Source organism: Pseudomonas rossensis, from assembly GCF_039888995.1.
Lineage (GTDB): Bacteria > Pseudomonadota > Gammaproteobacteria > Pseudomonadales > Pseudomonadaceae > Aquipseudomonas > Aquipseudomonas rossensis.
This window is the reverse complement of sequence record NZ_JBBWCB010000031.1, coordinates 1-52,382: the sequence shown is the minus strand read 5'-3', so window position 1 is coordinate 52,382 and position 52,382 is coordinate 1. Positions and strand designations below refer to the sequence as shown.

38 protein-coding genes and 2 pseudogenes are annotated in these 52,382 nt (G+C 57.7%); 19 read left to right on the top strand and 21 right to left on the bottom strand.

All coding sequences use genetic code 11. The annotated features are described in order from the left end of the window. Positions 1-361 precede the first annotated feature (361 nt). The 4 genes from WLY71_RS11170 to WLY71_RS11155 all read left to right on the top strand — a co-directional run bounded on the left by WLY71_RS11170 (position 362) and on the right by WLY71_RS11155 (position 6,272). Positions 362-2,497 carry a DUF1631 domain-containing protein gene (locus WLY71_RS11170; RefSeq protein ID WP_347803589.1) on the top strand — a complete coding sequence of 712 codons (2,136 nt, stop codon included), beginning with the start codon at positions 362-364 and terminating at the stop codon, positions 2,495-2,497. A 64-nt stretch (positions 2,498-2,561) separates the two neighbouring features. Then, positions 2,562-3,122: a 1,6-anhydro-N-acetylmuramyl-L-alanine amidase AmpD gene (gene ampD / locus WLY71_RS11165; protein ID WP_347803588.1), complete on the top strand. Its 561-nt coding sequence runs from the start codon at positions 2,562-2,564 to the stop codon at positions 3,120-3,122. Further along, positions 3,119-3,955 (top strand): regulatory signaling modulator protein AmpE, encoded by an 837-nt coding sequence (gene ampE, locus WLY71_RS11160; RefSeq protein ID WP_347803587.1) that lies wholly within the window; start codon positions 3,119-3,121, stop codon positions 3,953-3,955. The genes ampD and ampE overlap by 4 nt, the downstream gene beginning before the upstream one ends. Positions 3,956-4,241: 286 nt before the next feature. Beyond that, entirely contained in the window at positions 4,242-6,272 is a 2,031-nt protein-coding gene (locus WLY71_RS11155; protein WP_347803586.1) for a methyl-accepting chemotaxis protein, read from the top strand. 130 nt (positions 6,273-6,402) lie between these two features. Here WLY71_RS11155 and WLY71_RS11150 read toward each other — a convergent pair whose 3' ends face one another. Together WLY71_RS11150 and cra are read right to left on the bottom strand one after the other, a co-directional pair. Next, positions 6,403-7,179, bottom strand: a complete 777-nt coding sequence (locus WLY71_RS11150; RefSeq protein ID WP_347803585.1) for a TatD family hydrolase — start codon at positions 7,177-7,179, stop codon at positions 6,403-6,405. Between the two features lie 3 nt (positions 7,180-7,182). After that, positions 7,183-8,178 (bottom strand): catabolite repressor/activator, encoded by a 996-nt coding sequence (gene cra, locus WLY71_RS11145; protein ID WP_347803584.1) that lies wholly within the window; start codon positions 8,176-8,178, stop codon positions 7,183-7,185. Between the two features lie 302 nt (positions 8,179-8,480). Between cra and ptsP the strand changes: the two genes are divergently transcribed. The 3 genes from ptsP to WLY71_RS11130 are packed head-to-tail and all read left to right on the top strand — an operon-like array spanning position 8,481 to position 14,034. Next, positions 8,481-11,342 (top strand): phosphoenolpyruvate--protein phosphotransferase, encoded by a 2,862-nt coding sequence (gene ptsP, locus WLY71_RS11140; RefSeq protein WP_347803583.1) that lies wholly within the window; start codon positions 8,481-8,483, stop codon positions 11,340-11,342. Then, positions 11,342-12,283 carry a 1-phosphofructokinase gene (gene pfkB, locus WLY71_RS11135; protein WP_347803582.1) on the top strand — a complete coding sequence of 314 codons (942 nt, stop codon included), beginning with the start codon at positions 11,342-11,344 and terminating at the stop codon, positions 12,281-12,283. The genes ptsP and pfkB overlap by 1 nt, the downstream gene beginning before the upstream one ends. An 11-nt stretch (positions 12,284-12,294) precedes the next feature. After that, on the top strand, positions 12,295-14,034 hold the full coding sequence (locus tag WLY71_RS11130) for a PTS fructose-like transporter subunit IIB (RefSeq protein ID WP_347803581.1): 1,740 nt from the start codon (positions 12,295-12,297) through the stop codon (positions 14,032-14,034). Between the two features lie 210 nt (positions 14,035-14,244). Here WLY71_RS11130 and WLY71_RS11125 read toward each other — a convergent pair whose 3' ends face one another. From WLY71_RS11125 to WLY71_RS11115, 3 genes and pseudogenes are all read right to left on the bottom strand, one after another. Beyond that, the gene (locus tag WLY71_RS11125; RefSeq protein WP_347803580.1) at positions 14,245-14,511 is read right to left on the bottom strand and encodes a hypothetical protein; all 267 of its coding nucleotides are present in this window, start codon (positions 14,509-14,511) and stop codon (positions 14,245-14,247) included. Next, a complete protein-coding gene (locus WLY71_RS11120) occupies positions 14,508-14,738 on the bottom strand; it encodes a DUF7683 domain-containing protein (protein WP_347803579.1) in 231 nt (76 codons plus the stop codon). Before WLY71_RS11120 ends, WLY71_RS11125 begins: the two co-directional genes overlap by 4 nt. Further along, positions 14,735-15,040, bottom strand: a pseudogene (locus WLY71_RS11115) (colicin E3/pyocin S6 family cytotoxin); the annotation flags it as partial. The gene WLY71_RS11120 and the pseudogene WLY71_RS11115, both read right to left, overlap by 4 nt. Positions 15,041-15,213: 173 nt before the next feature. Between WLY71_RS11115 and WLY71_RS11110 the strand changes: the two are divergent. Next, positions 15,214-15,543 carry a DUF6124 family protein gene (locus WLY71_RS11110; protein WP_347803577.1) on the top strand — a complete coding sequence of 110 codons (330 nt, stop codon included), beginning with the start codon at positions 15,214-15,216 and terminating at the stop codon, positions 15,541-15,543. A 166-nt stretch (positions 15,544-15,709) separates the two neighbouring features. Next, positions 15,710-17,251 carry an alkaline phosphatase D family protein gene (locus tag WLY71_RS11105; protein ID WP_347803576.1) on the top strand — a complete coding sequence of 514 codons (1,542 nt, stop codon included), beginning with the start codon at positions 15,710-15,712 and terminating at the stop codon, positions 17,249-17,251. Between the two features lie 68 nt (positions 17,252-17,319). Here WLY71_RS11105 and WLY71_RS11100 read toward each other — a convergent pair whose 3' ends face one another. Both WLY71_RS11100 and WLY71_RS11095 read right to left on the bottom strand, forming a co-directional pair. Continuing rightward, positions 17,320-19,848, bottom strand: coding sequence for a PepSY domain-containing protein (locus WLY71_RS11100; RefSeq protein WP_347803575.1), 2,529 nt, complete (start codon positions 19,846-19,848; stop codon positions 17,320-17,322). Between the two features lie 228 nt (positions 19,849-20,076). Beyond that, a pseudogene (locus WLY71_RS11095) lies at positions 20,077-22,338 on the bottom strand (TonB-dependent receptor). Positions 22,339-22,544: 206 nt separating this feature from the next. On the opposite strand from WLY71_RS11095, the gene WLY71_RS11090 reads away from it, so the two are divergent. The 4 genes from WLY71_RS11090 to WLY71_RS11075 all read left to right on the top strand — a co-directional run bounded on the left by WLY71_RS11090 (position 22,545) and on the right by WLY71_RS11075 (position 27,517). Beyond that, entirely contained in the window at positions 22,545-23,225 is a 681-nt protein-coding gene (locus tag WLY71_RS11090) for a Fe2+-dependent dioxygenase (protein ID WP_008148973.1), read from the top strand. After that, positions 23,222-23,977, top strand: coding sequence for a tetratricopeptide repeat protein (locus tag WLY71_RS11085; protein WP_347803574.1), 756 nt, complete (start codon positions 23,222-23,224; stop codon positions 23,975-23,977). The genes WLY71_RS11090 and WLY71_RS11085 overlap by 4 nt, the downstream gene beginning before the upstream one ends. A 395-nt stretch (positions 23,978-24,372) precedes the next feature. Continuing rightward, entirely contained in the window at positions 24,373-26,592 is a 2,220-nt protein-coding gene (locus WLY71_RS11080) for an alpha-xenorhabdolysin family binary toxin subunit A (protein WP_347803573.1), read from the top strand. Positions 26,593-26,638: 46 nt separating this feature from the next. Further along, positions 26,639-27,517 (top strand): hypothetical protein, encoded by an 879-nt coding sequence (locus WLY71_RS11075; RefSeq protein WP_347803572.1) that lies wholly within the window; start codon positions 26,639-26,641, stop codon positions 27,515-27,517. Between the two features lie 43 nt (positions 27,518-27,560). Here the strand turns inward: WLY71_RS11075 and WLY71_RS11070 are convergent, their stop codons facing one another. Next, on the bottom strand, positions 27,561-28,724 hold the full coding sequence (locus WLY71_RS11070) for a type III PLP-dependent enzyme (protein ID WP_033058084.1): 1,164 nt from the start codon (positions 28,722-28,724) through the stop codon (positions 27,561-27,563). Positions 28,725-29,654: 930 nt separating this feature from the next. Here WLY71_RS11070 and WLY71_RS11065 point away from each other — a divergent pair. Then, positions 29,655-30,899 (top strand): DUF2599 domain-containing protein, encoded by a 1,245-nt coding sequence (locus tag WLY71_RS11065; RefSeq protein WP_347803571.1) that lies wholly within the window; start codon positions 29,655-29,657, stop codon positions 30,897-30,899. Positions 30,900-30,992: 93 nt separating this feature from the next. On the opposite strand, the gene WLY71_RS11060 is transcribed toward WLY71_RS11065, so the two are convergent. The 4 genes from WLY71_RS11060 to WLY71_RS11045 are packed head-to-tail and all read right to left on the bottom strand — an operon-like array spanning position 30,993 to position 34,455. After that, positions 30,993-32,162: an osmoprotectant ABC transporter ATP-binding protein OsmV gene (locus WLY71_RS11060; RefSeq protein ID WP_347803570.1), complete on the bottom strand. Its 1,170-nt coding sequence runs from the start codon at positions 32,160-32,162 to the stop codon at positions 30,993-30,995. After that, positions 32,159-32,812 carry an ABC transporter permease gene (locus WLY71_RS11055; protein WP_008148960.1) on the bottom strand — a complete coding sequence of 218 codons (654 nt, stop codon included), beginning with the start codon at positions 32,810-32,812 and terminating at the stop codon, positions 32,159-32,161. The genes WLY71_RS11060 and WLY71_RS11055 overlap by 4 nt, the downstream gene beginning before the upstream one ends. A gap of 12 nt (positions 32,813-32,824) precedes the next feature. Next, positions 32,825-33,718 carry a glycine betaine ABC transporter substrate-binding protein gene (locus WLY71_RS11050; RefSeq protein WP_347803569.1) on the bottom strand — a complete coding sequence of 298 codons (894 nt, stop codon included), beginning with the start codon at positions 33,716-33,718 and terminating at the stop codon, positions 32,825-32,827. Positions 33,719-33,738: 20 nt separating this feature from the next. Continuing rightward, positions 33,739-34,455 (bottom strand): ABC transporter permease, encoded by a 717-nt coding sequence (locus tag WLY71_RS11045; protein ID WP_008148956.1) that lies wholly within the window; start codon positions 34,453-34,455, stop codon positions 33,739-33,741. A gap of 363 nt (positions 34,456-34,818) precedes the next feature. Between WLY71_RS11045 and WLY71_RS11040 the strand changes: the two genes are divergently transcribed. Further along, entirely contained in the window at positions 34,819-36,402 is a 1,584-nt protein-coding gene (locus tag WLY71_RS11040) for a peptide chain release factor 3 (protein WP_347803568.1), read from the top strand. A 121-nt stretch (positions 36,403-36,523) separates the two neighbouring features. On the opposite strand, the gene WLY71_RS11035 is transcribed toward WLY71_RS11040, so the two are convergent. Next, positions 36,524-36,805 (bottom strand): DUF4440 domain-containing protein, encoded by a 282-nt coding sequence (locus tag WLY71_RS11035; RefSeq protein WP_347803567.1) that lies wholly within the window; start codon positions 36,803-36,805, stop codon positions 36,524-36,526. Between the two features lie 360 nt (positions 36,806-37,165). Here WLY71_RS11035 and WLY71_RS11030 point away from each other — a divergent pair, with 360 nt between their 5' ends. The 4 genes from WLY71_RS11030 to WLY71_RS11015 all read left to right on the top strand — a co-directional run bounded on the left by WLY71_RS11030 (position 37,166) and on the right by WLY71_RS11015 (position 41,233). After that, complete coding sequence (locus WLY71_RS11030; protein WP_347803566.1) at positions 37,166-38,551, top strand: DUF6002 family protein; 1,386 nt, start codon at positions 37,166-37,168, stop codon at positions 38,549-38,551. Then, a complete protein-coding gene (locus tag WLY71_RS11025) occupies positions 38,548-39,288 on the top strand; it encodes a hypothetical protein (protein ID WP_347803565.1) in 741 nt (246 codons plus the stop codon). The genes WLY71_RS11030 and WLY71_RS11025 overlap by 4 nt, the downstream gene beginning before the upstream one ends. Positions 39,289-39,593: 305 nt before the next feature. After that, on the top strand, positions 39,594-40,832 hold the full coding sequence (locus tag WLY71_RS11020; RefSeq protein ID WP_347803564.1) for an MFS transporter: 1,239 nt from the start codon (positions 39,594-39,596) through the stop codon (positions 40,830-40,832). Positions 40,833-40,987: 155 nt separating this feature from the next. Further along, the gene (locus WLY71_RS11015; protein ID WP_347803563.1) at positions 40,988-41,233 is read left to right on the top strand and encodes a hypothetical protein; all 246 of its coding nucleotides are present in this window, start codon (positions 40,988-40,990) and stop codon (positions 41,231-41,233) included. A 116-nt stretch (positions 41,234-41,349) separates the two neighbouring features. On the opposite strand, the gene WLY71_RS11010 is transcribed toward WLY71_RS11015, so the two are convergent. The 8 genes from WLY71_RS11010 to WLY71_RS10975 form a co-directional block, all read right to left on the bottom strand. Further along, positions 41,350-42,330: a peptide ABC transporter ATP-binding protein gene (locus WLY71_RS11010; RefSeq protein ID WP_282375031.1), complete on the bottom strand. Its 981-nt coding sequence runs from the start codon at positions 42,328-42,330 to the stop codon at positions 41,350-41,352. Further along, positions 42,330-43,298, bottom strand: coding sequence for an ABC transporter ATP-binding protein (locus WLY71_RS11005; protein WP_347803562.1), 969 nt, complete (start codon positions 43,296-43,298; stop codon positions 42,330-42,332). Before WLY71_RS11005 ends, WLY71_RS11010 begins: the two co-directional genes overlap by 1 nt. A 10-nt stretch (positions 43,299-43,308) precedes the next feature. Then, positions 43,309-44,220, bottom strand: coding sequence for an ABC transporter permease subunit (locus WLY71_RS11000; protein WP_150658847.1), 912 nt, complete (start codon positions 44,218-44,220; stop codon positions 43,309-43,311). A gap of 13 nt (positions 44,221-44,233) precedes the next feature. After that, on the bottom strand, positions 44,234-45,244 hold the full coding sequence (locus WLY71_RS10995; protein ID WP_007900379.1) for an ABC transporter permease subunit: 1,011 nt from the start codon (positions 45,242-45,244) through the stop codon (positions 44,234-44,236). A 72-nt stretch (positions 45,245-45,316) separates the two neighbouring features. Then, a complete protein-coding gene (locus WLY71_RS10990; protein WP_347803561.1) occupies positions 45,317-46,912 on the bottom strand; it encodes an ABC transporter substrate-binding protein in 1,596 nt (531 codons plus the stop codon). A 79-nt stretch (positions 46,913-46,991) separates the two neighbouring features. After that, positions 46,992-48,407 (bottom strand): OprD family porin, encoded by a 1,416-nt coding sequence (locus WLY71_RS10985; RefSeq protein WP_347803560.1) that lies wholly within the window; start codon positions 48,405-48,407, stop codon positions 46,992-46,994. A gap of 174 nt (positions 48,408-48,581) precedes the next feature. Further along, positions 48,582-50,183, bottom strand: a complete 1,602-nt coding sequence (locus tag WLY71_RS10980) for an ABC transporter substrate-binding protein (RefSeq protein ID WP_347803559.1) — start codon at positions 50,181-50,183, stop codon at positions 48,582-48,584. Between the two features lie 308 nt (positions 50,184-50,491). After that, positions 50,492-52,117, bottom strand: a complete 1,626-nt coding sequence (locus tag WLY71_RS10975) for an ABC transporter substrate-binding protein (RefSeq protein ID WP_347803558.1) — start codon at positions 52,115-52,117, stop codon at positions 50,492-50,494. Positions 52,118-52,382 lie beyond the last annotated feature (265 nt).

Sequence of the window (52,382 nt, the reverse complement as noted above, 5' to 3'; positions counted from 1 at the left end):
CCGATGTCTTCGAGCAACGCACGGCGCACGTTGGCTTCGATTTCGGCGGTCAAATCGGCGAGACGTAGATTCGGCATAACGGACTCCACAAACAAAGTGGCCCGATTATAGGGCCATGGCGCTGGGCAACCCAAGGCATCAGAGGCGTTCCCATCGCTCTGAAACCTGCATTTGGTCGATTCGCCTGAGCAATCGGCACTAAGTCAGCGTCTGCCATAAGCGTCTATTGCAATGGGAACGCAGAGTCTGCTGGTAGAGGGGGCATCTTTTGCAAGATAATCCGCCTTGCTTTTGACGTCATGGCTTTGACGTGGATTTGGATTGACGACTATTCGAAGACTCACCGTTTCAGGAGGCCTGAATGCACAACGACGGGAATGTAGTGCCTTTGCACAAGGTCGCTACCGACCAGGCGACTCACTCGCCGCTCGCCCGCCTGCCTGTGATTCTGCTTCAGGTTCGCGACAAGGCCGCCCAACAGCTCAGGCATGGTTTGCAGGAGCTGTTCGATAACGCCGACGACACGCTGTTCGAAATGGCCGACCGGGCCCGCAATGACGTCGAACAGAACCTCTTCTTCGAAGCCATGCGCGACTTGCGCCTCAAGCGCAAAAACATCGAACGCGGCTTTCTCGAACAATTCTTCGCGGCTTTTGTCAGCCTCACCCAGTACGACATCACTCAGTCTGCCTCGCCCCAGGCGTTGGTCTTCGGCGCTTCGGTGGCGCTGCCCGATGACGACATGGAGCGTAGCGTGGCGGTGGAGGCGATGGTCAGCAAAGTGCTGAACCGCGACGGATTCGCCCTGGACCAACTGACCGCCCGACTCAGCGCACTGCTGGGCAGGGAACTGCTCGATCTACACAATCCCATGGGGCCGGCGATGCTCTGCGAGTACTTTTTGCAGGCCGGGCGCAACCTGGGGGTGGAGATCAAGGTCAAGCTGATCATCCTCAAACTGTTCGAACGCTATGTGCTCAGGGATGCCAATCAGCTCTACGCCGAAGCCAATCAGTTGCTGGTCGCCGCCGGTGTTCTGCCTGACCTTAAGCCCGCCCCTGCGCGTCGGGTCATGGATCGTGCGACGGCCAGCCTCGGAGCTGAATCCGCGCCGGCCAACACTCGCGCCGGTGGCCCGCCGACCCTTGAAGCCAGTGCCCAGACACAGCCGATTTCTACCCGTGACCTAATGCGGCTGCTCTCGCACTTGCAGCAATATGTGCCGGCGCCGGCAGCCCAGGACGACTTCGATCTGCGAAACCAGCTCGAACAACTGCTGACCCGGGTCAGCGTCAAAAGTGGCAAGTCACGCGTGGTCGGGGTGGCTGACGAAGACGTGATCAACCTGATCGCCATGCTCTTCGAATGCATCCTTGATGACCGCAACCTGCCGGACTCGCTCAAGGCGTTGATCGGCCGTTTGCAGATCCCGATGCTGAAAGTGGCGGTGCTCGACAAGAGCTTCTTCAGCCGCAGCAGTCACCCGGCCCGACGCCTGCTCAATGAAATCGCCACCGCAGCCATGGGCTGGGGCGAGTGCGATGACCATGAGCGCGACAGCCTGTATCTGCGCATCGAGCAAGTGGTGCAACGGTTGCTGAACGATTTTGTCGATGATCCGGCGGTCTTTTCCGAATTGCTCGCGGACTTTCTCGCCTTCACCAGCGATGAGCGCCGTCGCAGTGAGCTGCTGGAGCAACGCACCCGTGACGCCGAAGAAGGCCGCGCCAGGACTGAATTGGCCCGTCAGCGCGTCGAACAGGTGCTGAATCAGGCCTTGTTGGGCAAAGTATTGCCGCAGCGGGTGGTGGTGTTTGTCCAGGAAGCGTGGAGCCAGGTGCTGCTGCTGACCTGTCTCAAGCACGGCGATCAGTCGGCCGAGTGGCACGCCGACGTGCAGTCCATGGAGCAATTGATCTGGAGCGTACAGCGCCATGACGAGCCCGATGCGAGCCTGCGCTTGTTGGCGCTGGTGCCTGGGTTGCTCAAGTCGTTGCGCGACGGGCTGAGCAGTTCGGCCTTCGATCCGTTCGCCACCAGCGAATTTTTCAGTGAGCTGGAAGCCTTGCACGTTCAGCTGTTTGAACGTCCAGGGCAAAAGCTTGGGCAGCCCGTCGATACACCGGTAATGGTCGAAGTCGTGCAGGAAATTATCCTGCGAACCGCGGACGAAGGGCCGGCCGAAACGGCGTCAGTGCGTTTGCCGGAGGACGATGTCGGTCTGCTTCAGGTCGATCAACTGCGGTTGGGGTGCTGGGTCGAGTTTCAGGAAGACGAGGAAAACACCCTTCGCTGCAAGCTGGCGGCGATCATTGAAGCCACCGGCAAGTACATTTTCGTCAACCGCACCGGGATGAAAGTGCTGGAACGCAGCCGCACCGGCCTGGCGCTGGAATTTCGTCGTGGCGCGGTGCGCGCGCTGGACGACACCTTGCTGTTCGACCGGGCGCTGGAGTCGGTGATCGGCAACCTGCGGCGCCTCAATCACGGCAAGTGATCGCGCCCCGAGGGTCTATCGCGGCATACTGGGCGCCTACACAGTCGTCGTTGAAGGAACCTGTATGCAGTTGGACCCCGCGAGCGGTTGGTGTCAGGGCGTAGATATTTGCCCCTCGCCCAACTTCAATGCGCGCCCCTCGGACGAAATTTCCCTGCTGGTGATCCACAACATCAGTTTGCCGCCTGCGCAATTCGCCACCGGCAAGGTGCAGGAATTTTTCCAGAATCGTCTGGATGTCACGGAGCACCCCTACTTTGCAGGGATCGCCGACCTGCGTGTGTCTGCGCACTTTCTGATCGAACGTGACGGCACCGTCACTCAGTTTGTCTCTTGTCTTGAACGTGCCTGGCATGCCGGCGTCTCGAGTTTCGAAGGGCGGGAAACCTGTAACGATTTTTCCGTGGGCATTGAACTTGAAGGCACGGATGATCTGCCGTTCACCGACGCTCAGTATCAAGCGTTGACGACCCTGACCCGGCAGCTGCAAAGCGCGTTCACGGCCATCACCGCACAGCGCATTTGTGGGCATAGCGACATCGCACCCGGGCGTAAAACCGATCCTGGGCCTGCGTTCGACTGGGCACGCTATCGGGCGGCCCTGGCAAAAGAGGAACAACAATGAGTTTTCTGGTGTTGCTGTTGGCGGTCTGGATCGAGAAGTTCTCGGCCCTGCGTCATCGGGTTCAGCGCGATGGTGGATGGATTCGCGAGCTGAACAAGCTTGAGGTCAGTCCGCGTCTGGCGAAAAGTCCGTGGCTGATCTTGGTGATACTGGTGTTGTTGCCAGTGGCACTGCTGGGTTTGCTGCTACTGGTACTGGACCCGGTGGCTTACGGTCTGCTGGCGTTGCCGGTGCACCTGCTGGTGGTGATTTACAGTCTCGGCCGCGGTGATCTGCTGGCCGGTCTCGGGCCGTTTCGCGATGCCTGGCGCCGGGAAGACCTGCAAGCCGCCGCTCATGTAGCGGACCGCGATGTGGGTATCTGCGCCGATAGCGGCGAACAACTGCTGGAACGGGTCGAAGGGCATCTGCTGTGGGAGGCTTATCAGAGCTTTTTCGCGGTGATTTTCTGGTACTTCCTGCTGGGGCCGGTCGCGGCCCTGAGCTATCGACTGCTGGCCCTGGTCGAAGAACACGGGCAGAACCCGGCCGTAGTCGAGCGCGCCGTAAAACTGCGTCATGCGTTCGACTGGGTGCCGGTGCGTCTGCTGGCGGCGAGTTTTGCGTTGGTCGGCAACTTTGTCGCGGTCAGCCGAGTGATGTTGCATGAGCTACTGAACTGGAACATCAGCGCCGCCCAATTGATCGAGAAGGTCGGGCTGGTGGCGGGTGAAATCCCGGCACCGGTGGTCGGGCCTGACGGCATCAACAGCCTGGACCGGATCTGGGAACTGCTGCTGCGCGCGGCAGTGCTCTGGTACGCCGGTTTTGCGTTGTGGACCGTCCTTCCCTGAGTACACCAATCCTGTAGCAGCTGGCGCAGCCTGCGTCCGGCTGCGCAGCAGTCGTAAATCCTGATCACGCGGTGAGTCAGCCAAACCGCGGTGTCTGAGTTGGCGACTGCTGCGCAGCCTGACGCAGCCTTCGGCAGCTGCTACCAGTCCGCGTGCATCTCGCCGTTAACCTTAAGTTACAAAACCTCCCGCCGATTTAAGCTATACAGAGACAGCGCCGAATAGTGGCTATCTGCTCTCGACCCGCGCCTGCCAATAAAAATAAGAAATCAAAGGGAGACTTCCAGTGAAGAGCTTGCTCTATCCCGCCGTCGCGCTGATGAATCGCCTGAGCTTTGGCATGAAGTTCAGCCTGATCAGCGTGCTGTTCCTTGTGCCGATGCTGGTGACCAACTTCTATCTGGTGCGCGATTCCTATCGAGAATTCCAGGGCACCCGGGTCGAGCTGCAGAGCCTTGACCTACTGGGCAGCAGCCTGACGTTACGGCGCGATCTGGAAACCCTGAACAACCTGGTGCAGATCAACGTCACCCTCGGTCAGTCCGGCAAGGCCGGCAATGTCGAGTCGCAGATCAGTACCCTGGGGCAAAATGTGCTGACCCGTTTGCAAGGGCTGACAGCGATGACCGCTGACCCCGAGCAAATCATGGTTTTCGATGGCAAGCGCGATGAAATGATCGCCGCGCTCAAGGCCCAGCAAGCGGAAAACTCCCTGCAAAGCAAAAGCGCGATGATCGGCAAGTTGCTCGGCAACGCGCAAATTTTCAGCCAGATCATCGCCAGTCAGGCCGGCCTCAGCCGCGACACCCAGAGCGACATGCGCCAGCTGAGCGAACTTATTACCAATGTCACCCCGCCCGTGACCCAGCTTCTGGGTGAAGGTCGGGCGATGGGCTCTTTTTCGTTGGGGCAGGGCTTTCTCAACTCAGCATCGAGTACCCGTTTTGACGAGTTGCTGGCGCAGATCGAAAAACTACAGGCCGAATATGCCCTGAAGTTGCAGGACGCGCTGGGCTCCAGCAAAGCGGCACGGGAAACCCTGGCCGCTCAGGCCGATAACAGCAAGGCATCGTTGAAAAAGGCCAGTGAACTGTTCGAAGAGCAGGTAGTGATGGCCGACACGCTGGATGCGCCGTGGCAGGGCTTTTACGATCAGGTCACGGGCCTGATGGACCAGACCTACCAACTCAATGAAGCCACCCTGAAGTTTCTCGGCACCCAGTTGCAACAGCGACTGGAGCAGAACCGCAACCACATGATCTTGCAGGCCGTGGCGTTGTCGGTGGTGTTTGTGCTGATTTTTTACCTTTACGGCGGCTTCTACGCCTCGACCCGCACCACCCTCAAGCGTCTTGGCGCGGTGATGGACAAGGTCGCGGCCGGCGACATGACGGTGACCTTCAGCGCCAACAGCCGCGATGAACTGGGCGAGTTGGGCGAGGTGTTCAACGGCACCGTGAAGAAAATCCACGACCTGATCGAGCGGGTCGGCCAGACCGTCAGTGAGGTCGAGCGCCAGGCCGGGCAGGTGGAGAACGTTTCCGCCCAGAGCAACCAGGCGGTGGCGGGGCAGCGCACGCAGATCGAGCAGGTCGCCACGGCCATGAACCAGATGTCCGCCACGTCCCTTGAGGTTGCACGCAGTGCCGCGGCAGCGGTCAGCAGCGCTCATAGCGTCAACGATGAGACCATCAGCGGTCGCGGGCTGGTGGAATCCCAGCAGGGCAGCATCGCTGCACTGGCCAGTGAGATCGACCAGTCGGTGCTGGTGATCAATCAACTGGCCAGCGACAGCCAGTCCATCAGCCGTGTGCTGGAGGTGATCAAGAGCATCGCCGAACAAACCAACCTCTTGGCCCTCAACGCGGCCATCGAAGCCGCTCGGGCTGGTGAGCAGGGCCGTGGTTTTGCGGTGGTGGCTGACGAGGTCCGGACCCTGGCCAAACGTACCCAGCAATCGACCGAAGAAATCGAGCAAATGATCGCCAAGCTGCACAGCGGTGTCGGCGCTGCGGTGAAGGCCATGGGTACCAGTCATCAGATGGCCAACGGTACCGTGGGGCAGTCGGAAAAGGTTCAGCAAGCGCTGGAGAACATCCTCGGCGCCGTCGGCATGATCGTCGATCAGAACCAGCAAATCGCCGCCGCAGTAGAGCAGCAGACCGCCGTGGCCCATGACATCGACCAGAATATTGTCGAGATCAACCGCGCGGGTGAACGCACCGCCGAAGGGGCGCACCAGACCGAGGATGCCAGTCGCGCATTGTCGGCTCAGGTGGTGGAGCTCAAGCAACTGATCAGCGCGTTCCGGGTTTAATGCCTGGAACCGGTTCACCTGTGGGAGCGAGCTTGCTCGCGATGGCTGTCTAACATTCGACATTGATGTCGCCTGACACGCCGCTATCGCGAGCAAGCTCGCTCCCACAGGGGATGTGTGCGGCGACTGACTACCAGTTGAATAACTCACAGGCATTGGCAGTGCTGGCGGCGGCCAATTGCTCAGGGCTGATCGCCATGATCCCGGCCAATGCCGAGCATATCGCCGGAAGATGGGCCGGGCTGTTGCGTTGGCCGGGGAACATGGCGGGCGCCATGTCCGGAGAGTCGGTTTCCAGTACCACCGATTCAAGCGGCAATTCGGCCAGCACACGATGCATGCGCAGGGCCTGAGGCCAGGTCGCGGCTCCGCCCAGGCCCAGTTTGAAACCGAGCTTGATGTATTCGCGGGCTTCTTCTGTGCTGCCGGCGAAGGCATGAATGATCCCCGCGCGTTTCAAGTGAAACCGTTTAAGCGTGGCAATCACCGCCGCGTGGCTGCGTCGCACATGAATCAGCGCGGGAAGATTGAAATCCGCCGCCAGTTGCAGTTGCGCATCGAACAGTACCTGTTGACGTTCACGGTCCAGGGTTTCGATAAAGTAATCCAGACCGATCTCGCCCACCGCGCACAACTGCCGATGACCCGCCAACCGGGTCAGCCAATCACCCAGTTCGTGTAAGTCTTCAGGGCGATGATCATCCAGATACACCGGGTGCAAACCGAACGCCGCATACAGGTCGGGATCGCTTTGCACCAGATCCCAGACGCGCTGCCAATTGCCCTGATAAACCCCCAGCACCACCATCCGCCGCACGCAGAGGGCGCGGCTCTCGGCCAGCAGCGCCGTGCGATCCTCGTCGAAGTCCGGAAAATCCAGATGAGTGTGGCTGTCGATCAGCTCCACGGTTCAGTCCTGGCGAATACGCTGCTTGAAGGTCCGCGCGATGGCCTGCACGCCGGGTCGGTAATCCGATTGCTCGATGGCGGCCAGGGCCAGGGCCAAGGCTTTATCGGCGATGAGCTGATGCTGCTGGGCCATGGCGTTGACCGGCAGTGGCAGGAAATCCAGCAGCTGTGTGTCGCCGAAGGTGCCAAGGCGCAGCGGACGGGTTTTGAGCGGGAAGTCGTGCAAGGCATCGAATACGCCCTGAAGCAGCACGTAGGACGTGGTCACCAGCGCATCCGGCAAATGGCCCAGACGCTGTAGCAGTTCTTCCATTAACTGTTTGCCGCACTCACGGCTGAACGACTCGCCGTGCTCGATCAGCACCTCGCCTTTGAACCCGGCCAGCGCCTCTTTGAACCCGGCGGCCCGCTCCTGGCTGATGCTCAGTTCGGGGCGTGCGCCGATCAGTGCGATCTGCTTGGGCAGCGGGTCCAGTAGACTGCGGGTCAGTTGCAGGCTGGCCTCGCGGTCATCACTGATCACCGAACAGAAATGCTCAGGCTCCATGACCCGGTCGATCGCGATGATCGGAATGCCCTTGGCCTGCAATTGGCGATAGCTGTCATCGCCGGCTGGCAGGCAACTGGCAACGATCAACGCATCGCAGCGCCGGGCCCGGAACAGTTTCAGCAATTGCCGTTCGCTGTCCGGCGCATCGTCGGAACTGGCGATCAGCAACTGATAGCCGCGAGCCCGGGCGCCTTGTTCCAGCAGTTTGGCGATTCGCGCGTAACTGGGGTTTTCCAGGTCCGGCAGAATGAAGCCCAAGGTGCGGGTATGCCGACTGCGCAGCCCGGCAGCCTGGGGATTGGGCGTAAAGCCATGTTGTTCGACGACCGCGCGCACGCGCTCGACGGTGGCACTGCTGATACGTTGTTGTTCTGCCTTGCCATTAATGACATAGCTGGCGGTGGTAACGGACACACCGGCCAACTGGGCGATATCACTGAGTTTCAACCCGGGATTTCCTTGTTTTTTTTCGAGCTTGCCCGACATTTTCGCCAATCCTACCCGATTCAGGCAGACGACCATTGTCGCAGCCCATCCGACAATTGGACTTCAAGGATGAGACATTATCGAGTAACGTGCCAATCATTCTAGATTAAACGTTTCAGCAGGCGTATTTTCTACGTTATAGGCTCCTTTGCCGGTTCTGCCGCGAAACCGCCAAAACTGCCCCTGAAAAGGTGTGCCTAAGAGCCTAAGCTGAATCATTCAAAACAATACCTGGCGTCACAAGGCGCCAAAAAGGAGAAAGCATGCTCGAGCTCACCATAGAGCAGATATCCATGGGCCAATCGGCTGTGGATAAGTCCGCAGCGTTGCACCTGCTGGCGCAGCATCTGGTCACCGATGGCCTGGTGGCCGAGGGTTATCTCGCCGGGTTGCAGGCGCGCGAAGCCCAGGGCTCGACCTTTCTCGGTCAAGGTATTGCCATCCCCCACGGTACGCCGGAAACCCGCGATCTGGTGTTTTCCACCGGCGTGCGGCTGATGCAGTTCCCTGAAGGCGTGGACTGGGGCGACGGTCAGATCGTCTACCTGGCGATCGGTATTGCGGCCAAATCCGACGAACACCTGCGCCTGTTGCAATTGCTGACCCGCGCCCTCGGCGAAACCGACCTGGGCCAGGCGCTGCGCCGCGCCAGTTCCGCCGAAGCCTTGTTGAAACTGCTGCAAGGCGCGCCGCAAGAGCTGGCGCTGGATGCACAGATGATCGGCCTCGGTGTGTCCGCCGATGACTTCGAAGAGCTGGTCTGGCGCGGTGCGCGTTTGCTGCGTCAGGCCGACTGCGTGAGCAACGGTTTCTCGGCCGTGTTGCAGCAGGTCGACGCGCTGCCGCTGGGCGATGGCCTGTGGTGGTTGCACAGCGAGCAAACGGTCAAGCGTCCGGGCCTGGCCTTCGTTACGCCGGACAAGCCAATGCGTTACCTCGGCCAGCCGCTCAGCGGTCTGTTCTGCCTGGCCAGCCTCGGTGAAGCCCATCAGGCCTTGCTCGAACGCCTTTGTGCGTTGCTGATCGAAGGTCGCGGCCACGAATTGGGCCGCGCCACCAGCAGCCGTAAAGTCCTAGAAGTCCTTGGCGGTGAGCTGCCGGCCGATTGGCCCAGCGCTCGCATCGCGTTAGCCAACGCCCACGGTTTGCACGCGCGTCCGGCGAAGATCCTCGCGCAACTGGCGAAAAGTTTTGAAGGTGAAATCCGCGTACGCATTGTCGATGGCCAGGACAGCGCCGTGTCGGTGAAGAGCTTGAGCAAACTGCTCAGCCTCGGCGCCCGTCGTGGTCAGGTGTTGGAATTTGTCGCCGAACCGAGCATCGCCGCCGATGCCTTGCCAGCCTTGCTGGCCGCCATCGAAGAAGGCCTCGGTGAAGAAGTCGAGCCGTTGCCAGCCGTGAGCCAACAGCGCGAAGTGATCGCCGATGTGGCCGAAGTGGTCCTCGCACCAGCCTCCGGCAGTCTGGTTCAGGCCATCGCCGCCGCACCGGGCATCGCCATCGGCCCGGCGCACATTCAAGTGCTGCAAACCATTGAGTACCCGCTGCGCGGTGAGTCTGCCGCCATCGAGCGCGAGCGTCTCCAACAGGCGTTGGCGGACGTGCGTCGCGACATCGAAGGCCTGATTGAACGCAGCAAGTCCAAGGCCATTCGCGAGATCTTCATCACCCACCAGGAAATGCTCGACGACCCGGAATTGACCGATGATGTCGACACCCGTCTCAAGCAGGGCGAAAGCGCCGAAGCGGCGTGGATGGCGGTGATTGAAGCGGCGGCCAAACAACAGGAATCGCTGCAGGACGCCTTGCTCGCCGAGCGCGCCGCCGACTTGCGTGATATCGGCCGTCGAGTGCTGGCGCAACTGAGTGGCGTCGAAACCCCGAGCGAGCCTGAGCAACCGTACATTCTGGTGATGGATGAAGTCGGTCCGTCCGACGTCGCCCGCCTTGATCCGGCCCGTGTCGCTGGCATCCTCACCGCCCGGGGCGGCGCCACCGCTCACAGTGCAATTGTCGCCCGAGCCCTCGGAATTCCGGCGCTGGTCGGCGCCGGTCCGGCCGTGTTGCTGCTGGCGCCGGGCACGCCGTTGCTGATTGATGGCCAACGCGGCCGCCTGCACGTGGACGCTGACGCGGCGACCTTGCAGCGCGCCACCGAAGAGCGCGACACCCGCGAGCAACGTCTGAAAGCCGCCGCAGAACAACGTCATCAACCGGCACTGACCACTGACGGCCATGCAGTCGAAGTGTTCGCCAATATCGGTGAAAGTGCCGGCGTGACCAGCGCGGTGGAGCAGGGCGCCGAAGGCATTGGCCTGCTGCGCACCGAACTGATTTTCATGGCTCACTCGCAAGCGCCGGACGAGGCGACCCAGGAAGTCGAATACCGCCGTGTACTCGATGGCCTGGCTGGTCGGCCGCTGGTGGTGCGCACCCTCGACGTTGGCGGTGACAAGCCGTTGCCGTATTGGCCGATCGCCAAAGAAGAAAACCCGTTCCTCGGCGTGCGCGGAATTCGCCTGACCCTGCAACGTCCGCAGATCATGGAAGCGCAATTGCGTGCCTTGCTTCGCGCTGCGGACAACCGGCCATTGCGGATCATGTTTCCCATGGTCGGCAGCGTTGATGAGTGGCGTCAGGCGCGGGACATGACCGAACGTCTGCGTCTGGAAATTCCGGTGGCGGACCTGCAACTGGGGATCATGATTGAAGTGCCGTCAGCTGCATTGCTGGCGCCGGTGCTGGCCAAAGAGGTCGACTTCTTCAGCGTCGGCACCAATGACCTGACCCAATACACCCTGGCCATCGACCGTGGTCATCCAACCTTGTCGGCCCAGGCTGACGGCTTGCACCCGGCGGTGCTGCAACTGATCGACATCACCGTGCGCGCGGCGCATGCCAACGGCAAGTGGGTCGGCGTGTGCGGCGAGTTGGCGGCCGATCCGCTCGCGGTGCCGGTGCTGGTCGGACTGGGTGTGGACGAGCTCAGTGTCTCAGGTCGCAGCATTGCCGAGGTCAAGGCGCGGGTTCGCGAACTCAGCCTGGCCCAGACCCAAATCCTTGCCCAACAGGCCCTGGCCATGGGCAGCGCAAATGAAGTGCGCGCATTAGTGGAGGCCCTGTAATGGCCAAGATCCTGACCCTGACCCTCAACCCGGCGCTGGACCTCACCGTCCAGTTGCCGCTACTTGCCCCCGGCCAAGTCAACCGTAGCGACGAGATGCACACGCATGCCGCCGGCAAAGGCGTGAACGTGGCACAAGTGCTGGCGGACCTTGGGCATCAGCTCACGGTCAGCGGTTTCCTCGGGGAGGACAACCTTCAAGCGTTCGAAACCCTGTTCGCCAAACGCGGTTTTGTCGACGCGTTCATCCGTGTTCCGGGTGAGACGCGCAGCAACATCAAACTGGCGGAAAGCGATGGGCGCATCACCGACATCAACGGTCCCGGCCCCTTGGTGAGTGAAGCCGCGCAGCAGGCGTTGCTTGATCGACTTGATCAAATTGCGCCCGATCATGACGCGGTCGTCGTTGCCGGCAGCCTGCCTCAAGGCATCAGCCCGCAATGGTTGCAGGCGTTGATTGTGCGTTTGAAAAATCTCGGTTTGAACGTGGCGCTGGACACCAGTGGTGAAGCCTTGCGAGCAGCGCTCAACGCCGGCCCGTGGCTGATCAAGCCAAACACCGAAGAGCTGGCCGACGTGCTGGGCTGCGAGGTGGTTTCGGTGGCTGCGCAAGCGCAAGCCGCGAGCCGCTTGCACGCTCAAGGCATCGAGCACGTGGTGATCTCCGACGGCGCCGATGGTGTGAACTGGTTCAGTGTCGGCTCGGCGCTGCATGCCACGCCGCCCAAGGTCAGTGTCGTCAGCACCGTGGGCGCAGGCGATTCGTTACTGGCCGGCATGCTCCACGGTCTGCTCAGCGCCGACACGCCTGAACAGACCTTGCGCACCGCCACGGCGATTGCCGCGATGGCGGTCACCCAGATCGGTTTCGGTATTGGCGACGCCACGCAGTTGGCGCGGCTCGAACAGGGCGTGCGCATGCGCACCCTGACAGAACAATAAGAGGGTTTGTCATGAAGTTAGCCATTGTTACGGCCTGCCCGAACGGCATGGTCACCAGTGTGCTGTGCGCCCGTTTGCTTGATGCGGCGGCCCAGCGTCAGGGCTGGAGCACCAGTGTCGAAGTCAACGATGCCGCGCACCCTGAACGCCAATTGTCAGCGGCCACGATCGAGGCGGCCGAGTGGGTATTGCTGGTGACCAGTGCGCCGGTGGATATGTTGCGATTCGTCGGCAAGCGGGTGTTCCAGAGTACCCCGGCGCAAGCCCTGCAAGATGTTGAAGCGGTGCTGCGACGCGGTGCTGAAGAGGCTCAGGTTTACGTCGCCCCCGAAGCCGTGGCCGAGCCTGCCGCCCTCGTAAAAAACGCCCCGCGTCTGGTCGCGATTACCGCGTGCCCGACCGGCGTTGCTCACACCTTTATGGCTGCCGAGGCTTTGCAGCAAGCGGCCAAGCGTCTGGGCTACGACCTGCAAGTGGAAACCCAGGGCTCGGTCGGTGCGCGCAATCCATTGAGCGCCGCAGCGATTGCCGATGCGGACGTGGTGTTGCTGGCCTGCGATATCGAAGTCGCCACCGAGCGTTTCGCCGGCAAGAAGATTTACCGTTGCGGCACCGGCATCGCCCTCAAACAAGCCGAGGCGACGCTGAATAAAGCGTTGGCCGAAGGCACTCAGGAAACCGCTTCGAGCGGTGCCAAAGGCCCGGCCAAGCAAGAGAAAACCGGTGTCTACAAACACCTGCTGACCGGCGTGTCGTTCATGCTGCCGATGGTGGTGGCGGGCGGTCTGATGATCGCCTTGTCGTTCGTGTTCGGCATCACTGCGTTCAAGGAACCGGGCACGCTCGCGGCGGCGCTGATGCAGATCGGCGGCGAGACGGCGTTCAAGCTGATGGTGCCGCTGTTGGCGGGTTACATCGCCTACTCGATCGCCGACCGTCCGGGCCTGGCGCCGGGGATGATTGGTGGTTTGCTGGCAAGTACTCTGGGCGCCGGATTTATCGGCGGGATCATTGCCGGTTTCATCGCCGGTTACGCAGCGCAGGCGATCAACCGTTATGCGCGCTTGCCACAAAGTCTTGAGGCGCTGAAACCGATTCTGATCATCCCGTTGCTGGCGAGTCTGTTCACCGGTCTGGTGATGATCTACGTGGTGGGCAAACCGGTGGCCGGGATGCTCGAAGGCCTCACGCACTTCCTCGACAGCATGGGCACCACCAACGCGATTCTGCTCGGTGTGTTGCTGGGCGGGATGATGTGCGTCGACCTTGGCGGGCCGATCAACAAAGCCGCGTATGCGTTCTCGGTGGGGCTGCTGGCGTCACAAAGTTATGCACCGATGGCCGCGACCATGGCGGCCGGCATGGTGCCGCCGATTGGTCTTGGCATCGCTACGTTTATTGCGCGGCGCAAATTTGCTCAGGCCGAACGCGAGGCCGGGAAAGCCGCGTTGGTACTGGGGCTGTGCTTTATCTCCGAAGGCGCGATTCCGTTTGCCGCGAAAGACCCGCTGCGGGTGATTCCGGCGAGCATTACCGGTGGTGCGTTGACCGGTGCGTTGTCGATGTATTTCGGCTGCAAACTGATGGCGCCGCACGGCGGGTTGTTCGTGCTGGCGATCCCGAATGCGATCAATCATGCGCTGTTGTATCTGCTGGCGATTGTGGCCGGGAGTTTGCTGACGGCGGTGGCGTATGCGGTGCTCAAGCGGCCGGAAGTCGTTGAACTGGCCATAGAACCCGTCAGCGCCTGACACCATACCCTGTGGGAGCGGGCTTGCTCGCGATGACGGACTGACATTCAGCAATTATGTTGGCTGTTAGACCGCTTTCGCGAGCAAGTCGGATCGCCGCACCGCCGCTCCCACAAGGGGTCTGCTGTGTTGGCAGATTTCTGTGTCATGTCCCGGTAACGTCACCATGCTTCATGTTTCTTTAAATCCAGGCCCTGAGTTGCGCGCCATTCACGGCTCCTCGTAGCTGCTGAGATACAGCATTAGCTCCTTGGGAAGTACAATCATTGCGAGATTCTCAATGGCTGTAACCTGCCTGGCGGATAGTAGATAACTTGCCATGGCATCCTCTTCTTCATGCCAAGCCATTATCGGCATCAGGGCATCCGTTGTAATGGACCGGGACAAATCCACCTCGAATACAGCCAAGTCACCGTTTTCAGGTATTCCGTAAATCTGAAACTTCAGTTTGTATTTCATGGCGGTGGAGTAAATCAATCAACGCACACCAACTGCACGATGTGGTTTGCGTCTCCCAGGATCTTGCCAGTCCAGGTTTCAAGTGTTTGCACTTGTTCTGGAGAAAGGTCGTAGCCATCAAACTCATCCTCCGGTGTTTGCCAATCCATTAGTTTTGCTAGCTCTTTGTGACGACTGTTGGGTATTTCCACACTCAGGAGAAGTTCCTCACTGTGTCTGTCGAAGACCTCTATGACATGTTTCATTTTTCTACTTTCCTAGACGGGTCAGCGGGCTTGGTTTGCTCCCCTGTTTGCGGGTCGTACTCCCCAAGGTGTTTTCCTTGCTTGGTGTACATCTCAACGGTGCCATGTTGCGAATCCCACTCATAAATCCTTCCTGAGGGATCTTTCCATCGCCGACGCTTTTTACCACCACCACGCACTGAAGTTTTTAACGGAGCAGGTTTTACATCTGGAAAAGCCGGGAGTGTCGTAGGAGCAGGGCGGTATTTGTGGTCTCCAGGCACGCTCAGAACAATATAGATCGGCTCAAGTCCAGTATCGGCGTGCATGAGCTTCATTCAGTCAGGTATTCATATCCCTGCACTTGATGGTGGTTGTGCGTAGGGCGCCTTTGGGCGCGCCGGTATTGCTGACTCCCCGGTCTACTAACCTGCGTACAGCCGCCACCCTTCTTTTAGTAGAGAAGCGAAACGGCTCCAGTCTGGAGCAGCAAATTATGTTCAAGGTAACGCCTAATCCGCCGGACACTGACCCGGCATCCCCAAACGAAGACCTCGATTCTGAAAAGCTCTACGATACCGCTGACCGAGCCCTCGATTCCCCGCGCCAACCCAGCAGCATCTTCGTCATCGCCCCCGAAATCGACAACCAAACGTTGCTGGAATATGCCTGTGAATCGCTGGCATCAGCGAATGTCATGGCGAGTGACTTCGCGAGGTATCTGCAAGGCTCACAGTGCAACACGTTGTTGGGGATTCAGCAGTCGATCATGCTGGGAGAACTGGCGGTGAACCGGGTACTGGATAATCTCGATCCGCCCGGCTAGCCGCCGGATACTGTGGGAGCGAGCTTGCTCGCGATGACGGTTTAACATTCAAAGAAATTGGTGACTGTTGCGCCGCTATCGCGAGCAAGCTCGCTCCCACAGGGATCGCATTTTCACATCAGCGTCATGCGTACATGCTTAAGTTTTCCTTTTCAGGGAGAACACCATGAGCGAATTCGACCTCGGTCGCCGTCGTGTCATACAAGCCGTCGGTGCCGGGCTGTTGTTGCCAGGCCTGGCGCCGGCGGTCATTGCCTCGGTCAAGGATCGGCCACAACTCACCGATGGCGTGCAGTCCGGCGACGTGCTGGGTGACCGGGCGATGATCTGGAGCCGATGTGATCGCCCGGCGCGCATGGTGGTGGAGTGGGACACCCGTAGCCTGTTCAGTAACCCTCGTCGTTTTGTCTCGCCATTGGCCGTGTCCAATACCGATTTCACGGCCCGCGTCGAACTCACAGGCCTGCCCGCCGACCAGGCGATTTTCTATCGCGTGCACTTCGAAGACGCCCAGAGCGGCGTCGCCAGCGAACCGTGGTTTGGCCATCTGCGCAGCGTGCCGCAAACCCGTCGCGACATCCGTTTCGTCTGGAGCGGCGACACCGCCGGCCAGGGCTTCGGCATCAACCCGGACATCGGCGGCATGCGCATCTACGATGCCATGCGTTTGCGCCTGCCAGACTTCTTTATCCACAGCGGCGACTCCATCTACGCCGACGGCCCCGTACCTGCGCAGCTCACCACAGAGAGCGGCCGCGTGTGGCGCAACATCACCACTGAAGCCAAGAGCAAAGTGGCCGAAACCCTCGACGACTATCGCGGCAATTACCGCTACAACCTGATGGACGAAAACATCCGCCGCTTCAACGCCGAGGTTCCGCAGATCTGGCAATGGGACGACCATGAAGTGGTCAACAACTGGTCGCCGGGCAAGCCGTTGGATGATCGCTACAAGATCAAAGATATCCACAGCCTGGTCGGTCGCGCGCGTCAGGCTTGGCTCGAATACGCACCGATGCGGTTGCAGAGCGCCGATGGCGGCGGGCGGATTTATCGCAAGCTCGGTTACGGTCCATTGCTCGATGTGTTCGTGCTCGATATGCGCAGCTATCGCGGGGCCAATGACGACAACCTGGGTGCCGCTAAACCTTTCCTTGGCCGTGAACAACTGGACTGGCTCAAACGTGAGTTGAAGGCCTCCAATGCCCAATGGAAAGTCATCGCTGCTGATATGCCGATTGGTCTCGGCGTATCGGATGGTGAAGTCAGCTCCGGTGTGACGCGCTGGGAAGCCGTGGCCAATGGCGATCCGGGACCGGCCCAGGGGCGTGAACTGGAAATCGCCGAATTGTTGGGTTTTCTGCGGGCGCAGCAGGTGCGCAATGTTGTCTGGCTGACGGCGGATGTGCATTACTGCGCCGCGCACCATTACCACCCGGACCGTGCGGCGTTTCAGGATTTCGAACCGTTCTGGGAGTTTGTCGCCGGGCCTTTGAATGCGGGGAGCTTCGGGCCTGATCAGCTGGATAAAACCTTTGGTCCGCAGGTGGTGTTCGAGAAAACACCACCGGCACAGAACACCTCACCGTTTGCCGGGTTTCAGTTTTTTGGTGAGGTGAATATTGATGGGCAGACGGGGGAGATGAGTGTGGTGTTGCGGGATCTGGATGGGGTTTCTGTTTTCGAACAGAAATTGCAGCCGGTTTGAAATGAAGTCGCGAGCAGACACCAGATCCCTGTGGGAGCGAGCTTGCTCCCACATGGGATGTGGCGGGGTCAGTAGACGTCGCGGCGGTAACGGCCTTGCTCGATCAGGCGGTCGACCTCTGCAATTCCGAGTATTTCGTTGAGCACGTGATCCACGCCTGAAGCCATCCCTTGCAAGCTGCCGCAGATGTAAATGACCGCACCCTCGGCCAGCCATTTTTTCAACTCGCCCGCCGATTCGCGCAGTCGATCCTGCACGTAGATCTTCTCGGCCTGATCCCGCGAGAACGCCAGGTCCAGCCGCTCCAGATCGCCCGAAATCAACCACTCCTCAAGCTCATCGCGACACAAGTAGTCATGCTCGCGATTGCGTTCGCCGAACAACAGCCAATGACGTTGCTGCCCATCGGCAATCCGCGCCTTGAGCAAACTGCGCAGCCCGGCCAGTCCGGTGCCGTTGCCCAGCAGGATCATCGGTACCGGCTCGGTCGGCAGGTGGAAACCGCTGTTGCGCCGTACGCGCAGGCTGATGGTGCCGCCCACCGGGGCGTGTTCGGTCAGCCAGCCGGAGCCGACGCCCAGGCTGCCGTCAGGATGCAGTTCCTGGCGGACGATCAGTTCGAGGATGCCATCGGCGGCGATCGAGGCGATGGAGTATTCACGCATGGCCAGGGGCACCAGCGCATCCACTAGCGCCTGGGCATGCAGGCCGACCAGGTGAGTTCTGTTTTCCGGCAGTTGTCGACTGGCGAGGGCTTGCTCCAGAGGTTGCGACAGGCCATCGAGCGCAACCGTGGCGCGACCGTCAATACCCAGGCCATCGAGGAAATGTTCGATCGCCCATGGACAATTGCGCGGCAACACTTCCACCAGGTCACCGGCCAGCCAACTGCTGGTGGTGGGGGCGGTGAGGCCGAGCAAGTAAACGCCCGAACCGCTGCTGTCAGGGTTGAGCAGCTCACGGCGGGTCAGGTTCCAGTTGTCATAGCTTGGCGCTTGCCAGGTGTCCACGGGCGCCTGTCCGGTCAGCAGACCCAGTTGCTGCTGCCAGTGACGCAAGGCGTAAGGGTCGCCGCTGTCGACTTCCACCGGGGCGAACAGGGTCTTGCCGCCGTGCTCGCCCAGCCACGTGTGCAAGCGTCGAGCGAAACCGCAGAAATGTTGGTACTGGCGATCGCCAATCCCCAGCACGGCGTAGTTCAGGCTTTCCAGGCTTAACGTCCGGCCCAGCACTTTGCGCTCAAACCCCCGGGCGCTGTCCGGTGCTTCACCGTCGCCGAAGGTGCTGACCACGAACAACGCATTGCTGGAATCACGCAAGTCTTGCTCGCTGACGTCCCCCAGCGGCTGAACCTTCACCGGCAGGCCCGCGGCCTGCAATTGCCCGGCGGTCTGCCACGCCAGTTGCTCGGCAAAGCCGCTCTGGCTGGCGAAGCCGATCAGCCACGCCGGTGCGTCACTGTCCGGTTGTGCGAGGTCTTTGCGGGCATCCTTGATCTGTTTTTTCTTGCGTCGACGATCGAGGTACAACAACCAGCCAGTGACGAAAAACAGCGGCATCGTCAGCGCACTAATCGTCAGGATGATCCGCCCGATGATTCCGAAGTAGCTGCCGACGTGCAGCGCGTAAATGCTGGTCAGCAGTTGCGCCTTGAGGCTCTTGTCGCTGTAGCGATCATGCCGCGCGACGATACCGGTCGCCGGGTCCAGCGTGATCTTGTTCAGTGCGCGGTCGTGGGGCGAGCTGTTCAACAGGTAGAACACGGTGGCCGGTTGTCCGGCCACGGGCGGCATGCGGATGTTGTAGGCACTCAGTGCCGGGCCGGCAGCGCTGTAGATGCTGCTCCACATCGCTGCGTAATCGACGGTGGGCGCCGGGCCGCTTGGCGCCGGGCCGCGACCGCCGCGAACGCCCTCGGTCTGCGGTGAGTCGGAAAGCAATCGGGTCAGGCCCTTGTTGTACCACTCATAGGACCAGGACAACCCGGTGAGCGCTGCCAGTAGGTAAAACACCAGGCACCAGGTACCGGCCACCGAGTGCAAATCCCAGTTGAAGCTGCGGCCCTTTTTCTTCCAGTCGAGGGTCAGCCAGGCGCGCCAGCTTTTCCACTGACGCGGCCAGCGCAGGTAAAGACCGGACAGGCAGAAGAACACCAGAATCAGCGTGCACGCGCCGGTGATCTGCCGACCGGTATCGCCCATAGCGAGGAAACGGTGCAGTTGCAGCATCAGGCCGAAGAAATCCTGGCCAGTGGCGTCGCCCATGAACTCGGCGGTGTACGGGTCGAAGTAGCGCATCTGCCCACGGCGTTCGCCCGGTGGCGGAGTGAAGATCACGCGCGCGGCGTTACCGCTGTCGGTCTCGACCCAGAGCATCGAGACTTTCTTGCCCGAGGCGCCCTCGATTTTCTCCACCAGTTCGGCAGGCGGCAGGACGCCGGCGACCTGCTTCTCGACCTGCAACACAGAAGGGTTCAGCGCGCGCAGGATTTCATCCTGAAACGATACCGTCGCCCCGGTGATGCCCATCAGGGCCAGGACCAGTCCGGCGCTGATGCCGAAAAACCAGTGCAACTGGAACAGGGTTTTCTTCAACACGTCGCTCGCCTTGTTCGTTCGAAAATAATGATCACGGCGCGCATTATGCCGTGGGTTGTCGAGAAACATTCTTTATTACGCACAAAAGCCCCGTTCACCTGGATGAACGGGGCCTGGCCTTATGTAGGAGCTGGCGAAGCCTGCGATCTTTTGATCTTTGGCAATTTCAGCGATGCCAAAGATCGTCCGAACGCGGCCCGAGCCTTCGGCAGCTCCTACAGTTTTGGGCTAGAAGTGGAAGTTGGCGCTCAGCAGGGCGGTACGGCCCGCCGCCACGTGGGCGTAGTGGTTCTGCAGTATCTAATCGAAGTAACGCTCGTCGGTCAGGTTCTGTACGTTGAGTTGCAGGTCGACGTTCTTGGTCAGGGCGTAGCTGGCCATCGCGTCGTAACGCCAGTAGGACGGGATCTCCACCGAGTTGGCGACGTTGCCGAACTGGGAATCGACGTAGGTCGCACCGGCACCGACGGTCAACTTGTCCGGCACCAGATCGTAGGTCGACCAGAACGTGAAGTTGTTCTGTGGAGTGCTTGGCATGTGGTTGCCTTCATCGGCGGCGAGGGTGGTTTTGACCACTTCGCTGTCCATGTAGGTGTAGCCGCCGAAGACTCTCCAGTTACGAGTCAGCTTGCCGGCGTAGCTCAGTTCCAGGCCATTGACCTGCTGTTCGCCGTCTAGCACTTGAGTGGTGCCGCCGTCAGGATCGTTGATCCGCGCGTTGGTTTTCTCGGTACGGAACAGCGCGGCGGTCAGCGACAGATCGTCACCGAAGAAGTCCCACTTGGTGCCGATCTCGTAGTTGCGGTTCTTTTCTGGATCCAGACGGCTGTTGTTCGCTGCCAGTTCCAGACCACCGTTGCCGCTGGTTTCGCCAGCCGGGTTGCTGGAGGTCGAGTAGGCCGCGTAGATGCTGCCGTTAGGCAACGGGTTGTAGACCACGCCGATCTGGTAGTTCACCAGGTCGCTGGTGTTCTCACGGGAGAAGTCGTTCGCTGGCGCTGTGCTGCTAGCGTTGGCGTGGCCGCTGGATTTGACCTGGTAGTTGTCGTAACGCAGGCCCAGGTTCAGGGACCATTGCTCGTTGAACTTCAGCGTGTCGAACACGTAGGCCGCAGCGGTTTTGGTGTCGGTGTCGGTGAACGCGGCGCTGTCGGTGATCGAGCCGTTCCAGTTATCCCCAGGCGTCGGGTTTTGCAGGCTGGTGCAGTCGCCAGAGTTGAACAGGGCGCGGTTGCACCGGGTGCCGCTGGCGGTCGAGGTCAGGATGTACGGGCGGTTGTGGGTGTCTTGATAAGAAAACTCAAGGCCGGTGACCAGGCTGTGCTCGATAGCGCCGGTGTTGAACTTGGCGCTCAGGTCGGTCTGGTTGATCCAGCCGCTGGACGTCGAGTTACGGCTTTTCGCGCCGCGATACACGCTGCCAAGAGCCACGTTGCCCTTGCTGTCGTCCGGGTTGGTGACGATGTAATCGAGCGTGGAACGCGACATGCGGAAGCTGTTCGAGACGGTCAGGTCATCATTCAGATCGTGTTCGATCTTGAGGGTGCCGCTGTCATTGCTGGTCTGGCGGTAGTCGCGACCGGTGAGGCCGTAGAAGTTGTCGCGATCGACATGCACAGGTTTATCGACGTTGTACTTGCTGCGGTTGGGGCTCAAGGTCAGCGGGAGGCCGTAGTCGGGCATGTCGTCGGTTTCAACGTGGTAGTAGCCGACGGTCAGGCGAGTGTCGGTACCCAGGCCAAACGCGAAGGAAGGTGCCACGCCCCAACGGCTGACGTCCACGGTATCGCGGCCGGCGACGTTGGCTTCGTGCTTCATCAGGTTCAGACGGAAGGCCGAGGTGTCGGTCATCTGCTGGTTCAGGTCGAGGGTGGTGCGCTTGGTCTGGTCCGATCCCCAGGTGAAACCGCCGTTGTAAGAATTGCCCAGTTTGGCGGTCTTGCTCACCAGGTTCAGGCTGCCACCGGTGGAACCAGCGCCGGTGAAGGCTGACCCCGGGCCCTTGCTGACTTCGATCGATTCTACGTTGAAGATCTCGCGGCTCTGGGAGGCCGGGTCGCGCATGCCGTCGATGAACACGTCGCTTTCTGCGTTGAAGCCGCGAATGATCGGACGATCGCCGGCCGGGTTGCCGCCTTCGCCGGCACCGAACGTGATACCCGGTGTGGTGCGCAGCGCGTCGACCAGACTGGTGGCGCCCGTGTCGCGAATCACTTGTTGTGGAATCACGGTGACGCTTTTCGGCGTTTCGCGCAGCGGCGCGGTGTATTTCTTGTTGGCCGAGGTATCAGTCTTGTAGGAGGTCTCGTTCTGAGCTTCGCCGTTGATAGCGGTAGCGCCCAGGGAAATCACGTTGCTCGGTGCTTTTTCGTCTGTCTTTTCAGCCGCGAAAGCCATGTGGCCCGCAGAGCTGGCAGTGATCGCCACGCCAATTGCAGACGCGAGCAAACGCGGTGAACTGACCGGTAATTGTAGTTGTTGGCGTGACATGAGAATTCCCCTCCCCAAGGATTTGAGGCCGCGGAATATAGGGTAAACAAGTATTTGTATCAATTGCGAAACTTTACTATTCGCATTAAATTTACATTCTTTACAATTTACCCTTACGGTTTTTGGCGTCTCGTTCGTCGTGGGGGTTTTACACGGGCAATAAGAATCAATACCATTGCCGCCTCTTTGTCTTCAGGTGTCATCCCATGCTGCTGCACATTCCCGGCGTGTTCGCGAAAGAAGAAGTGCAGCGCATCCGCGAGGCCCTGGAGCAGGCAGATTGGGCGGACGGCAAGATCACCGCCGGATACCAGTCGGCCAAAGCCAAGCACAATCTGCAACTGCCTGAAGGTCATCCGCTGGCCAAGGAAGTCGGCGCGGCGATGCTGGAACGGCTGTGGAAAAATCCGCTGTTCATGTCGGCGGCGTTACCGCACAAGGTCTTCCCTCCGTTGTTGAACTGTTACACGGCCGGCGGCAGTTTTGACTTTCACATCGACAACGCCGTGCGCCAACCCAAGGGCAGCATCGAGCGGGTGCGCACCGATTTGTCGGCCACTCTGTTCTTCAGCGAACCGGACGACTACGACGGCGGCGAACTGGAAATCCAGGACACCTTCGGCACCCAACGCGTGAAGTTGCCGGCCGGTGATATGGTTCTGTACCCCGGCACCAGCCTGCACAAGGTCAACGCCGTGACGCGCGGCACTCGCTACGCCTCGTTCTTCTGGACTCAAAGCCTGGTCCGCGAAGACAGCCAGCGCGCCTTGCTGTTCGAGATGGACGGGGCGATCCAGCAGCTGACCCAGGATATGCCTGATCACCCATCGTTGATTCGCCTCACCGGCACTTATCACAATCTGTTGCGTCGCTGGGTCGAGGTATGAGTTATCAACTGCGCCGCGAGGAAGTCCTCGATGGTGATCGACTCAAGGCCATGCTCGAGGAAAGCCCGGCGCGCGCGGCGCAGGCGATTCTCATCGCCGCCGGTGAAGGCGTGCTGGATGCTCAAGCGTTGCTCGGTCAGATTCTGCTGGACGGGAAGGGCATCGAGAAGGATCAGCCGCTGGCCGTGCGCTGGTTTGACATCGCCGCTCAGCGTGGGCATTTGATGGCGCGCAACATGCTCGGTCGTTGTCATGAGCATGGCTGGGGTTGCGTTGCCGATGCTTCGGTTGCTGCAGGGCATTATCGCCAGGGCGCCGAAGCCGGACTGGATTGGGCGATGTACAACTTCGCCAACCTGCTGGCCACCGGGCGCGGGGTGATCGAGGATCAGTTGCAAGCGCTGAACCTGTATCGCCAGGCGGCCGCGTTGGGCCATGCGAAGTCGATGAACCTGCTGGGGCGTTATCTGGAAGATGGCAAGGTTTGCCTCGCTGATCCACTCGCGGCACGGCAGTGGTATCAGCGATCTGCCGAAGGTGGGGATTTTCGGGGGCAGTTCAGTTACGCGGCGGTGCTGGCCGATGAGGGGCGAGTCTATGAAGCACTTGGCTGGTTGCGCAAGGCGCTGGTCGGGGGGAGTGTGAATTTCTTGCGGGTGAGCAGTGAGTCATTACTAGACGCACATCATCCGCAAATTCGTGAGATGGCTGATGCTTACCGGCAGCGATTTTCCCAGCTGGCCGGCCTGTAACGGTTTATCGTTACTTCTATCTTCTTAATAGCGAAGTTGTTGATACGCAGGGTTGCGCAATAAAGAGCACCGCACAACAAGGCTTATTATCTTGGTTCCTATGACATAAAGGTCTGGCGATAAAGTATCCGCCGGGATTTTGCCGTTGTTGTTTAAGTGAGTGATTCGGCCAGTAAGTTTGTGGGGTTCATCTTTAAGTCGTGACGTCAATTCGGGTGAGGGCGATGTTTCTCTTGTGGTTTGTCTTAATTTTATATATTTGAACTCTGGTGGATAACTGTGGTGCTGTATTAAAGTCTTTTTGCGCGATATCTGTAATTGAGTGGAGTAAACACTCGCCAGTATCGATGGAAACATAAATTTTATATACATCCGAAGAAGACAAGGAGTCTCTAATGGAATTCAAGGTGGACGATAAGATCGTCCAAGCAGCGGCGAAAGCGCCCAAAGTATTTGTGGAAGCGTCAACTGGCGATGGTGAGGTATATAACCGGGAGCCCGGAATGCAGCTGACCGCACAGCAGATTGTCAGTCTGAGGAAGTATGAAACTTTAGGGTTGTCTCTTTCTGTTCGGCTGCAAGATGTTATTGCGTATTTAAATTATGGCGCAGGTGATGAAGGGGGTGTGGGACTTAAGTCCAGGGATTTTCTACGCACATTCACAATGACATATGATCATGCTAAACGCTGGTCGCCATTGCGCGAGAAGATAATGCTGACAGGCACCGATCTTAAAATTTTCGGTGGTAGCATTATCAGGATTGGCAAAGGAATTGTAGAGGTCTATGAGGATCTCAAAGCATCGAAATATCTGGAAGAGCACAATATCAACACGCCGGAGGAGTATCAGAAACTTAAAGCCAAGATTCCGAATCTTCCCGATCTTGGCTTGCCTGAGGGTGATGTTCCAGACATCAAGGCATACCTCAATGACATGCTGGCGAAGGTCAAGTTATGTCATGACAAGGCCGAAAGGGTTAGAGCCGAACTGGATAGCTTTGGCACTGATATGCGCGCGGAAGTGTTGCCGGAAATAAAGTTGCGATTAGAGTTTGTTTCCAAAAATACGTATCAGGCTGATATTCAGGTCCTGCAAGCTGAAATTGACCAACGCTCGAAAGAGATTGATGAGCTCAATAAGCAATATGACCAACTGGTACAGGAAGCGATCAAGTCGGCAGCGACCCTCAATATTGGCGGGTTGATTCTCGGCATCTATCAGGGTGTCAAGGCTGAAAAGATACGCAGTGAACGAAATAAACTGAAGGAAGGGCAACAAACCGCTAATCAAAAAATGGCCAGTAAAAGCCAGACACTGAACTCCTTGAACAAGGTGCGGGATGACCTTCAGAATCTGAGCTACGTTGCGATCGAGGCTGAAGTCGCGACTCAAAATCTTATGCTGGTATGGAATGCGTTGGCTACTTATATCAATGCATCTGTCCAAGAGGTCGATAAGCTGGAGGAGGCAACTTCTTTGCGGCGATTTAAAAATCAGATACTCAGTATCATTGATCCTTGGGAGCAGATAAAAGTAAGTTCTGATCAATTGCTGGCTGTGTTCGCAGAGGCAGATAAGGAATATGAGAATAATCGTTTGACTTTCAGGAGTAGGGTGCAGATGTTTTCGCTATTTAATAATTCGGATAATTCAGTTTTCAATATGGCGAACTTACGTGGCCATGATGCCGCGGTGCAAGGAACGAACACCACTGCACAAATGCTCGTCGAACAATACGATTACTTGCCTGGTACTGTCAGAACAATGAATAGTCTGGCGATGACTATCAATAAGACAACGTTTGATCTGCGCAGTCAGGCGCAGACAAACAGTATCAAATTGGAACGTGCGGAGAAAAAACTGAAAGCCTATCAGGCAGAGCTTGAGTATCCGGACGATGTGGACGAGGTTCGTGAGGATATGGAGGCGGAACTCAAAATTGTATTCAATGCAATGTCCGCACAAACTGAAGATTTAAAAAGTTTTCATGCAAGTATCAGCTCTCCCTATGACAGAACTGCCTCGGAAAAATGGGTTGTTTCGCTGCAGCAGGATCGGGCATTCGCTGAAGCGCTAAAAACCAAATCCGAAGAAAAATTGGCGGAGCTGACAGAGCAGATGAAGTCCGTGTCCGAGGCGATTGACTTGATCGGGAAAGCAGGAGTCGAAAAAATTGGTAAAGAGGCGCAGCTATCACTGGAAAATCTAAAAGCACTGGGTATGGCGCCGCCACAGGTTCAAGTCGCATTGTTGGCCGTTGATACGATTAAAAAATTGATCTCTGGTATTGGCGAGGCCATTTCGTATCTCAACATGCTGGCGGCGTACAACAGGCTCAAGGATAAAGCGGGCGATCTGAGAGTGCAGTCGCAAAAACACACTAAAGATATCGCCCAGATTGATGGGAAGATTGAATTGGTACAGACGCTGGACAAGCTGGACGATGGGCGCTGGGAATACGTGAATGAATTCTCGAATCTGGTTGCCGACGTTGAAAAGTTCTCTCGCGAATTCAAGCAAGATAAGTCGCTGCCCGTCGAGTTGCGAGCGGATATCGCAATTGCCCGGATCTCAGACGTTGTTAAATACATGAAGACTATTCAGCAGTCATAAGGAGTCGAGGGGGTGGGCCGTACGCCCACCCCTTCTAAAATGAAAGATGAATAGACTTGCCAATGAATTTACCGCGGCGCAGCGGCGTGTATTAGATCGTTACACCAATTTCCTTGGTTCCCTGCAGCCGACATTCAACAGTATACCGGTTGCATTTGAGCGCCGTAGAAACAGCGGCCATCAACTGGCGGTTCTGGCCAAGGATTCGCGCTTGAACAATGCACCGTTTAATACGCGATATCTACAAGAGCTTTGGGGGCGCACTGAAGAAGCCAAGCGTTTATGCAGAACTTATATTGAAGATCTCGTAACGTTTGCCCGCGAATCTTTAGAAATTACCAAGCAAACTTCCAGGAACGAACCCGTTGGTCAAGTGGATTTCAGGTTGTACAGTTTGTCCAGGTCCCCGACCTGGAAGTTATTTCCGCCAAAGGATGTACGAGACTTGGTTCACGAGTTGTTTCTTCGATTTGATGAGCTAAAAGCTGCGATACGACAACTGAAATATACGATTGCGGAGCTGTATGTTGAGTCGTTTGGACTGAAATCAGTATTCACGCGGGCGATGGACCATCGATCCTGTAATTGCCATCCACAACCGACTGTTGCGGAAGAGTTGTTTCGCGAGAATAACACTGCACCTGTCTGGGGCTTCGCTTATTCTTCCAGGGACGCTGTGGTCAGGGCAGCAGAATATAAGGCCGATATTGCAGTGTTATTTGATGGGTTCGCTTCTGTTAACTCGCAGATGGGGCTGTTCATCGAGGAAATGTATCAACGTATAGAGGGCGCGATCAACGAGCTGTTGCGGGCAAAGAGTGTGTCCAGACTAGGGGAGTTGAATTTCAAATTGGGCGCGACTATTGAGGGCGCTAATGAATGTATGGCGATGATGGACCACGTTGAGTCATGGCTGCGGAAATAAAAAAGGTCCATGTTTTCATGGACCTTCTATCTTGTGATATCGCTTACACGTAAAACGACTTCAGCGGCGGGAAGCCATTGAACTCAACCGCGCTATAGCTGGTGGTGTAAGCACCGGTCGACAACCAGTACAACCGATCACCAATCGCCAGGTTCAGCGGCAAACCGTACTTGTAGTTTTCGTACATGATGTCGGCGCTGTCGCAGGTCGGGCCGGCGATGACCACTTCTTCCATCTCGCCTTTCTTCTCGGTCCAGATCGGGAACTTGATGGCTTCGTCCATGGTTTCGATCAAGCCGGAGAACTTGCCTACATCCGTGTACACCCATCGCTCTACAGCGGTACGGGATTTACGGGCGACCAGCACCACTTCACTGACCAGGATGCCGGCGTTGGCGATTAGCGAACGACCCGGTTCCAGGATGATTTCCGGCAGTTCGTCACCGAAGTCTTCCTTGAGGAAACGGATGATTTCTTCAGCGTAGGTTTCCAGGCTGTTGGTGCGGGTGATGTAGTTGGCCGGGAAGCCGCCGCCCATGTTGATCAGCTTCAGGTGAATGCCGTCTTCTTCTTTCAGGCGTTCGAAGATCACTTTGACCTTGGCGATCGCCGCGTCCCAGACGCTGATGTCGCGCTGTTGCGAGCCGACGTGGAACGAGATGCCGTACGGCACCAGGCCCAGGTCGCGAGCGAGGATCAGCAGGTCCATGGCCATGTCGGTCTGGCAGCCGAATTTACGCGACAAAGGCCAGTCAGCGGTGGTCGAGCCTTCGGTGAGGATGCGCACGTAGACTTTCGAACCCGGTGCTGCCTTGGCGATGTTGCGCAGGTCGGCTTCGGAGTCGGTGGCATACAGACGCACGCCCTTCTCGTAGAAGTAGCGAATGTCTTTGGATTTCTTGATGGTGTTGCCGTAGCTGATGCGATCCGGGCCGACGCCCTGGTTCATCACTTTGTCGAGCTCGTAGATCGAAGCGATGTCGAAGTTCGAGCCTTTCTCTTTGAGCAGGTCGATGATTTCGACGGCCGGGTTGGCCTTGACCGCGTAGTAGACCTTGGCGAATTCGAAACCGGCGCGCAGGTCGTCATAGGCCTGGCTGATCATCGCGGTGTCGATCACCACGAACGGGGTTTCTTGTTTGTCGGCGAAGGCCTTCATTTTGTTGAAGGTATCGCGCGCGAAATAGTCTTCGACGTTGATCGACATGCTGGGAACTCCTACTGGCAAACTAGATTAATCAATGGGTGCGAGGGTGTGTCATCAATGAAATCGCGAGTGCGTTGCGCCTGAGCGCGTGCCAGGCAAGGCGCAGGCCGCCGCTCATGGCCATTCCCTTCGCAAGGCCTGCAACGCAGCATGGCGCGCGCTCAGGCACAACCCGAAGGGCCGGGTCTGCTTTTGCGCAGGGCTGCGTTGCTCGTCCCTTATTTGGAACAACCAAACCGCGGGCCTCGCGCCTTGCCCTGCGCAAAAGCAGGCTCCGGCGCACTCGTGATTTCATTGATGACACACCCTCCTGAACGTCCTCCGTATCCCCACTTTGGTTCGCCTACTTCCCAAGGCATGTCGCCGAAAGCAAAAAGGCCATGGGAAGCGGTGCTTTCCCTTGGCCTTGCTGTCTCGTCGTCAGTACTTGAGCCGGATGGATCGTTTCCAGCATGGACGTTCGGCGCGAACTTTAGGGCGTGAGGGGCTTGAGATCAACAAAAAATGTCGCGTTTTTGCACGCATCCGTCGTGCGGTGCGCCTCAGTCACCTGTGTAACCGACCTGCATGACAGTGCGATGTTCCCGAGACGCGGATTTTTTGAGGTGGATTCGCTCCACGAGCGATGACAGAACCTTTCCAATCTCCCTCCGCCAAAAATGAACGTTTAGTTTGGCTATAAGTTTTTCCACTTTTATTTCAATAAGATCTTGGTTTGCGGTTTGAACCTGTCATTTGTGACAGTGGTCAGGTGACGGATATTGATAAATACTTAGTTTGAAAGTTGCTCTTGAATGGTAAGTGGCTTTCAAGAGTTAAATCAGGTTTTCTGAGAAATTATCTCTGGCGAACAGGTATTTGTTTGTGGGCGTAAGTTTGTCTGCGAGTGAGCCGTTGCTTGTCGACTGAAATATCAATGAGGAATAGTTCATGTCTACTCGTTCGGCTAGGACGCTGCTGAAGGCTATCGTGTGTTTGTTGTGTGCATCAAGTTCGCCTTGGTTACAGGCAAGCGCCGGTAATGACGTGGCAACGCTGATGACTTATTACTACAACTTCACCCCGAGGGATTGCGGGAACGGTAGGCTTGCCTCAAATTGCTCCAGCTTGATGCTCAGGGGAACCGACAGCGGGAAGGGGTTCCATGTCTGGAATCCAAGCCCGCCGTCAGTCAAAAGTGGCGGTGTTTCAGTTTCTTATCTGAGGAAGGATGCCGAGTATCAGGATCTCGGGTTGCTGAAGAGTAATGGTTTTGTTTTAAAGCCGAATGACTTTTTATCCCGGGACGAAGTAAAGCTTGATGTGAAATGCGCCTTTCCCATTGATGCCTGGACTGATTACAGGACGGACCAGGGATGCGCCGACAATTCAAATACAGCGGAAAAAGAAAATACTTGCCAGGACGTCGGGATTACCACAGCTGCCGATTGGTTTAAGGATTATCGTCGCGTAAAAAGCAATCATCAAAAGCAATGTGGTTTTGTAATGGATGACCGTGGCAGCTTCAATAAGGGCGACGCTTTTTATCAGTTTATAAAGGCACGAGAGCTAATAAAAGACGAGTCGATGCAGACACAGACCGAATTGCGCCTAGGGACTTGGGAGCAGGATCTGCAGCCGAAGTTTCCAGTATTGGGCTTTATTTACACCGCGCCTTCCGGTCTGAAACTCGCTCAAAGCGATCAGAAGGATTGGTACGACGCTACCCTGGCGAAAACCGGCAAAGGCGATTGGATACCGGTTATTGCCTTCAAGCTTCCTAAAACCACTGCGCAGGACGCAACGTTTACCTACAACACAAGCGATCAGGGAGTTCCACCTGGAGACGCAGACAAAGGCTCATGTGAGAAGTACATCGAGAAAGCCGAATGGAATGAAAAATACTTCGAACCTGACATGAAAAAAACTATTCCCTCCCTGATGGAAACGCCGACGGCTTGCGGTAGAACCATTGGGCCGGACAAAACCAACGTAGCCTATGCGGAATTGTTCAACCTTGCGGCCAATAACAAGAACTGGAACTGGGGGCATGACGGCGGCAGCATGCGGCGGCAGTTCTCCTGCCATGTGGCCAATCCGAAGATCGCTCAGGACAAACCCACCTGGAATCTGGAACCCGCCCGCCCTTATGTATCGCATGAAGAGGCCGTTAACATGGATTGCAATCCACGCTGACCTTCGTGCCGGTATTGCGATGAGGGATTGGACTTAATAAAAGTGCAGCCGGGCGCGGGTTTGATAACCCGCGCGCCGACTGTCGTGAGGGCGTCAGGCGGTGGCGGCCTGTTCAGCCACTTCAGCGGGCGAAACAATACTGGTCTTGCCCCCACGGGACTTGCCGGAGCTCAAATACTCGGCAATCGATTCCTGAGTCACTTCCCCCAGGAACACCCGCTCCGCATCCATCACCGGCAACCACGAGCGGTTGAACTCGTACATGCGCGACAGCAGGATGCGCAAATGCTCGTCGTAGACTGCGGTGGCGTTGAACTCGCGCAGGTATTGCGCGCAGGTGCCGGTCTGACGGTGCAGGTCGCGACGTCGTACATAACCCAACGCCTTGTTCTCACCATCAGTGACCACCACATAACGACGGTCCAGTTCGTCCATCAACTCCAGGGCTTCAGCCACGGGCGTTTCCGGGCTCACCGACGGCGCGTTGTCCGCCGCGTCTTCGGCTTTCACCAGCAACAGACGCTTGAGGGTGCTGTCCTGGCCGACGAAGTTGCTGACAAAGTCGTCCGCCGGGTGCGCAAGCAAGGTGTCCGGGTGATCGATCTGCAACAACTTGCCCGCGCGGAAAATCGCAATCTTGTCGCCGAGCTTGATCGCTTCGTCGATGTCATGACTGACCATGATCACGGTCTTGTTCAGCGCCCGCTGCATCTCGAAGAACTCGTTCTGGATCATCTCGCGGTTGATCGGGTCGACCGCGCCAAACGGTTCGTCCATCAACAGCAGCGGCGCATCGGCCGCCAGCGCACGAATCACGCCGATCCGCTGCTGTTGGCCACCGGACAATTCACGCGGGTAGCGATTCAGGTACTGCTTGGGCTCCAGCTTGATCATGCTCATCAACTCGCGGGCGCGGTCGTGGCATTTCTGTTTGTCCCAGCCGAGCAGGCGCGGAACGATGGTGATGTTTTCCTCGATGGTCATGTTCGGGAACAGACCGATCTGCTGGATCACATAACCGATGTTGCGGCGCAGGGTCACGGCGTCAAGGTCGGTGGTGTCTTCGCCGTTGATCAGGATCTTGCCGGAGGTCGGCTTGATCAGGCGATTGATCATTTTCAGCGTGGTGCTTTTGCCGCAACCCGATGGCCCGAGGAACACACAGATCTCGCCTTCATTGACGGTCAGGCTTACCGAGTCCACGGCTTTCACATCTTTGCCGTTGCTTTGGAAGGTCTTGCTGAGGTTTTGAAGTTCGATCATTTCAGGAGTCCTTTTGGAGTCAGCGTGCGTTGCAGCCATTGCAGAAGCAGGTCGGCGAAGATGGCCAGGAGACTGACCAGCACGGCGCCGACGATCAGCATCGACATGTCGCTGCGGCTGATGGAAGCGAGAATGAGTACACCGAGGCCACCGGCGCCGATGGTGGCGGCGATGGTCATGACACCAATGTTCATGACTACGGCGGTGCGCACACCGGCGAGGATCACTGGCACCGCGATCGGCAGCTCAACCATGCGCAAGCGCTGGCCGAAGGTCATGCCGATGCCGCGGGCGGCTTCGCGAATGCCGGGGTCGACGCCGGTCAGGGCGAGGTAGGTGTTACGCATGATCGGCAGCAGCGAATACAGAAACACCGCGGTAATCGCCGGCATCGGGCCCAGGCCCTGGCCGAACTTGGAGTAGAACGGCAGCAGCAGGCCGAACAGCGCAATCGACGGAACCGTCAACAGCACCGTGGCGCTGGCCTGCAAGGGACCGGCGAGTGTCGGGAAGCGTGTCATCAGGATGCCCAGCGGCACGCCGACCAGAATCGCCAGGGTCACGGCGATGCCGACGAGGGTGATGTGCTGCCCGGTCAGTTGCAGGACCAGCGGCCAGTCGAGATGGGAAAAGGCGTTCAGAAATTCCATGTCTTTTCCTCCTTATTTGATGGGGTGCTGGCGCAGGAAATCGGCGGCAACGGATGAAGGGCTTTCGTGATCGACATCGACCCGCGCGTTGAGCTGGCGCATGGTGACGTCGTCGAACAGTTCGGCCAGCGGCTTGAGTTCTTCGGCGAGTTTCGGATGCGCGTCGAGGTAAACCTGACGCACCACCGGCGCAGCGGTGTAGTCCGGGAAGTAATGCTTGTCGTCTTCCAGCAGTTTCAGCTTGAAGGCGTTCAAACGACCGTCCGTGGTGTAGACCAGACCGGCAAATACCTGACCATTGCGCAGGGCGGTGTAGACCAGCCCGGCATCCATCTGGCGGATGTTTTTGCGGGTGAGGTTCATGCCGTAGAGGTCCACCATGCCGTCCAGACCGTCGGAACGGTTGGCGAACTCGGTGTCCAGCGCCACCAGGTGATGGGTCTTCGCCTCAGCCTGCATCACCGTGTTCAGCTCGCTGATGGTGTTGATCTGCGGATACGCCTTCGCGGTGTTTTCTGGCAGGGCCAGGGCGTAGGTGTTGCTGAATTTCGACGGGGTGAGCCAGATCAGGCCTTTTTTCGCGTCGAGTTCTTTCACCTTGGCGTAGGATTGAGCGCTGTCGAGCTTGTCAGTGATGTGGTTGTAAGCCACCAGCGACACGCCGGTGTATTCCCACATCAGGTCGAGCTGACCACTTTCGTGGGCGCTGCGGGCCAGGTTGCTGCCCAGACCGCCAGTCACCTGAGTGTCGTAACCCTTGGCGTTCAGGTACTGGGACGTGATTTCCGCCAGCAGGGTTTGTTCGGTGAACACCCTGGCACCAATGCGGATCACGGGTTTTTCAGCTGCTTGGGCAAATCCTGCGAACAGCAGGACGCAGCCCAATAATAAGGTCAGTCTTTTCATAAATATTCCTTTGCCGAGGCTTAAGACGGGCGCAGGCCGCGTTCGAGCCAGAGGCGGCTGGCGAGTGTCACCAGACCGTCGAGCAGCAAGGCCAGCAGGGCGGTGCAGGCCGCGCCGAGCAGCAGTTGCGGCTGATTGTTCAAGGCGATGCCAGGGAAAATCAGGCTGCCCAGACTGTTGGCGCCAATCAGGAACGCCAGCGGTGCCGTACCGACATTGATTGCCAGCGCCACGCGCACGCCACCGATGATGATCGGCACGGCGTTCGGCAGTTCGACTCGCCACAGCACCTGAGTCGGTGTCATGCCGATGCCGACGGCCGCTTCCTTGAGCGAACCCTGAACGTTTTTCAGGCCTTCATAGGTGTTGCGCACGATCGGCAACAGCGAAGCGAGGAACAGGGCGAAAATCGCGGGGCCGCTGCCGATGCCGAGAATACCCAGGGCGATGGCCAGTACGGCGAGAGGCGGCACGGTGTTGCCGATGTTGAAGATCTGCATGAAGCGTTCAGCGCGGCCCACCATGGTCGGGCGGCTGAGAAAGATACCGGCGGGTATGCCCACAACGAGGGCGGCCAGCATGGAAGCGAGGACGAGAATCAGATGAGCTTGCAGGTAAAACAACAAATCGTCGCGGTAATGTTCGATCGTGTTGATGCCAATCCAGTGGACCAGCAGGGCCAGAAGGGCGACGACAACCGCACCTCCTATCAGCCCTTTGCCATAGCGAATAGCCACAGGCAGACTCCTTTTTCTTTGTCGGCGAACGCAGTCCCGAGTGGCATGCCATTCCTGGCTGCCGGGAAAAACAACGTTCGCGAGAAGCAGCTCTTCATGCTGATGAAACCGCATGAGATCGAGCCATAAGCGCAGCCTCGTCAGGCCAACTTGCTGATTTTTCAGCGCCTGGTACGAGTGCCGTAACAGGGGAGTGGACGTCTGCACCTTTTAAAAGGTTCCATAATTAGCAGCATTTAGCCACCCTTGATGTTTCTTCTGGCCCGTCGATCGCCGTTGGCGACAGGGCGAACGGTGGTCCGTAGATGTCGGTTTGCGCTATACTCGCCGCCCTTTTTTGAATCACCTGCCAGGCGATTTCCCATGACCAAACAGGCCGCCGAAGTCGCGAAACGCCGCACTTTCGCCATTATTTCCCACCCCGATGCCGGTAAAACCACCATCACCGAGAAGCTCTTGCTGATGGGCAAGGCGATTGCGATTGCTGGCACGGTGAAATCTCGCAAGTCTGACCGCCATGCCACCTCCGACTGGATGGAAATGGAAAAACAACGGGGTATTTCCATTACCACGTCGGTCATGCAGTTCCCGTATCGCGACCACATGATCAACCTGCTCGACACCCCGGGCCACGAAGACTTCTCCGAAGACACCTACCGCACCCTGACAGCGGTTGACTCGGCATTGATGGTCCTCGACGGCGGTAAGGGTGTAGAGCCACGGACCATCGCGCTGATGGATGTCTGCCGTCTGCGTGACACGCCGATTGTCAGCTTCATCAACAAGCTTGACCGTGACATCCGCGACCCGATCGAACTGCTCGACGAAATCGAAGCGGTCCTGAAGATCAAGGCGGCACCGATCACCTGGCCGATCGGTTGCTACCGCGACTTCAAGGGCGTTTATCACCTCGCCGACGACTACATCATCGTCTACACCGCTGGCCACGGCCACGAGCGCACCGATGTGAAAATCATCGAGAAACTCGACTCCGATGAAGCCCGCGCGCACTTGGGCGACGAGTACGATCGCTTCGTCGATCAGCTGGAGCTGGTACAGGGCGCCTGTCACGAATTCAATCAACAGGAATTCCTCGACGGCCAACTGACCCCGGTGTTCTTCGGTACTGCACTGGGCAACTTCGGTGTCGATCACGTGCTCGACGCCGTGGTCAACTGGGCGCCGAAACCGCTGGCCCGTGTCGCCAACGAGCGCACCGTGGAGCCAGTTGAAGAGAAATTCGCCGGCTTCGTGTTCAAGATCCAGGCGAACATGGACCCGAAACACCGCGACCGCATCGCCTTCATGCGTATCTGCTCCGGCAAGTACGAAAAAGGCATGAAGATGCGCCACGTGCGCACCGGCAAAGACGTGCGGATCGGCGATGCGCTGACCTTCTTCTCCTCCGAGCGTGAGCAACTGGAAGAAGCGTTTGCCGGCGATATCATCGGCCTGCACAACCACGGCACCATCCAGATCGGCGACACCTTCACCGAAGGCGAAGTCCTGGGTTTCACCGGCATCCCGCACTTCGCCCCGGAACTGTTCCGTCGCGTACGCCTGCGTGATCCGCTCAAGTCCAAGCAACTGCGTCAGGGTCTGCAGCAACTGGCGGAAGAAGGCGCGACACAAGTGTTCTTCCCGACGCGCAGCAACGACATCATTCTCGGCGCCGTCGGTGTGCTGCAGTTCGATGTGGTCGCCAGCCGTTTGAAAGAGGAATACAAGGTCGAGTGCTCCTACGAGCCGATTACCGTTTATTCCGCGCGCTGGATCGATTGCGATGATAAGAAAAAGCTCGAAGAATTCCAGATCAAGGCTGTGGAAAACCTCGCCATCGACGGCGGTGGTCACCTGACCTACCTAGCCCCGACGCGGGTGAACCTGGCACTGATGGAAGAGCGCTGGCCGGATGTGAAATTCCGTGCGACGCGTGAGCATCATTAAGCGCTGAGCTGTAAAACCAAAAGCCCCGTTGCGAAAGCTGCGGGGTTTTTTAATGCCCCGATTTCGCCCGGTTAGGTGAAACCTTGTGGGAGCGAGCCTGTTCGCGAAATCGATAGACCGATCAACATAGGTGTTGAAGCCCGATGGCGACGGTGTGACATTGATAAGTCACCAGGGCCGTATTTTCTGAGAGCTGTTTGGCTGCGAACTCACTGATGGTGCGCAGAGAGAACGACTGAAGAGGCAACTGTTCGACCAGCTCGGCCTTGTTCCAGATGCCACCGCTGGCGCCGAACTCGACAAAGTCGTCGGCGATCAGGCAGGAGATTTCTTCTGCGTCGCGCCGGGTTGCCCGTGACAGTAAGCGTTGTTCCAGATGCAGCAGTTTTTGAGACAGATCCATGGCAGTGGCCTTTGTCTGAGTTATTCGGCATTACCTTAACGCAGCACACAAGATGAGCTCGATCCCCAGATTAATCTGGCGCTGATGAGGGATGTTGGCTGGGCGTGAAATTCCTTGCGGTGCGTAAACATCACTAAGCGAAGAGATGTCACCCGAAAACACGGAGGGCCTATTTTTATCTCTGGTCCGGCCCGAGGCGAAGCATGTGGGATGTTTCTGTAAGCGTTTTTTCTGAGTTCTGTAGCTTGGGTCTGCTTTTCAGTTATCAAGGTTTTGACCAGAGACAAGGGAGTCCTTGACGTCTAGCGTTCGAAAGACATTCGCAAGTAGCGAATATCCACGAACAGGAGCGCTGGACAAATGGATGTGATGAAAAGCGGTACAGATGCACTGGCAACCCGGAGACCTCAGGATCCCATTTCGGTTATCGAGCGCTACTACGATCTGATCGTCGCCAGTGCTCCCGGCTTCGAAGTCAGCGGCAGCGACGATGCTTTCGAACCCACAATGAGGTTGCCTGAGCTGGATCCTCGTATGCAGGCCTTCCTGTCGGTCGCCACAGCGCAGTTTTTTGAAATGGGCCGCTACCGGGGTGTGCCGTTACGTTTGTTCGACCTGAGGCAGAACGCAAATACTCAAACAACAAAGACCTTTGCCTCGACACTAATCGTTGCACGTGCCATCCGGCATATTCAGGAAACCGGTGAAAGCATCCTGTTGTTTTCGCCATCCTCCGGTAACAAGGCGATTGCACTGCGTGATGCAGTTCTGCGTGCATTGAAGACCCAGTTGGCACATCCCGAGCAATTGCGGATTGTCACGCTGACGCCTGCCCAGACGACCGGGAAACTGCGTAGATCCGAACTTTATGACGACCCTCGGTTGCGTGCACTCAACCCTGTATTTGTGCTTGATACCGAGTCGCCGGAAGCGGTGAAGGTTGTCGGACAGCAATTCAAGGCTCTTTTCAATCGCCGTCCATTAGGTGATTCGAAGTTGTGGCATTCCCTGCGGCTTGAGAATTACCGGTTTTCTGACCAGGTCCGGGCGTTTTTTGACTTTGAGTATGGCGACGCCTGGGACACCGATCGCAGGACCGTACATGTGCATGCGGTGTCTAGTGCATACGGTCTTTTGGGATATTGCTCAGGTGTGGAGGTATTGAAACGTCAAAGGACCCCAATTTCCTTACCTTCGTTTTTACTGGTTCAACATCTAGCTACCAGCGATATGGTGCTGCACTTACTTGACGGAAACTTCGAGGGTGCTTCTGCACCCAGCTATACCCAAGCTCCAAACGGGTTGTGGGTGCAGGCAGTGTCTGCGCATTTTCCTGCTGCGACCTGGAGTCCCGATGAGGTTCTAGAGCCCACTTTTTATACTCACTTGCCGCCTACGGCAGAAGAAATGACTGGGCACGTCAGGGCCAATGGCGGCTCAGGAATTGTTGTTTCGCTTTATGAGTGCATGCAGCGCTACAGCGAATGCGTTCAGTTGCTCGCAGATACGCCAGTCAGATTGCCAGCCGATCCACGGGACCTGAAAGAGTGGTCATTGGTTATGGCAATGACAGGTTGCATGAATGCGATTGATCGACAGTTACTAGAGGGCATGGACGGTTGCACCATTCATGCTTCGGGCTCCTACTGTCGGGGGGACTACGAAGCCATTCCAGCCGAGGGATTGTCATTCATCAGCAGCGCTGAAGAGATGATGGAGATCCTTTGCAGGTGCTCTAAGTCATGAGTGCGAGACCTTCCATGCCTGGCGAAGCGCTCTGCCACTTCCGTGTTTACAGGGGACATTCCAGAGCGGGAAGACCTGCAAGTCTTGTTTATGTCGGAGTGGCAGAAGGGCTGCTCTACATCGCTCCTTTCGTGGATCAATGTTTTTTCGAGTTTTCCTCTGTAGAGCGGGAAGGGACTCTGGAGTGGAATCAACTTGAGATATTCATAAAGAAGAACCGAACCACTATGTGCGTGTTGATGGCTCCCGAAGAGGTTGTTCATCAATGCCAGCATCAGGGCGATATTGTGGGCGTAAGCCGGATTCACCAGAAAGTCGACGTTTCTGCTGGTTGGGAGCATGTTCTGAGTCAGATCTCTCATCGAGAAAGCAAACGTCGTATTCACGCTGTCAGGCAAGGGTTTGATTTCGACGTATCGCTTGAAGATGAAGATTTTTTCGCCTTCTACCGCTCCATGCATGTCCCGACAATGAGTACTCGCTACGGTTCATTTGCTCGGAGTGTGCCGGAGGATGCGGCTTATCTGGATTTGTTCAAACGAGGAGTATTGTTTCGGATTCATTTGAATGATGAGTGGGTAGCGGGCAGTGTTTCCCAGATTGATAAATCGGTGCGTACCTTGAATGCGCGATTGATCGGGGTAAAGGGGGGGTGCTGCGGTTTGCCGGGAAAATGGAGCGCAGAACTTTGTTTATCACGCGATTCTGGAATGGGCATCCAATCAACCCTTCATTGATTCTGTCGACTTTCAGGGCTGTGAGCCATTTTTGAGTAAGGGAACATTCCAGTACAAAAAACGCTTTGGGGCCCAGGCCTTTGTTCCGGATAACGCGTTTGGCCAATGGCGGATATTGATTCGAGTGCCAACGCTTTGTGCTTCAACTCGACAATTTCTGATCAACAACCCCCTGATTGGTCTGGATGCTGAGGGTCGGCTCCAGGCGCAGTATTTTTACGATGAAAATCATAAGATTCGTTCGGACATTTCTTTCGTTTCAAAAGGCATTCACAGCCATGTGAGTCTTAATCTGGACCAATGGCATGCTTAGTCGGTTCACCCACATGACTCGGCTGGCTGGTTACTTCTGTTCAATGGCCTGGGTCCTTGCCACGTTGATCTTTATCAGTCGCTTGAGTGCCATGGTCAAACTGTTCATGGCGCTGTACCTGCGTCAGGAACTAGGGTTTTCGATTGAGACGGTTGGCTGGTTGTTATCCGGATACGGGGCCGGCTTGCTGATAGGGTCAATGGTCGGCGGACTGCTGAGTGATCATTTCTCCACGGTGCGGCTCACTGCCGCGTTGTTTTTTGTTTCTGCATGGATACTGGTCTTGTTGGGGCTGGTCACTGATGTGACTTTGCTTGGCGGGTTGTTGTTGCTCAGTGGTGCACTCGACGGTGCGATTCGTACGCTTCATCAACGTTTGCTTATGGAGCATTGCGACGTTAAGCAACGCGCTCGCGCGCAGTCGTTGAGCCGTGTCGCGAGCAACCTGGGGATGGCGGTAGCCGGGGTGGCGGGTGGTGTCCTGGCGCAGACTGATTTTCGCTGGGTGTTTTTTGTCAGTGCGGCGATGACGGTGCTGGCCTTAGTCTGGTTTGTACGGTCGACATTTCATCGCGAAGCTTTTTTGATGGAGGAGAACACGGATACAGCTTCGGGTTTATGCGCACCGTATCGGGACAAGCCTTTCCTTTGGTTGTTGGCGGCTTCTGTGCTGCTGGGCCTTGCCTTTGAACCGGTCTACAGCATGCTGGGCAACTATTTACTTGATTACTATCGGTTGGGTACTGAGTTCATCGGGTGGCAATTCGCACTCAATGCGATGCTCGTGGTGACGCTGCAAATTCCGTTTTCTCACTGGGGGGAGCAATGGGGGGCTCGACGGCAACTGCTGGCCGGCAGTCTTTTGTTGGCTTGCGGACTTGGAATGCTGCCTCTGGGTACCGGAATGTTGTTTGTCTGCCTGTCGACGGTGGTTTGGACGCTTGGCGAAATTCTTTTCATGCCGACCCTCAATGTTCTGGTCATGCAGCGTGCACAGGCGGGAAAGAGCGGGCAGTACTTTGGTCTTTTTGCCATGTGTTGGAGTACGAGCGTGCTGCTTTCGCCGACGCTTGGAAGCCAGCTCTATGGTCATTTCGGTGGGCATAGCGTATGGGTCGCCTGCGCGGCTCTGGCGCTGCTGGCCATACCGCTGATTTATCAGGCGACTCGTTTATCGGAACCTCGAAGGGTTCTTCCCTCCGCGCGCGGTGAGCCTGCTTCACTTAGCTGATCTGGTTATAGGCATTATTCACAACCAATCTCCCAGCCAAGGGCATTCCGTCCATTCGTTAGCGTCCTATCTGGAGAACCGAATCAATCGGAACTAGATTTTATTCAGCGCCAGAGAGGCACCGCTGTTTCAACTACAAATGGATGGAATCGGCTATGAACAGGTTGCTACGCGTTGTATTGATGTTGAAAGTATTGGTAATGCTGGCCCTCGGCAGTTCTGCGGTCTGGGCCGAATGCGAGGATCACGATACCCAGGCTTCGAGCGGGCAGGTCGGGCATGGTGAGTTGATGCTCGCCAAGTCCGAATCCGAACCGGGCGATCAGGGGCAGGGTGGCAGCGCAGACGATGACGACTCGACCACTGACGATCCGGACACCGACGAGGATGAAGGGGCTTAAATGACAGCCAAAAGAAAACCCCTCCTGCCGGACTGATGCGCAGCCGAAGAAGAAGGGGTTAGTGAACAGGTCGTATATCCCTGTGGGAGCGGCGGTGCACCGCCGCTCCCACATTTTTATGCCGCGCCGTCGAGGAACTGCTCGGCGTAGTGGCAAGCCACCTGCCGACTGTCGAGCAGGCGCAGGGCCGGCTCTTCGGTGCTGCAGCGCTCGGTCGCGTACGGGCAGCGCTTGTGGAACGCGCAGCCGGACGGCGGGTTCAGCGGGTTGGGCAATTCGCCGACGATCTTGATTTTCGGCTTGTTCGGGTCCGGGTGAATGGTCGGGGTGGCCGACAGCAGCGCCTGGGTGTACGGGTGCAGAGGACGCTCGTAGATGTCGTTCTTCGGGCCCATTTCCACCGGGCGACCGAGGTACATCACCATCACGTCATCGGCGACGTGTTGCACCACCGCCAGGTTATGGGAGATGAACACGTAAGCGGTGTTGAACTCTTGCTGCAAGTCCATGAACAGGTTCAGCACCTGAGCCTGGATGGACACGTCCAGCGCCGAGGTCGGTTCATCCGCGACCAGCACTTTAGGCTGCAACATCATCGCGCGGGCCAGGGCGATCCGCTGGCGCTGACCGCCGGAAAACATGTGCGGATAACGCTGGTAGTGCTCAGGACGCAAGCCCACCTGCTTCATCATCGCCTGCACTTTCTCGCGACGTTCGGATGCACTCAGGTTGGTGTTGATCAGCAGCGGTTCGCCGAGCTGGTCACCGACTTTTTGCCGTGGGTTCAACGACGCGTAAGGGCTCTGAAACACCATCTGCACGTCTTTGCGCAGTTGCTTGCGTTCAGCTTTGTTCGCACCGGTGACTTCCTGCCCGGCGATTTTCAAGGAGCCGGAGGATGGCTCTTCGATCAGCGTCAGGGCGCGGGCCAGGGTGGATTTGCCGCAGCCCGATTCGCCGACGACAGCGAGGGTCTTGCCGGCTTCCAGTTCGAACGACACACCGTTCAGGGCGCGCACGGTCGCATGGCCCTTGAACAGGCCACGGGACACTTCGTAGTGACGGGTCAGGTCGCGGGCGGTAAGTACGACGGCCATTACGCCACCTCCTGATTCAGCGGGTAGAAGCAGCGGGCGAGGCTGTTGCTTTTCGGGTCAAGGGTTGGACGTTGCTGACGGCAGGAATTCTGCACATACGGGCAACGCGGCGACAGCAGGCAACCCTGCGGACGGTCATAACGACCGGGAACGATGCCCGGCAGCGTGGCCAGGCGCGTGGCGCCCAGGCTGTGTTCCGGAATCGCCTTGAGCAGCGCTTCGCTGTACGGGTGCGCCGGAATGTCGAACAGCTGAGGAACCTGACCCACTTCGACCGCTTGGCCGGCGTACATCACGCACACACGCTGAGCGGTTTCGGCCACGACCGCGAGGTCGTGAGTGATCAGCACCAGGCCCATGTTCTGCTCTTTCTGCAGGGCCAACAGCAGATCCATGATTTGCGCCTGAATCGTTACGTCCAGTGCCGTGGTCGGTTCGTCGGCGATCAGCAGTTTCGGTTCGCCGGCAATCGCCATGGCGATCGCAACACGCTGGCTCATACCACCGGACAGTTGATGCGGGTAAGCATCCATACGGCTGGCGGCGCCCGGGATTTCAACTTTTTCCAGCAGTTCGATGGCGCGTGCGCGGGCTTGCCTGCCGGACATTTTCAGGTGCAGGCGCAGCACTTCTTCGATCTGGAAACCGACGGTGTAGCTCGGGTTCAGCGCGGTCATCGGGTCCTGGAAAACCATGGCCAGGTCTTTGCCGACAATCTGCCGACGCTGTCGGTTGCTCAGCTTGAGCATGTTCTTGCCGTCGAAATTCAGGGCGTCGGCGGTGACGATCCCCGGATGTTCGATCAGGCCCATCAGCGCCATCATGGTCACGGACTTGCCGGAACCCGATTCGCCAACGATGGCCAGAACTTCGCCCTTGTCCACGGTAATGTCGAGACCGTCGACCACCGGTACGGCGTTCTTGTCGCCGAAGCGAACGTTGAGATTCTTGATTTCTAACAGTGACATTTGAATCTCCTCAGGCGGCGTTCTTGAGTTTCGGGTCCAGCGCATCGCGCAGGCCGTCGCCCATCAAGTTGATTGCCAGCACGCTGAGCAAAATGGTCAAACCAGGCAGACTGACGACCCACCAGGCGCGTTCGATGTAGTCGCGAGCCGAAGCCAGCATGGTGCCCCACTCAGGGGTTGGCGGTTGTACGCCAAGGCCGAGGAAGCCCAGTGCGGCGGCATCGAGAATCGCCGAAGAGAAACTCAAGGTGGCCTGAACGATCAGCGGCGCCATGCAGTTAGGCAGCACGGTGACGAACATCAGGCGTGGCAGACCGGCACCGGCCAGGCGCGCGGCGGTCACGTAGTCGCGGTTCAGTTCGCCCATCACCGCGGCGCGGGTCAGACGAACATAGGACGGCAACGAAACCACGGCGATGGCAATAATGGTGTTGATCAGGCCAGGGCCGAGGATGGCGACAATCGCCACCGCCAGCAGCAGGGACGGCAGGGCCAGCATGATGTCCATCAGACGCATGATGGTCGGGCCGAGCAAGCGCGGGAAGAACCCGGCGAACAGACCCAAAAGGATGCCCGGAATCAGCGACATCACCACCGACGACAAGCCGATCAGCAGGGACAGGCGCGAACCGTGGATCAGCCGCGACAGCAGGTCGCGACCCAGTTCATCGGTGCCGAGCAGGAACTGGATTTGCCCACCTTCCAGCCAGGACGGCGGGGTCAGCAGGAAGTCGCGGTACTGCTCGCTCGGGTTATGCGGTGCCACCCAAGGGGCGAACAGTGCGCAGAAAATCACCAGCAGCATGAACATCAGGCCGGCGACGGCGCCTTTGTTCTTGGAGAACGCTTGCCAGAATTCTTTATATGGAGACGGATACAGCAGGCTTTGATCGACTGCTACCGCTGGAATTGAAGTGGTCATGGTCATAATGATCTCAGCGCTGGTGACGAATGCGTGGGTTGGCAAAGCCGTAGAGGATGTCCACCACGAAGTTGACCAGAATCACCAGGCAGGCGATTAACAGGATGCCGTTTTGCACCACGGGATAGTCCCGTGCGCCAATGGCTTCGATCAGCCATTTGCCGATGCCGGGCCAGGAGAAGATGGTTTCGGTCAGGACCGCACCGGCCAGCAATGTGCCGACTTGCAGGCCGACCACGGTCAGCACCGGAATCAGCGCGTTACGCAGACCGTGGACGAACACCACGCGCGACGGCGACAGGCCTTTGGCGCGGGCGGTACGGATGTAGTCTTCACGCAACACTTCGAGCATCGAAGAGCGGGTCATCCGCGCGATCACTGCCAGCGGGATGGTGCCGAGCACAATGGCCGGCAGGATCAGGTGATGCAGGGCATCGAAGAACGCACCGACGTCATCGGCCAGCAGCGTGTCGATAAGCATGAAGCCAGTCCGCGGCTCGATGTCATAGAGCAGGTCGATCCGCCCGGACACCGGGGTCCAGCCCAGGGACACCGAGAAGAACATGATCAGGATCAGGCCCCACCAGAAAATCGGCATCGAGTATCCCGCCAGGGAGATGCCCATCACCCCGTGGTCGAACAGGGATCCTCGCTTGAGTGCCGCGATCACCCCGGCCAGAAGGCCCAGGATGCCGGCGAACAACAGGGCGGCCATGGACAGTTCCAGGGTCGCGGGGAATAGAGAGCTGAACTCGGTCCAGACACTTTCACGGGTACGCAGGGATTCGCCGAGATCGCCGTGGGCCAACTTGCCGATGTAGTCCAGGTACTGGGCATACAGCGGTTTGTTCAGGCCAAGGCGTTCCATTGCCTGAGCGTGCATTTCGGGGTCGACCCGACGTTCGCCCATCATCACTTCCACGGGGTCGCCAGGAATCATGCGAATCAACGCGAAAGTCAGCAAGGTGATACCGAAGAATGTGGGGATCAATAACCCCAATCGGCGGGCAATAAAACTAAACATCTTGTGGTGTACCTCATCAGCCGGTTAGGCGTGCCCGGCATTCCTGGGTCAGGAATGCCGGTAGTTTCTTATCTACTTCACCTGAGTGGTGGCGAAGTTGTTAGTCGTCAAAGGGCTCTGGTGGAAACCCTCGACGTTTTTACGCATGGCGGTGAACATTTTCGGATAAGCCATAGGAATCCACGGCTGGTCTTTGTCGAAAACGTCCAGCGCTTGTTCATAAATTGCCGCCCGTGCAGCCGGCTCAGTGCCGCCGCGGGCCTTGTCGATCAACGCTTGAAACTCCTTGTTGCACCAGCGGGCGTAGTTTTCGCCGTTTTGTGCTGCGTCGCAACTCAGGTTTGGCGTCAGGAAGTTATCCGGGTCGCCGTTGTCGCCGGCCCAGCCTGCCGACACCATGTCGTGTTCGCCATTCTTGGCGCGTTTGAGCATTTCGCCCCATTCCATGACGCGGATGTCGAGCTTGAGCCCGATCTGTGCCAGGTCCGATTGCATCATTTGCGCACCGAGCAGCGGATTAGGGTTGGTCGGGCCGCCGCCGTTGCGAGTGAACAGGGTGATCACAGTGCCTTCCGGTACCCCGGCCTCCTTGAGCAGTTCGCGGGCCTTGGCGAGGTCACGCGGCGGATTTTTCAGGTTGTCGTTGAAGCCTAGCAGGGTCGGCGGATAAGGCCCGGTGCCGATCACCGCGTTGCCTTTGCCGTACAGGCTGTTGACGTAGGTCTGCTTGTCGAAAGCGATGTTGATCGCTTGACGCACGCGTACGTCGCTCATGTATTTGCGAGTGGTATTCATCGCGGTATAGCTGGTGGTCATCGCGGCCAGCTCATCGACCTTCAGGTTCGGGTCGGCCTTGATGCTCGGGACGTCATCGGGTTTAGGGTACAGCGCGATCTGGCACTCGTTGGCCTTGAGCTTTTGCAGGCGCACGTTGTTGTCGGTGGTGATCGCGAATATCAGCGTATCGGCCGGCGGCTTGCCGCGGAAGTACTCAGGGTTGGCCTTGAAGCGTACCTGAGCGTCCTTGTTATAGCGGGTGAAAATAAACGGGCCCGTACCGATCGGCTTGCTGTTGAGGTCGGCCGTTTTATCGGCCTTGAGCAATTGATCGGCATATTCGGCGGAGTAGATTGCCGAAAACGGCATGGCGATGTCGGCCAGGAACGGTGCTTCACGACGCGTCAGGGTGAATACGACGGTGTCTTGGTCGATTTTTTCAACGCTTTTGAGCAGATCCTTGAAGCCCATGCTTTCAAAGTACGGGAAGCCCACGCTCGACTTGTTGTGCCACGGGTGTTTCGGGTCCAGCTGACGCTGGAAACTCCAAAGCACATCGTCGGCGTTCAAGTCGCGGGTCGGCTTGAAGTAATCGGTGGTGTGAAACTTGATGCCTTTACGCAGGTGGAAGGTGTAGCTCAGGCCGTCCTCGCTGATTTCCCAGGATTGCGCCAGTGCAGGAACCACTTCAGTGGTGCCAGGCTTGAAGTCCACCAGGCGATTGAACACTGTTTCGGCCACTGCATCGGCCGTGACTGCAGTTGTGTACTGAACGATATCGAAACCTTCCGGGCTGGCTTCGGAGCAAACCACCAGGGGTTTGGCCGAGACGCCAACAGCGGCACTCAGCAACGCGGCTGCGATGGCCGCACGTAGGGGAAGCATTTTCATCAAAGAACCCTCTGCAATCGGTTGAACTGAAGAAAACCAAACGGCCGACTCGTCATGAGTCAGCCGCAGGCGTGCGTTTTTACAGAATGTTGAACGGGATGGTGGTCACGAGACGGAACTCGTTGATGTTGCCATCCAGCTGGTTTTCACTCGCGCGGTGAGCGGTGTAGGTGGCGCGAATAGCGGTAGCCTTGAGCGGACCGCTCTGCACGGCGTACGAAGCGCCGATGCCGTATTCATAGTGATGTTCACCGTCCATCGTGGTCACGCTGTTGTAGGCGCCACCTTTATAGTGAGTACCGTCGATACCCCAACCGCGAGCCTGGTAGATGTTGAATTTCAGACCTGGCACGCCGTACTCAGCCATGTTGAGGCCGTAGGCAATCTGGAAGGATTTCTCGTTCGGGCCGTTGAAGTCCGACAGCAGGGAGTTGGCCAGGTAGATACCGTTGGTTTCGTGCAGGTAGTCGAAGTACTCGTTACCGTTCACTTCCTGGTAGGAGAAGGTCAGGCTGTGGGCCTGGTGAGTCAGACCGAGCGACAGGGAGTAGGTGTCGTTGTCGATCTCGCCCAGTACGGCTTTGCCTTCGTCGACGGTTTTGTAGTAATTCAGGCCGGTGGTCAGGCTCAGTACCGAGCTGTCTCCCAGCACGTGGCTGGCGCCGAAGTAGTACTGGTTCCACATGTCTTCGGCCTGAGTGCCCCACACGCTGGTAGTCAGGCTGGCGAATGGCTGGTAAGTGATACCAGCGGTGTTCACGTGATCGATTTCAATGATTTCGTCAGCGTATTCGGAGCGAAATTTACGTTGGCTTTCTTCAGTTCGTGGAGAGTTGCGATCGAAGGTGGCCAAGTCAAAAGTCAGGTTTTCTAGCTCTTCGCTGTGCAGGGCCACACCCTGGAAGCTCGAAGGTAGCGGACGGTTACCGATCACATCGACCATCGGGCTGCTGAAATTCTGACGGCCAGCGGTCAGGGTAGTGTTGGAGACGCGTGCCTTGAGGTTCGCCAGGCCGAGTTTGCTCCATTGGCCTTGTGCGTCGCCGCCTTCTTTGGTCAGGGTACGGTTATTACCGGCCCGTAAACGGTCACCCGGTACGCCGCCGAAGCCGGAGGCCAATCTTTCTTGATCACGCTCCAGGGCTATCGCGTTGTAAGCCGCGACTTCAGTGCTGAAACCTACAGTGCCCTCAGTAAAGCCCGAGTTGTACTTGATGATGGTGCCTTGCACCCAGTTGATACGGCGGTCCGTCGTTTGCAATGTGCCGTCTTTGTTGTAACGGAACACGCCACCGCGCTTCAGTTGCTCGTTGGCATACCAGTTACGCGTGCTCCCGGTGATCGATTGGCCTTCGACAAAGCCAGTGGCTTCACTCTGAGCACTTTTCTCTTTCACGGTAACCGGGGTGAACGCCTGGCTTTGGGTTTCTGCGTACGCCGAGGCGGTTACGCTGCTGATGGCCAAGGCCAATAACGCGGTGCTACTCAGTTTCATGGGGCGAAGCTCCTTTCTTTCTTTTTTTTAATGCCGGTCTTTTTTGGTGATCCGGCTATTTGGTTTAGAACTCATTCAAGGCATCGCAAACGTTTGCTGTAGACCGGATTGACGAATTACGGCAATACGCTTGCGTGAGGGCGGAATCCGCCCCCAGCGTTTCTGGCTAATCGGTTATTTTTCTAGGCTGACGCCCGAGAACACGTTACGACCGAAAGGACTCACCTTGAATCCCTCGATTTTGGCGCTCAACGGCTGGTTAACCGTCGAGTGGGCGACTGGCGTAATCGGCACCTGCTGCTTGAGGTACTGTTGCGCCTGTCTGTAAAGCACGGTGCGCTGGTCGCGGTCGGTAACGACTTTGGCCTGCTTGATCAGCTTGTCGTAGGCCGGATCACACCACATGGAGTAGTTGTTGCCGCCAATGGCGTCGCAGCTATAAAGCGTGCCGAGCCAGTTGTCCGGGTCCCCGTTATCACCGGTCCAGCCAATCAGGCTGACGTCGTGCTCGCCATTCTTGGTGCGCTTGATGTACTCGCCCCATTCGTAGCTGACGATCTTCACTTTGAGGCCGATTTTTGCCCAGTCAGCCTGGAGCATCTCGGCCATCAACTTGGCGTTGGGGTTGTACGGGCGCTGGACCGGCATGGCCCAGAGGGTAATTTCGGTGCCTTCCTTCACGCCGGCAGCCTTGAGCAGTTCCTTGGCTTTTTCCGGGTTGTAGGCGGCGTCTTTGATGGTCTCGTCGTAGGACCATTGGGTCGGCGGCATGGCGTTGACGGCCAATTGACCGGCACCTTGATAGACGGCGTTGAGAATGCCTTGCTTGTTCACTGCCATGTCCAGCGCCTGGCGCACTTCGAGCTGGTCGAAAGGCTTGTGGCGCACGTTGTAGGCGATGTAACCGAGGTTGAAACCGGGCTTCTCGATGAGCTTGAGTGTCGGGTCGTTCTTCAGCGCGGTCACGTCGGCAGGGCGCGGGTGCAGGGTGATCTGGCACTCGTTGGCCTTGAGCTTCTGCACCCGCACCGAAGCATCGGTGTTGATGGCGAAAATCAGATTCTCAAGCTTGACCCGGCTCGGGTCCCAGTACTGCTGGTTGCCGGTGTAACGGATGTTGGAATCTTTCTGGTAGCTCTTGAACACGAACGGCCCGGTGCCGATCGGCTTCTGATTAATATCGCTTGGTTTGCCGACCGCCAGCAGTTTGTCGGCGTATTCGGCGGACAGGATGGCGGCGAAGCTCATGGCGATATTCTGGATGAACGCGGCGTCCACGCTGTTGAGCGTCATGACCACGGTCAAAGGCCCGGTCTTCTCGACCTTGGCGATGTTCTTGTTCAGGCTCATTCCGTTGAAATACGGGAACTCGGTCGGATAAGCCTTACGGAAAGGTTGCTGTGGATCGAGCATGCGATTGAACGTGAACAGCACGTCATCGGCGTTGAAATCACGGGTCGGCGTGAAGTATTTGGTTGTGTGAAATTTCACCCCTTCGCGCAGGTGAAAAGTGTACTTGAGGCCGTCCTCGGAAATATCCCAGCGAGTGGCCAGGCCAGGTACGACGTTGGTGGCGCCTTTTTCGAACTCTGCCAGTCGGTTGTACAACGGCTCGGCGGCGTCATTGTCGGTCGCGGTCGTGTACTGCGCGGTGTCGAAGCCAGCGGGGCTGCCTTCGGAGCAGAACACCAGGCTGTTATTGGCGGCCTGGCTGATGGAAGTGGCGGCCAGCAGGCCGGTGCCCAGCAATGCGGATAAAACCAAGGTATGGCGCATGACGCTCCCTTTTCTCTTTCGCTAAGTGTTTTCAATGAACAGCCGTCCTGTCCGGGGACGTGGAGGCATCACTGATCTCAAGCCATGACAGGCAGCAATAACCGAGAGCCCACGCACGAACTGGTCAGATCCCGACGGTAGGAGCCGTGGGTCTGGCAGTAAATGCGTAGAGTCCTAAATACTCGTAGGAAATGGCAACGCGTCCGACGCCGCTGCTGTAATGCTCAGCGGAATTGGATGTAGGTTGTTTCCTACTTTCTCGGCAGATAAAGCAACGGCGACGTCAAAAACGTCGCCGTTGCAAAACCTTATTTGCTGACGCTGACGCCGTAGAAGGAGTTCAAGCCAAACGGGCTGATCTTGAAGTCCTGCACGTTGTCGCGCATGGGTTGGAACACCGTCGAGTGAGCGATAGGTGTCATTGGAACGGCATCTTTGAGGACGTGTTGCGCCTGCTTGTACAGTTCGGTGCGCTTGGACTGATCGGTCGTGCGCTTGGCTTCTTTCACGATGCCGTCAAACTTCTTGTCGCACCACTTGGAGAAGTTGTTGCCTTGCAGAGAGTCGCAGCCGAACAGCACGTTCAGCCAGTTGTCCGGGTCACCGTTGTCGCCGCTCCAGCCAATCAGCATCGCGCCATTTTCGCCGCCTTTGGAGCGCTTGATGTACTCGCCCCACTCGTAGGTCACGATCTTGGCCTTGATACCGACCTTGGCCCAGTCGGACTGCAGCATTTCAGCCATCAGCTTGGCGTTCGGGTTGTACGGACGCTGCACCGGCATCGCCCACAGGTTGATCTCGGTGCCTTCCTTGACGCCGGCTTCCTTGAGCAGCTCTTTGGCTTTCTCAGGGTTGTACGGCGCATCTTTGATGGTGGTGTCGTAAGACCACTGGGTCGGCGGCATGGCGTTGACGGCCAGTTGACCTGCACCCTGGTAAACCGAGTCGATGATCTGCTGCTTGTTGACGGCCATGTCCAGTGCCTGACGCACTTTCAGTTGGGCCATCGGGTTCGGCTGATCGCTGCCCTTGATCTTGTCCATCACGTTGTAGGCGATGTAACCCAGGTTGAAACCAGCCTGGTCAGGCACTTTCAGAGTCTTGTCTTCCTGAAGAGCCTTCAGGTCGGCTGGACGTGGGAACAGAGTGATCTGGCACTCGTTCTTCTTCAGCTTCTGGATACGTACCGACGGGTCGGTGGTGATGGCGAAGATCAGGTTGTCGATCTTGACGTCGTCAGGCTTCCAGTAGTCCTTGTTCCCGGTGTAGCGGATGTTGGAGTCTTTCTGGTAGCTCTTGAACACGAACGGACCCGTGCCGACCGGCTTCTGGTTGATGTCGGCGGCTTTGCCTTCTTTCAGCAGCTGGGCGGCGTACTCGGCGGATTGGACGGAAGCGAAACTCATGGCCATGTTCTGGATGAACGCGGCGTCGACTTCTTTCAGGGTGAACTTGACAGTTTTGTCGTCGACTTTATCGATCTTGGTGATGTTGGTGTCCATCCCCATGTCGGTGAAGTACGGGAATTCGGTTGGGTACGCCTTACGGAACGGGTCGTTCTTGTCAATCATGCGATTGAAGGTGAACAGCACGTCGTCGGCGTTGAACTCACGAGTTGGCTTGAAGTACGGGGTGGTATGGAACTTGACGCCTTCACGCAGGTGGAAGGTGTAAGTCAGGCCATCATCGGAGATGTCCCATTTGGTCGCCAAACCAGGAATAACGGCGGTGCCGCCGCGCTCGAACTGAGTCAGGCGGTTGAACATGGTTTCTGCAGAGGCGTCGAAGTCGGTTCCGGTGGTGTACTGACCAGGATCAAAACCGGCCGGGCTCCCTTCGGAGCAAAACACCAGGTTAGTCGCCGCTTGGGCGAAAGGTGCGCTAGCTAACAAGCCTGCGCCGACTAAAAACGGAATGACCGCGTGTTTAAGCATGGTGGCCTCATGATTTGTTGTCATTTTTGGAATTAGAGGACGACCTCGTGAGTCGTTCCTGCGGATACTTATGCAGGGGCCATACCCATTGCAAGATCCGGAGCGGCCACAAGTCTTAAACAGTGGCACGAACGTACCTTAATGTCGCATTTGTATAAATTCAGGCGCATTTGACCGTTTGCGCAGGTTTTTTTCAGTGCAAATCGCGCACCGACAGAGGGCAGTCGGGGCGCCTGGTGCACCCGGTTAGAGCGCGGTGTTACTT

Excerpts from the sequence above, each read along its gene's own strand:
- WLY71_RS11055 (WP_008148960.1), bottom strand. The coding sequence starts at position 32,812 with ATGGAATTTCTGAACGCCTTTTCCCATCTCGACTGGCCGCTGGTCCTG.
- WLY71_RS11050 (WP_347803569.1), bottom strand. The coding sequence starts at position 33,718 with ATGAAAAGACTGACCTTATTATTGGGCTGCGTCCTGCTGTTCGCAGGA.
- WLY71_RS11020 (WP_347803564.1), top strand. The coding sequence starts at position 39,594 with ATGCTTAGTCGGTTCACCCACATGACTCGGCTGGCTGGTTACTTCTGT.
- WLY71_RS10980 (WP_347803559.1), bottom strand. The coding sequence starts at position 50,183 with ATGCGCCATACCTTGGTTTTATCCGCATTGCTGGGCACCGGCCTGCTG.
- WLY71_RS10990 (WP_347803561.1), bottom strand. The coding sequence starts at position 46,912 with ATGAAAATGCTTCCCCTACGTGCGGCCATCGCAGCCGCGTTGCTGAGT.
- pfkB (WP_347803582.1), top strand. The coding sequence starts at position 11,342 with ATGGCCAAGATCCTGACCCTGACCCTCAACCCGGCGCTGGACCTCACC.
- WLY71_RS10995 (WP_007900379.1), bottom strand. The coding sequence starts at position 45,244 with ATGTTTAGTTTTATTGCCCGCCGATTGGGGTTATTGATCCCCACATTC.
- WLY71_RS11025 (WP_347803565.1), top strand. The coding sequence starts at position 38,548 with ATGAGTGCGAGACCTTCCATGCCTGGCGAAGCGCTCTGCCACTTCCGT.
- WLY71_RS11015 (WP_347803563.1), top strand. The coding sequence starts at position 40,988 with ATGAACAGGTTGCTACGCGTTGTATTGATGTTGAAAGTATTGGTAATG.
- WLY71_RS11120 (WP_347803579.1), bottom strand. The coding sequence starts at position 14,738 with ATGAAACATGTCATAGAGGTCTTCGACAGACACAGTGAGGAACTTCTC.
- ptsP (WP_347803583.1), top strand. The coding sequence starts at position 8,481 with ATGCTCGAGCTCACCATAGAGCAGATATCCATGGGCCAATCGGCTGTG.
- ampE (WP_347803587.1), top strand. The coding sequence starts at position 3,119 with ATGAGTTTTCTGGTGTTGCTGTTGGCGGTCTGGATCGAGAAGTTCTCG.
- WLY71_RS11085 (WP_347803574.1), top strand. The coding sequence starts at position 23,222 with ATGAGTTATCAACTGCGCCGCGAGGAAGTCCTCGATGGTGATCGACTC.
- WLY71_RS11075 (WP_347803572.1), top strand. The coding sequence starts at position 26,639 with ATGAATAGACTTGCCAATGAATTTACCGCGGCGCAGCGGCGTGTATTA.
- WLY71_RS11000 (WP_150658847.1), bottom strand. The coding sequence starts at position 44,220 with ATGACCACTTCAATTCCAGCGGTAGCAGTCGATCAAAGCCTGCTGTAT.
- WLY71_RS10985 (WP_347803560.1), bottom strand. The coding sequence starts at position 48,407 with ATGAAACTGAGTAGCACCGCGTTATTGGCCTTGGCCATCAGCAGCGTA.
- WLY71_RS11005 (WP_347803562.1), bottom strand. The coding sequence starts at position 43,298 with ATGTCACTGTTAGAAATCAAGAATCTCAACGTTCGCTTCGGCGACAAG.
- WLY71_RS11105 (WP_347803576.1), top strand. The coding sequence starts at position 15,710 with ATGAGCGAATTCGACCTCGGTCGCCGTCGTGTCATACAAGCCGTCGGT.
- WLY71_RS11035 (WP_347803567.1), bottom strand. The coding sequence starts at position 36,805 with ATGGATCTGTCTCAAAAACTGCTGCATCTGGAACAACGCTTACTGTCA.
- WLY71_RS11090 (WP_008148973.1), top strand. The coding sequence starts at position 22,545 with ATGCTGCTGCACATTCCCGGCGTGTTCGCGAAAGAAGAAGTGCAGCGC.
- WLY71_RS11110 (WP_347803577.1), top strand. The coding sequence starts at position 15,214 with ATGTTCAAGGTAACGCCTAATCCGCCGGACACTGACCCGGCATCCCCA.
- WLY71_RS10975 (WP_347803558.1), bottom strand. The coding sequence starts at position 52,117 with ATGCTTAAACACGCGGTCATTCCGTTTTTAGTCGGCGCAGGCTTGTTA.
- WLY71_RS11080 (WP_347803573.1), top strand. The coding sequence starts at position 24,373 with ATGGAATTCAAGGTGGACGATAAGATCGTCCAAGCAGCGGCGAAAGCG.
- WLY71_RS11030 (WP_347803566.1), top strand. The coding sequence starts at position 37,166 with ATGGATGTGATGAAAAGCGGTACAGATGCACTGGCAACCCGGAGACCT.
- ampD (WP_347803588.1), top strand. The coding sequence starts at position 2,562 with ATGCAGTTGGACCCCGCGAGCGGTTGGTGTCAGGGCGTAGATATTTGC.
- WLY71_RS11060 (WP_347803570.1), bottom strand. The coding sequence starts at position 32,162 with ATGATCGAACTTCAAAACCTCAGCAAGACCTTCCAAAGCAACGGCAAA.
- WLY71_RS11130 (WP_347803581.1), top strand. The coding sequence starts at position 12,295 with ATGAAGTTAGCCATTGTTACGGCCTGCCCGAACGGCATGGTCACCAGT.
- WLY71_RS11170 (WP_347803589.1), top strand. The coding sequence starts at position 362 with ATGCACAACGACGGGAATGTAGTGCCTTTGCACAAGGTCGCTACCGAC.
- WLY71_RS11010 (WP_282375031.1), bottom strand. The coding sequence starts at position 42,330 with ATGGCCGTCGTACTTACCGCCCGCGACCTGACCCGTCACTACGAAGTG.
- WLY71_RS11040 (WP_347803568.1), top strand. The coding sequence starts at position 34,819 with ATGACCAAACAGGCCGCCGAAGTCGCGAAACGCCGCACTTTCGCCATT.
- WLY71_RS11070 (WP_033058084.1), bottom strand. The coding sequence starts at position 28,724 with ATGTCGATCAACGTCGAAGACTATTTCGCGCGCGATACCTTCAACAAA.
- WLY71_RS11065 (WP_347803571.1), top strand. The coding sequence starts at position 29,655 with ATGTCTACTCGTTCGGCTAGGACGCTGCTGAAGGCTATCGTGTGTTTG.